42 protein-coding genes and 3 pseudogenes (1 of these 45 running past the window's edge) are annotated in these 57,671 nt (G+C 59.5%); 19 read left to right on the top strand and 26 right to left on the bottom strand.

The genetic code is table 11. The annotated features are described in order from the left end of the window. The 8 genes from AC0L28_RS28805 to AC0L28_RS28770 form a co-directional block, all read right to left on the bottom strand. Window positions 1-1,661 carry the 5' portion of a phospholipase D family protein gene (locus AC0L28_RS28805; RefSeq protein WP_473481572.1) on the bottom strand. The gene continues 34 nt to the left of window position 1, outside the view, so only the first 1,661 of its 1,695 coding nucleotides appear in the window; the start codon lies at window positions 1,659-1,661; its stop codon lies beyond the left edge, outside the window. Window positions 1,662-1,728: 67 nt separating this feature from the next. Continuing rightward, on the bottom strand, window positions 1,729-2,721 hold the full coding sequence (locus tag AC0L28_RS28800) for a DUF6361 family protein (protein WP_473481571.1): 993 nt from the start codon (window positions 2,719-2,721) through the stop codon (window positions 1,729-1,731). Beyond that, on the bottom strand, window positions 2,637-2,957 hold the full coding sequence (locus AC0L28_RS28795) for a DUF6361 family protein (protein WP_473481570.1): 321 nt from the start codon (window positions 2,955-2,957) through the stop codon (window positions 2,637-2,639). The genes AC0L28_RS28800 and AC0L28_RS28795 overlap by 85 nt, the downstream gene beginning before the upstream one ends. Before the next feature lie 317 nt (window positions 2,958-3,274). Next, window positions 3,275-4,645: a hypothetical protein gene (locus AC0L28_RS28790; RefSeq protein ID WP_473481569.1), complete on the bottom strand. Its 1,371-nt coding sequence runs from the start codon at window positions 4,643-4,645 to the stop codon at window positions 3,275-3,277. 644 nt (window positions 4,646-5,289) lie between these two features. Further along, on the bottom strand, window positions 5,290-6,729 hold the full coding sequence (locus AC0L28_RS28785; protein WP_473481568.1) for a recombinase family protein: 1,440 nt from the start codon (window positions 6,727-6,729) through the stop codon (window positions 5,290-5,292). Then, entirely contained in the window at window positions 6,726-6,908 is a 183-nt protein-coding gene (locus tag AC0L28_RS28780) for a hypothetical protein (RefSeq protein ID WP_473481567.1), read from the bottom strand. Before AC0L28_RS28780 ends, AC0L28_RS28785 begins: the two co-directional genes overlap by 4 nt. A gap of 414 nt (window positions 6,909-7,322) precedes the next feature. Then, window positions 7,323-7,850 (bottom strand): helix-turn-helix domain-containing protein, encoded by a 528-nt coding sequence (locus AC0L28_RS28775; RefSeq protein ID WP_473481566.1) that lies wholly within the window; start codon window positions 7,848-7,850, stop codon window positions 7,323-7,325. 96 nt (window positions 7,851-7,946) lie between these two features. After that, window positions 7,947-8,591 carry a hypothetical protein gene (locus tag AC0L28_RS28770; protein WP_473481565.1) on the bottom strand — a complete coding sequence of 215 codons (645 nt, stop codon included), beginning with the start codon at window positions 8,589-8,591 and terminating at the stop codon, window positions 7,947-7,949. A 118-nt stretch (window positions 8,592-8,709) separates the two neighbouring features. On the opposite strand from AC0L28_RS28770, the gene AC0L28_RS28765 reads away from it, so the two are divergent. Then, window positions 8,710-8,955 (top strand): helix-turn-helix domain-containing protein, encoded by a 246-nt coding sequence (locus AC0L28_RS28765; RefSeq protein ID WP_473481564.1) that lies wholly within the window; start codon window positions 8,710-8,712, stop codon window positions 8,953-8,955. A gap of 165 nt (window positions 8,956-9,120) precedes the next feature. On the opposite strand, the gene AC0L28_RS28760 is transcribed toward AC0L28_RS28765, so the two are convergent. From AC0L28_RS28760 to traA, 3 genes and pseudogenes are all read right to left on the bottom strand, one after another. Further along, window positions 9,121-11,064, bottom strand: a complete 1,944-nt coding sequence (locus tag AC0L28_RS28760) for a tetratricopeptide repeat protein (protein WP_473481594.1) — start codon at window positions 11,062-11,064, stop codon at window positions 9,121-9,123. A gap of 218 nt (window positions 11,065-11,282) precedes the next feature. Then, entirely contained in the window at window positions 11,283-11,498 is a 216-nt protein-coding gene (locus tag AC0L28_RS28755; protein ID WP_473481593.1) for a helix-turn-helix transcriptional regulator, read from the bottom strand. Between the two features lie 130 nt (window positions 11,499-11,628). Continuing rightward, window positions 11,629-14,677 (bottom strand): annotated as a pseudogene (traA, locus tag AC0L28_RS28750) (Ti-type conjugative transfer relaxase TraA). 172 nt (window positions 14,678-14,849) lie between these two features. Here traA and AC0L28_RS28745 point away from each other — a divergent pair. Both AC0L28_RS28745 and AC0L28_RS28740 read left to right on the top strand, forming a co-directional pair. Beyond that, entirely contained in the window at window positions 14,850-15,176 is a 327-nt protein-coding gene (locus tag AC0L28_RS28745; RefSeq protein WP_473481592.1) for a conjugal transfer protein TraD, read from the top strand. A 1-nt stretch (window position 15,177) separates the two neighbouring features. Further along, on the top strand, window positions 15,178-15,417 hold the full coding sequence (locus tag AC0L28_RS28740; RefSeq protein WP_473481563.1) for a conjugal transfer protein TraD: 240 nt from the start codon (window positions 15,178-15,180) through the stop codon (window positions 15,415-15,417). 264 nt (window positions 15,418-15,681) lie between these two features. Here the strand turns inward: AC0L28_RS28740 and avs3b are convergent, their stop codons facing one another. Together avs3b and avs3a are read right to left on the bottom strand one after the other, a co-directional pair. Continuing rightward, window positions 15,682-16,536 (bottom strand): AVAST type 3 anti-phage proein Avs3b, encoded by an 855-nt coding sequence (gene avs3b, locus AC0L28_RS28735; RefSeq protein WP_473481562.1) that lies wholly within the window; start codon window positions 16,534-16,536, stop codon window positions 15,682-15,684. Beyond that, window positions 16,457-22,759, bottom strand: coding sequence for an AVAST type 3 anti-phage nuclease/ATPase Avs3a (avs3a, locus tag AC0L28_RS28730; RefSeq protein ID WP_473481561.1), 6,303 nt, complete (start codon window positions 22,757-22,759; stop codon window positions 16,457-16,459). Before avs3a ends, avs3b begins: the two co-directional genes overlap by 80 nt. Before the next feature lie 183 nt (window positions 22,760-22,942). Between avs3a and AC0L28_RS28725 the strand changes: the two genes are divergently transcribed. After that, window positions 22,943-24,115 (top strand): hypothetical protein, encoded by a 1,173-nt coding sequence (locus AC0L28_RS28725; RefSeq protein ID WP_473481560.1) that lies wholly within the window; start codon window positions 22,943-22,945, stop codon window positions 24,113-24,115. Between the two features lie 16 nt (window positions 24,116-24,131). Here AC0L28_RS28725 and AC0L28_RS28720 read toward each other — a convergent pair whose 3' ends face one another. After that, a complete protein-coding gene (locus tag AC0L28_RS28720) occupies window positions 24,132-24,755 on the bottom strand; it encodes a hypothetical protein (protein WP_473481559.1) in 624 nt (207 codons plus the stop codon). A gap of 162 nt (window positions 24,756-24,917) precedes the next feature. Between AC0L28_RS28720 and AC0L28_RS28715 the strand changes: the two are divergent. Beyond that, window positions 24,918-25,096: pseudogene (locus AC0L28_RS28715) on the top strand (IS66 family transposase); the annotation flags it as partial. A gap of 569 nt (window positions 25,097-25,665) precedes the next feature. On the opposite strand, the gene AC0L28_RS28710 reads toward AC0L28_RS28715, so the two are convergent. Next, window positions 25,666-26,412 (bottom strand): hypothetical protein, encoded by a 747-nt coding sequence (locus tag AC0L28_RS28710; RefSeq protein ID WP_473481558.1) that lies wholly within the window; start codon window positions 26,410-26,412, stop codon window positions 25,666-25,668. A 196-nt stretch (window positions 26,413-26,608) separates the two neighbouring features. Here AC0L28_RS28710 and AC0L28_RS28705 point away from each other — a divergent pair, with 196 nt between their 5' ends. Beyond that, window positions 26,609-28,780, top strand: coding sequence for a nuclease-related domain-containing protein (locus tag AC0L28_RS28705; protein WP_473481557.1), 2,172 nt, complete (start codon window positions 26,609-26,611; stop codon window positions 28,778-28,780). Window positions 28,781-28,801: 21 nt separating this feature from the next. Here the strand turns inward: AC0L28_RS28705 and AC0L28_RS28700 are convergent, their stop codons facing one another. The 3 genes from AC0L28_RS28700 to AC0L28_RS28690 all read right to left on the bottom strand — a co-directional run bounded on the left by AC0L28_RS28700 (window position 28,802) and on the right by AC0L28_RS28690 (window position 31,377). Next, window positions 28,802-29,602, bottom strand: a complete 801-nt coding sequence (locus tag AC0L28_RS28700; RefSeq protein ID WP_473481556.1) for a TIGR02391 family protein — start codon at window positions 29,600-29,602, stop codon at window positions 28,802-28,804. A gap of 168 nt (window positions 29,603-29,770) precedes the next feature. Then, a complete protein-coding gene (locus AC0L28_RS28695; protein WP_473481555.1) occupies window positions 29,771-30,760 on the bottom strand; it encodes a hypothetical protein in 990 nt (329 codons plus the stop codon). 71 nt (window positions 30,761-30,831) lie between these two features. After that, the gene (locus AC0L28_RS28690; RefSeq protein ID WP_473481554.1) at window positions 30,832-31,377 is read right to left on the bottom strand and encodes a DUF6650 family protein; all 546 of its coding nucleotides are present in this window, start codon (window positions 31,375-31,377) and stop codon (window positions 30,832-30,834) included. Between the two features lie 273 nt (window positions 31,378-31,650). On the opposite strand from AC0L28_RS28690, the gene AC0L28_RS28685 reads away from it, so the two are divergent. From AC0L28_RS28685 to AC0L28_RS28665, 5 genes and pseudogenes are all read left to right on the top strand, one after another. Beyond that, window positions 31,651-34,398, top strand: coding sequence for a UvrD-helicase domain-containing protein (locus AC0L28_RS28685; RefSeq protein WP_473481553.1), 2,748 nt, complete (start codon window positions 31,651-31,653; stop codon window positions 34,396-34,398). 146 nt (window positions 34,399-34,544) lie between these two features. After that, window positions 34,545-35,068, top strand: a pseudogene (locus AC0L28_RS28680) (Ros/MucR family transcriptional regulator). 770 nt (window positions 35,069-35,838) lie between these two features. Then, window positions 35,839-36,978, top strand: coding sequence for a hypothetical protein (locus AC0L28_RS28675; RefSeq protein WP_473481552.1), 1,140 nt, complete (start codon window positions 35,839-35,841; stop codon window positions 36,976-36,978). A 20-nt stretch (window positions 36,979-36,998) separates the two neighbouring features. Further along, entirely contained in the window at window positions 36,999-39,686 is a 2,688-nt protein-coding gene (locus AC0L28_RS28670) for a hypothetical protein (protein WP_473481551.1), read from the top strand. Between the two features lie 882 nt (window positions 39,687-40,568). After that, window positions 40,569-40,919, top strand: a complete 351-nt coding sequence (locus AC0L28_RS28665; RefSeq protein WP_473481550.1) for a helix-turn-helix transcriptional regulator — start codon at window positions 40,569-40,571, stop codon at window positions 40,917-40,919. Here the strand turns inward: AC0L28_RS28665 and AC0L28_RS28660 are convergent. The 5 genes from AC0L28_RS28660 to AC0L28_RS28640 all read right to left on the bottom strand — a co-directional run bounded on the left by AC0L28_RS28660 (window position 40,900) and on the right by AC0L28_RS28640 (window position 46,633). Beyond that, on the bottom strand, window positions 40,900-42,153 hold the full coding sequence (locus AC0L28_RS28660; protein WP_473481549.1) for a tyrosine-type recombinase/integrase: 1,254 nt from the start codon (window positions 42,151-42,153) through the stop codon (window positions 40,900-40,902). The genes AC0L28_RS28665 and AC0L28_RS28660 overlap by 20 nt on opposite strands. A 318-nt stretch (window positions 42,154-42,471) precedes the next feature. After that, entirely contained in the window at window positions 42,472-44,064 is a 1,593-nt protein-coding gene (guaA, locus tag AC0L28_RS28655) for a glutamine-hydrolyzing GMP synthase (RefSeq protein WP_023800374.1), read from the bottom strand. Between the two features lie 56 nt (window positions 44,065-44,120). Continuing rightward, window positions 44,121-44,783: a 5'-methylthioadenosine/S-adenosylhomocysteine nucleosidase gene (locus AC0L28_RS28650; protein ID WP_023800373.1), complete on the bottom strand. Its 663-nt coding sequence runs from the start codon at window positions 44,781-44,783 to the stop codon at window positions 44,121-44,123. 4 nt (window positions 44,784-44,787) lie between these two features. Next, window positions 44,788-45,246 carry a PaaI family thioesterase gene (locus tag AC0L28_RS28645; RefSeq protein WP_023800372.1) on the bottom strand — a complete coding sequence of 153 codons (459 nt, stop codon included), beginning with the start codon at window positions 45,244-45,246 and terminating at the stop codon, window positions 44,788-44,790. Window positions 45,247-45,343: 97 nt separating this feature from the next. Then, on the bottom strand, window positions 45,344-46,633 hold the full coding sequence (locus AC0L28_RS28640) for an RsmB/NOP family class I SAM-dependent RNA methyltransferase (protein WP_287225499.1): 1,290 nt from the start codon (window positions 46,631-46,633) through the stop codon (window positions 45,344-45,346). A gap of 288 nt (window positions 46,634-46,921) precedes the next feature. On the opposite strand from AC0L28_RS28640, the gene AC0L28_RS28635 reads away from it, so the two are divergent. Further along, a complete protein-coding gene (locus AC0L28_RS28635; RefSeq protein ID WP_473481548.1) occupies window positions 46,922-47,599 on the top strand; it encodes an aquaporin in 678 nt (225 codons plus the stop codon). A 106-nt stretch (window positions 47,600-47,705) separates the two neighbouring features. Here AC0L28_RS28635 and katG read toward each other — a convergent pair whose 3' ends face one another. After that, window positions 47,706-49,901, bottom strand: coding sequence for a catalase/peroxidase HPI (katG, locus tag AC0L28_RS28630; RefSeq protein WP_473481547.1), 2,196 nt, complete (start codon window positions 49,899-49,901; stop codon window positions 47,706-47,708). A gap of 180 nt (window positions 49,902-50,081) precedes the next feature. On the opposite strand from katG, the gene AC0L28_RS28625 reads away from it, so the two are divergent. The 7 genes from AC0L28_RS28625 (at window position 50,082) to AC0L28_RS28595 (ending at window position 56,556) form a co-directional block, all read left to right on the top strand. Then, on the top strand, window positions 50,082-50,990 hold the full coding sequence (locus tag AC0L28_RS28625) for a hydrogen peroxide-inducible genes activator (RefSeq protein ID WP_287341997.1): 909 nt from the start codon (window positions 50,082-50,084) through the stop codon (window positions 50,988-50,990). A gap of 332 nt (window positions 50,991-51,322) precedes the next feature. After that, window positions 51,323-52,453: a TRAP transporter substrate-binding protein gene (locus AC0L28_RS28620; RefSeq protein WP_128175195.1), complete on the top strand. Its 1,131-nt coding sequence runs from the start codon at window positions 51,323-51,325 to the stop codon at window positions 52,451-52,453. 70 nt (window positions 52,454-52,523) lie between these two features. Further along, the gene (locus AC0L28_RS28615; protein WP_128175197.1) at window positions 52,524-53,171 is read left to right on the top strand and encodes a TRAP transporter small permease subunit; all 648 of its coding nucleotides are present in this window, start codon (window positions 52,524-52,526) and stop codon (window positions 53,169-53,171) included. Further along, window positions 53,168-54,589: a TRAP transporter large permease gene (locus AC0L28_RS28610; protein WP_473481546.1), complete on the top strand. Its 1,422-nt coding sequence runs from the start codon at window positions 53,168-53,170 to the stop codon at window positions 54,587-54,589. Before AC0L28_RS28615 ends, AC0L28_RS28610 begins: the two co-directional genes overlap by 4 nt. Before the next feature lie 391 nt (window positions 54,590-54,980). Further along, complete coding sequence (locus AC0L28_RS28605; RefSeq protein ID WP_027152426.1) at window positions 54,981-55,505, top strand: hypothetical protein; 525 nt, start codon at window positions 54,981-54,983, stop codon at window positions 55,503-55,505. A gap of 2 nt (window positions 55,506-55,507) precedes the next feature. Further along, a complete protein-coding gene (locus AC0L28_RS28600) occupies window positions 55,508-55,846 on the top strand; it encodes a hypothetical protein (RefSeq protein ID WP_473481545.1) in 339 nt (112 codons plus the stop codon). Beyond that, window positions 55,843-56,556: a haloacid dehalogenase type II gene (locus tag AC0L28_RS28595; RefSeq protein ID WP_473481544.1), complete on the top strand. Its 714-nt coding sequence runs from the start codon at window positions 55,843-55,845 to the stop codon at window positions 56,554-56,556. The genes AC0L28_RS28600 and AC0L28_RS28595 overlap by 4 nt, the downstream gene beginning before the upstream one ends. Before the next feature lie 191 nt (window positions 56,557-56,747). On the opposite strand, the gene AC0L28_RS28590 is transcribed toward AC0L28_RS28595, so the two are convergent. Beyond that, window positions 56,748-57,167, bottom strand: a complete 420-nt coding sequence (locus AC0L28_RS28590; protein WP_473481543.1) for a VOC family protein — start codon at window positions 57,165-57,167, stop codon at window positions 56,748-56,750. Between the two features lie 120 nt (window positions 57,168-57,287). Beyond that, a partial coding sequence (locus AC0L28_RS28585) for an AMP-binding enzyme (RefSeq protein WP_473481542.1) occupies window positions 57,288-57,671 on the bottom strand: 384 nt, incomplete at its 5' end.

Here is a 57,671-nt window from a genome sequence, read left to right as displayed (position 1 = left end):
GACCAGATCTTCAGGAAGCCTGGCGGAGCCACGTCTTCGAGTTCATCCGGCCCAAAGGCCTGGAGCGTTTCCTTGATCGACGCGAAGCGGGCTGGGTCATCGGCTGCGCAACGAATGAGCATTTCGAGAAGGCCCGATTGACCCGGTCTCCAGCCTATGGACTGACCTTCGGCCCCGCCTGTATCGGTAACTGCGTCAAGTGCCTGGAAGTCGCCCAAGAGGGTCCTGAGGAAATCCGAAAACATCCGATTGTTGGAAAGCAGAGCCTTCAGCGCCGCGTGGCGCCGCGCCCCCCATTCGACCCCGCGCACTTCGAGATTGAGAACGAACGCGATGGGCCCGTCGGGCCCATCGGCTTCGAAGACAGTGAAGCCGGTGACCTCGGCAAGTTCGAGCGTACCGGGGAGCCGGGCTGCCTCCCCAACGGTTAGGGCGCCCGCGCAGTCGCCCGCGCGGGCGCTAGCCAGCGTTGCGGGGCGAAAGCGGAGGTTAGGCAGTAGCGTTGCGATATCGGGGTGCGGCGCTTGCGGGATAAGGCTTAACTGCCAGCCGAGCTCTCCAAGACTGCAGGCCAGATGGAGCTGAGCCGCCAGCAGATAGTATCGGGCGGGACGGTCGTCGAAGGGTTCAGAAAGCGGCTCGCCTCCCGGCTCCGGTTCAAAGTCTTCCAGCACGCTGCCGAGGCTGCTTCGCTCCAACAGCGTATCGATACCGGCCGCGCCAATCGCCCTGGTGCAGTCGAAACTCACCATGAACTCGACGTTCCGGCCGGAGATGGCGGCGGAGGTGGCATTCATCGACCCTAGCGCCATGCGAACCTTCGAGCGATTTTCCCACAACAGGATCTTGGCATGGACCCCATTGGCGCGCGGCGCGTCGGTAACGTCACCTGGAGGCACCAGTACCATCGGCCGATCGAACTTGCCGCTAATGGCGGGCCAGCAACGCTCGAGGGCCAAGGGGCGCGACACGAGAAACGGGCGGGTTCTTGCCGATTGCGTGAGCTTCCTGATCGCACCAGGGGTGAGAAAGGGCGAAATGACAGCGAGCCGTTCGCTCTCGGGTTGGTCCCAGGCGCGTCCGGGTTGGCTGCCGACGAGATGGAACGCAGGCGCCCCCATTCCGGAAGGCATCTTCCATTTCGCTGTCTCGACCTCCTTGGCAAGTTCCAGCAGCAGGGCGCGCCGCTTGGCGTCGAGGGGACGACGGCATCGGCCGGGCAGAAGACGCAGAAGCGCGCCAAGATCATTGGTTGTGGGCGCGGCAGCCGCAACGGTGCTATCCAGAACGATGCCAGCATCCCAGGAGGCGTCGCCAGTCAGGTTGCGGCTCATGATTGCCGTACGCAGCAGCGATCGGCCGGACTCCGCATGCTTGAAGCGCATAACCCAGACTTTGGGATGAAAACTGCCACCGTTCGGCGCCGAGACCTCGTGGACCATCTCCTCAGCTTCAATGATCGCGGGTGGAGTGAGTTCGGCTGGGTGAATCGCAGCGCCCTGGCAAAAAATGGCTGTGCGGCCGCAGATACGCTTCAGCGCGGCAAGATCGGCAGCCGTAAAAATTCCGGTCAGCCGCTTGGGTCCGCCCGAGCTATCGACCAGCATGGCTGCAGGCAGCGAAAGGATCGTGTCAAGCGACGCCGAATAGGTGGTCGCCACAAGGCAATCCAGTAGGAAGCCACTTGGCGGACGCAGGATATCGTAGAAGGACAATCGGCTCTGCGGCTCAAGCATCGGCAGGCGCTGCCAAGTCGTTGAGGCAGCTGCGCGCGACAAACCAGCGGAAATCCATCCGCTGGCTTCCAGACTCGCCTCTCCATCGCTCGCGCTGGTTGGCCGAGCGGATGCGCGACGTCCCACTGCTCGTTTTGAGGTAGACTTCCCGATTGCTCACCAGCAGGCTCGCGGCGGGGTCATCGAGCAATTTTAGCGGCTCGCCGCACAACTGCGTCCATCGCCGGACGAAGGCTATCGCTCGATCGTCGATCCCGTGACGGGTGATCGCCCCCAAGGCCTGCAGCTCCGGGATGCGTCGGTCGAGCAGTGTAACATCCGCCGGGTTTAGCGCTTCTGCCCAGCCAAGGAAGGCGGCGGCATGGGCCGAGCGCAGGCGCTCAGTGCTTTCGTTCGATGGTATCAGGCGCGCAACGCAGACATTGTAGAGGATTGCAGCGCCGTACATGATCTGGGCGAAAGCGGCACCCAGCATGACCATATCCCGCGCCTCGGCCTTGAGGCCGCTTATCCGAGGATGGTCCCAGAGGGCTTGCGCATCGGTCTTGTGGCGATAGCGCGCGAACGTCCCGAACAGATTGTATTCGTGACCACGTCCGGCCGGATCCACGCAGCCGTTTACAAGGCGGGAGCGCAGGAAGTCAGCTTCCGCTACGTTGAGGGCGAAATCGAGCTCGACCCCTGGAAAGCCCTTCGGGGGTGGAGGGCGTTCAGGATCGAAGCCGAGGTCAACTGATGTTTTCGCGGCGTCCTCGCCCAAACTGTCGGTTCGGCCTACGCTGCGGCTTGCCGCGGCCTGCCGAGCCCAGCGCTGGCGGTTGCCGCGCGTGCGACGCATGCCGAGCACAAGGAGACCGTTCCAGTAGATTTCGCTTGGCGTGCGCTTGAGATCTTCCTTGCTCAGGATCCCGATGACGCCATGGCCCTCGCCGAGGTGCTCGAGCGAATGGATGAGGGTCTCTTCGCTCTCCCGCAACCTGGCCATACGCGATCGGCTTCGCCATGCGACGCCGCGATTTCGCAGCACCACTGGACGAAAAGAAAGTAGCGCACACGCTGCTGGATCGTAGAAAGGCCGGGAAAGAAAAGGTCGGCGAAACTGTCCCTTATCGCGCCAACACCAAGTTCATCGCGAGCATCATGTCCCTTGGCAGCGCCCAGGGCACGCAGGATTGCGTCCTCCTGCCGCGGATCGTGATCTACCCACCCTAGAAAATTCATTCTTGTCCCCGCGGCAAGCATTAGGATGCCGAAGCCAAAACAGCAAGACACCTCCTCATGCTTTGAAAACTATATTTTGGAATTGTATTTGGCGTCACAACAGCAAGAGAAGCCGACCATCGGTCTTGCTGCCGGCGACTGCTGATCTGATGACGCCGCGCGAACGGACAGGTGTGTTCGCTACCTGTCCGCGCAAGGTCTGCACCTTTCCAGGCCGATTCAACTACAACAGCTGTAATGGCTTCCGGCGCCTGTCCGCGGTTGTTCGGCGAGGGAGCCGCCGTGCGACGGCGCGAGCATCTCACGAAATTGGCGTCTCAGTCAGAATTCCTCGCCGGTCCTGCAGCGCGATCACCGTTCCAGTTTCCACCCAATCCAGATTCCTTGATCCAATCGTAGCGTGTAGTCGCAGTGGCGAGGCCCTTCTCCTCATCAATCAACCAGTACTCGAGTTCGATAGGAGGCAGGTAGCCAAGGTGCCCGTCCTCCTCATCCTCGGACCCCTTACGCGTCTCTTCGAAGCCCACCTTGGCCGATCTAGAAGAGATATCGAGGAACCTAGGGCCAATGAGGGCATCGATCTGCATGAGACGGCGGCGCATCCACGCGACCATAGCCTGTACCCGACAAGCGTCTTCTGCCGCCACGTTCTCCAGGTGGGATAGAACCGAGGACAGTTTAGCGCGCTCGACCAACTGCTCGTGGACTGCATCCACAAACTCCATGCGCCGTTTTTCCCGTGCTTCAAAAGCCGCCCGGCGAAGGCGTTGGACTTCGGCTTCTTTCCAGGCGCGGGCGCGCGCTTCCTCTGCCCGCCTTCGTTCCTTTTTCATGGCGGCGTGCTCGGCGAAACCGGCGAGCACTTCCGGCAGCATGTTCTCCAGCGTCCGCGTCTTGCCATCTGCATAGGTCCGCCGGAGACCGGAGTAGGCGTTGGCATCGATGATGATAGCCAGACGGCCTGATGGGGTGTGGTCATACTTCGGCCAGGGCCGGCTGGCATTGCCCCAACTCGCCCACCGATCCCGCTCTTTCAGCTCCGCGGCTGTGGGTTCATGCTGGATCTTCTGCGACTGCTCCTCGAGACTGAAAGTGATGAGCTCATCATCGACCACCAGCGCCAGGCCGTTCGCCGTCGCTTCTGTGAGGTATCCCTGCGCCTTAGCGATGAACACGAATTGGCTTAGGACTTCGATGGCTCGCTTGATCGATGCTGGTGCGATCGTCAGCGGCACGACGCCTTGGCCTCGGGCATTTGCAAAACCCTGCTCGTCGGAGCGGGTCTTCGAGATTGCACGTCGAGTAGCTGCAAGGATCTTTAGTTCAGGGAAAGGCAGTTCCGAGTCTGTTGGTCCTGTGGCGGCTTTCGGTGCCCGCTTCACCTGCTGTTCAAGTGACGTCCGTGCTCTGTCCTTTGCTGATCGAACACTCCCTGGCAGCCGCTGCACCATACTGCCGACGATTCGGACCTGAGCAAGTTGTGGATCGGCCAGCTTTGGCAACTCGGGTTTCGTAACCGGCTTGCCGTGTTCGAGCTTCGCCCAATAGCCGAGCGGAGGCGTTGGAATGCGGTGGCGGCTACACGTCTTCTTCAACGCAGTCCCGGTGATCCCGTAGTCTGCGGCCACCTTGATCAACGGCTTCGACCACACTCGCGTGTACAGCTCTTCACGGGAAACGGTATGCACGTTCGACCTCGCTGACTCGTTGAACATGGTCAGATTGGTCGATCGGCGGCACGTTCAAGACTCGGGACGCGATCGAGGCAAGAAGTCGAGAGATGCACCCTATCCGTCCCGAAATGGGCGGCCTTCGGTCGCCGTCGTCATCGAGCAGACTTCGCTCACATTTTTTCCACAAGAGGGTTTGCGGCGAAATTGGTACGGTCTCTTGTGCTTCCGCGGTGCTTCCGCGCGAAAAGAGCGAGGACACATGCCAAAATCATCTTCGACTAACTAGGCGATATTTATGTTTAAATTGGCGCACCCGACAGGATTCGAACCTGTGACCTCTGCCTTCGGAGAACATCGGTTCCTTCGCCAAAATTGAAAAATTTCGACTAAGCCGCGTGCCGCCGGTTAGAAGAACGCCTCTTCGATAGTGGGTCTAGCGATGTAGCGTTCTCCCGCTACCACTTCCAACCCACTATCGTACGTAACGGCAGCGTTGAAGCGGCTGCCTAGTCCGGTAGGCTTTTCAGTATACCGTGCATTGGGGAATGCGGCCCCGCCTATCAGGGCGGCAAGCTTGCCCTTGACCTCAATTTCGAAGCCCTCACGTGCCCGCTTGGGGTGCACGGTGACACTATGAACAAGTCCTCGAAGGTTTTGGATCAGCGGGCCACGGTCTCAGCAGCAGTTGCGTGGTCGGCCAACGCCTTTGAAAGGCCGTCGACGGTTTCGATGTAACGCTGCAAGGTCGCAGGGTGGAGAGCTACAGGTGACGGCGGCTCATCGAGACCGGAGAGCTGTGCCTCTACCTCGGAAAGCTGCGTCTTGAGTTCTGCAATACGCTTCTTGGCATCCTCTTCAGCAATGACGCTCCTGATCACAAGATCGATCGTGCGCTGCCGTTCGCCTTCTATCCGATCGCGCTTGCCTTGCAGCGCTGTGCGCATCGCATTCGCCTGGGCGGACAATTCTCGGCGCTCTTGGTTGTATCTGCGGATGTATGCCTCGATGAGGTCGGGAGCTTTCAGTTGGTCGCGCATGCCATCAAGGACCGCCTTTTCGATCTCGGGCAGATAGATGATGCGCCGATTGGAGCAGCTCCCGCTTTCTCGAACTGCCGAGCACCGAATACGCGTCTTGCCTGTCTTATCACGATCGTGAACCGACAGACCTGAACCGCAAACGCCGCAGCGGAGCAGGCCGGACAACAGGTGAGCTGGCCGACGCTTGACATGAGAGGTTGCGTTCACCCTCATTGCTTTGCGAGCCTGCGCCTTGTGCCAAGTTTCGTCTTCGATGATGCGCAAATGCGCAACTTCTTTCGTCTGCCATTGGTCCTTTGGATTTGGCCTGGAGACACGCTTGCCAGTATCGGGGTTCTTCACCATTCGGACCTTGTTCCAGACGATCCGACCGACATAGAGCTCGTTGAAGAGCAGACCTACGCCGCGCTGTGCATTTCCGTTGATGGTGGAACCGTTCCACCGTATCCCTCGCGGTGGCGCTATCCCATCCCGGTTGAGGTCACCGGCCAGGTCACGTGGAGCGCGACCGGCCGAATAAGCGGCAAAGATACGCCGGATAACGTCTGCCTCCTCTTGGACGATCTCGAGTTCGCCAGGATGGCCCAAGACCGGTCGATAGCCATAGGCCCGGCCTCCGGCATGACGTCCATCACGGACGACTCCAGCCATACCCCTACGGACTTTCTTTGCGCCATCCTCCCTCTGCATCTGACCGACAAGTCCACGAATACCAATAAGCACCGCATCGGCGATACCGTCATGAACAGCCTGGATTTCAATGTCGAGAAACGAGAGACGTTTGTGAAGACCTGCGAGATCCGCCATGTCGCGCGATAGGCGATCGAGCGCCTCGACGACGACGATGTCGAACGCGTTCTGGCCCGCAGCTTCCATCAGGCGCATCAGCGCGTCGCGACCCAATATAGATGAGCCGGAGCGCGCCTTGTCCTCGTAGACCGCAACGATAGCCAGACCGTTGCGCGCTGCGTAAGCACGGCACAGCGCAATCTGGTCTTCAGTGGATTTTTCGTTCTGCAGCTCGGTCGAAAAGCGTGCGTAGACAGCGGCCCGCCTCATGTGTCGGAAGCCTTCTTCTTGCAGCGATCTGCATCCATGGCAGCATTTCCGTCAGCGGAAGCGCCGACGGATTTTAGATGATCGCCTCTGGCATCGGCGATGGCGAGTGCTTCGACAAACTTAAGCATGGCTGTGCGAAGCTCCTCCGGCGCTACCGCTGGGGCGGTTTCGCGCAGCAATCCACCATCGCGTCTGTGTCGTGCCGACTTCACGAAGCCGAGCATCACTAACACGACCGGCGATAAAAGGGGCACAACCCGTCGATCGTGCACTTGGGACCCTTCGGCGCGGAAATCGGATAGTCGCCGAACTGGCGAAGCTAGATCGCACGGGCTGCAGCCGTGCTGCTGGGAAGCCTATGGCAGGAACTTGGGATGCGTTCGGAAGCTTTTTCATGCAACGCTCCCATCATCGCCATAGGCAACAACAGGGCCACTTTCTCCCGGCCTGCGGCGATGTAGCCGTTGTCGAGGTCTCTTCGTGAAACACTCGCTCGACCATCCCCTCCTTGGCGGTGCGGATCGAAGCGACAGCGCGAACTTCGCCATTCCAGCCGTCGAAGGGAACTCGTTGAGCTTTGCCATAACTGCCGGTCAAGCCGGCCTGCATTCGACCGGCATGGGTCCGCTGGACCTTGCGCTCTCCTGCTTTGGGTCGATGACTGCCAGTTCCTCTCCTAATGCTGCGATTAAAGACGACACCCGACCTCGCACTCGCGGATGGAGATGCACAAGCCTTTCAATCAGGCGTCGACCTTCCGCGCTGGCAATAAAATTGATGCGTTCGTCGACCGGCAGCGGAGGAGGATCACGATCGGTCTCATTGCCCGGCAGGCCTTCGAAGAAGCGGCCGACCGGAACACCTAGTGAACTAGCGATCTCGTAGAGCATGGAAGCGCTCACGCGGTTTCTCGCGTTCTCATATTTTTGAAGCTGCTGAAAACTGATGCCTATAGATCGGGCAAGCTGGGCCTGCGATACGTCCGACTGCACGCGAACCGCGGCGATCTGCCGGCCCACATATTGATCAGCAGGGTGCGGGCCACTCTCGATTCCATGGTTTACCGGTGCGTTGGAGAGGCTGCGGCGCCCTGGCTCCGCAAATGCTTTTCGGAACTGCATCAGTCGCTCCATATGTAGAGAGTTTGTCTCGGTAAGCCTCCGCGAAGATCACCAAACCGACGAAGGATCGCGATTTCGGCACCTTATTGCCGAAGTTCAGCTCGAGACTTTCTGCTCTCTAATCCGAGTTATATCGTCTAAGGCCGAGCGGATCTGTGGCCACGGGGGCTCACTGTCATGTAGCGAATATTCCCCTTCCCTAAGCGCTGCATTTAGCTTGGCGGCTATACCGGCGAGCGACGTTGCAGGAACTTGGGATAAGGCTTCGAGTAATTCCTTCGCCCGCTCGCCAGCTTCGCGCTCAGCAAGTAAAGCTGTCGAATAACCGATCTCCCTAGCGGCGGCATCCCAGCGCGCCTGATTGGCTACGATTTCAGCTTCAGCTTGGGTGCGGGCCACTGTGTTAGCCGGACGAACACCCAGCAATTCCTGGAGGGCTCCAAGAGAGTGAACCGTCACGCTCTCGCCGTCGGATAACTTCACTGTAGTCCAAGGGAAACCAACGGTCTCGATAAGTACCCTCTCCAGCCGCTGCTGCTGATTGCAAAGCCGTTCAGCCTCTTCCCAAGCCGCCTGCCATCGTTTCCACACCGCCACCGCAGGATCAGTGGCGTCATCACCCTCCAAGTCGATGCGAGCAAACGATGTAGCCTGCGTCGCCGCCATTGCGGTTGCTGTTCCCGCAAGCACCTTCCTGCGGGTGACGAAAGGCAAAGTCGTGTTATTGTCGGAATCAGCCATGATCCGAGCTCCGCAAAGCGTGGGCGTGGTTAGACTGTTGGAAGCGGGGAACCACCTCCAACGGCCGTTACCTAAAACAAGCATATTTGCACTTTTTGTGCAACAGGGCATTTGAACAATGAAGGTAAGTGCGGCCCAAGTTCGCGCGGCCCGTGGGCTTCTCGACATTTCTCAACAGGAACTGGCGGATCTATCCAAGGTAAGTTTGAGGACGATCGCGCAGTTCGAACGTGGTTTGAAACCAGCATCTGAATCAATCCTGCAAGCGCTGAAGCTATCGCTCGAAGCAGCCGGAATGGAATTCATTCCAGAGAATGGCGGTGGCCCTGGTGTGCGCTTGTCACGCGGTACCGCGAACACTTAGACGAAGGCGGCATCTACAGGCGCCTTTAGGATTATCCGTTCTCAATCAATGTCAGCAATGCGCCCCATGTCGGCCGTTAAAGTTAGTTGTGCCACCACCTGACAGCGGACATTACCGGCGACTGCGCTTGTAGTTGCGCCTGGAACGGACCTGCCCTCAACCAACTCATTTTCTGGGCATCATATTCAGGGTCATTGCTTCACTCTCCTCGTGGCCTGCTGATATTCGAGCCCCAGTCGCGGCTATTTGGGCCCCCATCCGATTGACAAGCGCGACATAACGGGGATGAGAGCGGAGCGAGTCGAGGTCGCTATCCTGACGCATCCAAGGCATGCGCAAAATGAGGTAGGCATGTGATGCAGTTATCTGACGTTCCAGGCAATCGATAGCCTGTTCCGCCTTGCCCAGCCTCGCATAAAAACAGCCTATGTTGTACTGAACCGCAATGTTGTCTCCGGCGAACATTTCAGCACGGGAGACCCACGACAGCGCGCGTTCAATCTCGCCAATTTCCGCCAGCATTGAGGCGCCGTAACATAGCGCGGTGGCATTGTCGGGATGCGCTTTGACTTCCTTTTCCACTCCCAGCACACCTTGCCTTGCTGCTTCCTTGGCGTCGTCGCTGCGGCCAAGTGAAACATAGACCATATTTAGATTGGTCCAGACCCGATAGTCATCGGGTGACAACGATACGGCACGCTGGTACAGCGCGGCAGCTTTCTCGTATTGACCTTGAATGAAACAATTCCGGCCGTAAGAGAAATAGGTATCGGAAGAACTGGCGTCTAACTCTAAAGCTCGCTCGAACTCCACTTCCGCCTCGGCATACCGGCCATTTACGAACAAGGCCCCGCCGCGTGATGCGTGGGCGTCGGCGAGACCTGGCTCAAGTTCCAGCGCCCGTGTGCTGTTGGAAAGGACTGCCTCGAAGCTGGCTTCGGGATCGTTGCAAGTCAACAGAAGCCACTCACAATCAGCCAAAGCGGCATAAGCGCGCGCATAATTTGGGTCAATTTCAACAGCTCTGGCAAACAGTCGCTGCGCTGTTTTGATAAACTTGGTCTCGACTCCCCTATTGAGGAACGACCTGCCCATCAACAACGTCTCGTAAGCCTCTGGGTTGTCGGTCGAGCGGTTTGTAATTGTCGCCAGTTCTTCGGGCAACAGCTTCACTTTGAGCACGTCGACAATGCTTTTGGATATCTCGTCCTGAAGGGCAAAGATATCGTCCAGCGTCCGGTCATACCGCTCGGCCCAGATATGGTCACCGCCACGACCATTGATTAGCTGAGCCGTGATACGCACTCGCCCTCCAGCCTTGCGTACACTTCCTTCCAGGACGTAGGCGACATTCAGCTTCTTCGCCACCTCCTCGATCAATACCGCCTTGCCCTTGAAGGTAAAGACGGTATTGCGCGCGACGACGGAGAGTCCGGACGCTTTCGAAAGGTCGGTGATAATGTCCTCGGTGATGCCGTCGGAAAAGTACTCCTGCTCGGGATCGCCGCTCATATTCGCAAAGGGCAGGACCGCAATCGAGGGTTTTTTCGGGAGTGCAGCCGCGGGTTGCGCCGCACGTCTGCCGGTCCCGCCTGTTCCGGCGCGATAAACCCGCACTGGCTTTGCAATGTTCTTGAGTGTTTGCTCGCCCAGATCATCGAACGCCAATGCCAGCTTGCCGGTGACATGATCGTGCACGGAGGCGGAGACGTAGATGCCGCCGGGCTCAGCCAGACCCTCCAGCCGCGCGGCCACGTTGACACCGTCGCCATAGAGATCACTGCCCTCGACGATGACGTCGCCCAGATTGATGCCGATACGCAGGACGATGCGGTAGGCCTCCGCCACGCTCTCGTTGGCCCCGGCAAAACCCCTCTGTAATTCGACGGCGCATTGGACGGCATCAACCGCACTGCCAAATTCCACCAGCACACCGTCGCCCATCACCTTGACCACGCGGCCGTGGTGCTGGGCAACCAATGGAACCAGAACATCGCGCCGCCGCGCTTTGAGAGCGGCCAGTGTGCCAGCCTCGTCGTGCTCCATGAGGCGCGAAAAGCCAACGACATCGGCAGCCAGAATCGCGGCAAGGCGGCGTTGGGTTCGAATACTTTCAGAAAACCCAGCATGTGGGAATGTATTGGTAATCTGGCGTGGAGTCTATCCACGCCCGACTTCCGAGATGGGTCAGATCGCGTCGATGCATGGGGGCGCCTGAACGTCCGCTTCTCACATTCCAAGCCGCAAGTCCGCTTCCGGCTATTCTCAGTCGTCGAACATCAGAGAGGACTGTTCAACGATGGGCGCAACGTGCCACTCTACCGCCACTAGTCGCTGTATTTTCGTGATGCACTTGTGTGCCATGAGACAGGATCAGCGACCCACCGATTGATGTCGGACTCCCTCCATCCCGCACCGTGTAAGCTGATCTTGACCTGGGCCGGGAACGTGCCTTCGCCGATTTTTCGGTACATCGTCGAGCGGGACAAGCCGGTCCGCGCGAGGACGGTCTTAAGGCGAATGATACGATCCAGTTCAGGCATGGCTGCCTTGCCTTTCGCTGAGAGCATTTGGCACCTGCTGGAAACAGACAGGACAACCCAAGGTCGCCGCGCAATCAGATTTGTCATCGCGTCGATCTGGGGCGTGGAAACGGTGGCAAATCGGAGGGTTTCAAAGCCCGAGGCCCCGTCCCCTGCCGACGCCATGGCTGAATGCGAGTTCCGCCCCGAGTCGGCGGCCGGAATCGACGTGAAGGCCCAGCTCGCGCTTGCGATTGGCGAGGAGCGATTCAAGCTGCGGATCGCGTGCAAGGCTTTTGGCCATGTCGGACATGGCCGAGCGCGTTGACTTGTAGCCGGACATGTCGCCGGCCTGGTATTGGCGCTGGCTTGTCCTTTCCAGTTTTTGCCAACGTTCCACGAAACGATCGGCACGGCGGCCGGGATCGATGTCCAGTCCGGTGCGGATTTCCGTCTCAAGCTGGAGAGCAAGCACGACGCGACTGACGCGGCCGACGCCCGCCTCGCGGACAAGTTCTGGATTTTTCACATAGGCCGCTTCGGCATCGCGCCAGCCATGCGGCCGAACCTTTTCGAACGCGCTGCGGGCATCCCTCAATTCGCGCATCTGGTCGGGACTGCCCTGCCCGTCCGCATTTCCAGTACTGAGGATCGCGTCGAGCGCACGCGCGTGACGCACAAGCGCCTTCGTGCGAGCACTGCGCAACGCCGCTTCCGCGTCCACCGGCACATTCGTGTCGCGCAGCACTCCAGTGGCGGGAGTTTTCCTTTCGGCCGTCGGGCCTGCATCTCCGATCCGCGCCCCAACATTTTCCCTTCCCGGCCCAGGTCCACGTTCCTGGCTGGGCTCATCGTCTCCGGGCGAGCGCAAGCCGTCCAGCAACCCGCCGATCCTGTCGCGCAGCGTCTCCGGAACGATCCGACGCACGATCTCGACCACACGCTCGCGGAATGTAATGCCGCGCCGCTCGGCATAGTGTTGTGCCGGGTCGACCTGCTTCGTAATCCGAAGCCATGTCCTTGGCGCGGTCACGTGACAGGGTGCGGTCCAGCCGCTCCCGCGTACTGAAGTCGTCGCCACCGTAATGCAGGTCCATCCCGTCTCGATGCCGCGACAAGGCAACGTAGCTGCCATGCGCATCCATGCCCGGCGTCGCCAGGACATGGGTGCGGTCGACGGTCATGCCCTGCGCCTTGTGAATGGTCGCGGCATAGCCGTGGTCGATATGGGCATAGTCCTTCATGTCAAAGCGCACCGACCTGCCATCATCGGTGCGCACGGTCATGCTCTGTGAGCTGACCTCTTCGATCACGCCGAGCGTGCCGTTCTTGACGCCGAGGCCACGCTCGTTGCGTAGGAACATGACGCGATCGCCCTTGGCGAAGTTTCTTGGGCCATGTTCGACAGTCACCTGAACCTCGTCGCCGAGATCGCCGGCAATGCGCATGCGCTCGCGCGCTGCTTGGTTCAGCGCGCGCACCTGGTCGTTTGTGTGGGTGAGGATGATCCGGCTGGCCTCTGGATGCGCCTGCCTGTCGCGATCCCAGCGCTCGACGAGTTCACCTCGCGCTTCCTCGCGCGTTGCAGCCTGATGCACCATGCCTTGCGCGTCGTAAGCGCTGATCGCGGCACCGATCCTGCCGGTTGCCAGATCGCGCGTGGCATCGCGCTGCCAGTCCTCGCGCTGCCGGCGCACCTGACCAATTTCGACGCCGCCGTGTCGCTCGTGGAGAGAGCGGAATGCAGCGCCGGCTTCGATTGCCTGCAGCTGCTGTGGATCGCCGACGAGGACAACTTTTGCGCCAACGTCCGCCGCATGGGAAAGCACGCGCTCCAACTGGCGCGTGCCGACCATGCCGGCTTCGTCGATCACCAGGACATCACGCGCGGTGAGCAGATCACGGTCCTGTCCCCAGCTGTGCTCCATACTGGCGATGGTGCGTGACGGGATGCCTGAACCGCCTTCCAGATTCTCGGCGGCAATACCAGAGAGTGCCGCGCCTCGAACCTCGTAGCCCGCCGCTGCCCATGCCTGGCGCGCAACGCCCAGCATGGCGCTCTTGCCCGTTCCGGCAAAGCCGACGACGAGACCAAGACCGCGACCATTCGTGATGTGATCCAGTGCATCGGTCTGCTCGCCTGACAGGATAAGGCCGCGTTGCGCAGCCCGCGCCAGTGCTGCCTCGCGATGTGCGTTACTTACCGCGTGTCGCTCGTCCAAATCAATGCGTTCCGCCGCGCGGTGAAGGCGCTTTTCGGTCTCGATCATCTGCCTTGTGGTGAAACGGCCTTCGCCGCGCCGGTCCTTGCCGAGTTCGACCAGATCGGGTGCGTTGCTGATGGCTGCCACCACCGCGTTGAACTGCTCCACTCCGTCGCTGTGGCGATGCGCAAACTTCGCCATGTCTTTTCGGGTGAAGGTCGATTGCTGATAGGTGATGGCGTCGAGCGCCACGGAGGGATCGGCAATGATGCGCGCACCATTGTTGCGCGCGATCTCGCGATGCAGTTCGGCGCGATCTGCTTCACTGTCGCCAGCAGCAAGGCCACCGCCCTCGATGCGTTGAGCCGGTGCACCAATCTGCGTCTGCGGCTCCAGGGCAATGCCCTGCGCTTCCAGACTGCGATGATCGATGCGCGCGTCGATGTCGAGTTCGGCCAGACGTTCATTGGCCAGTTCCGCCCACCGCTCGCGCCAGCGCTCGACCAGCTCGGTACTGTTCCAGTCTCGAACCTTGGCACCAAAACCGTTCTCGTCCACGGACCGCATGGTGAGCATGACATGAGCATGAGGTTTGGGACTGCCATCCTCTGCCCTGTCCCAGTGCACATTGAGATCGGCAACCATACCTCGGCTGACAAATTCGGCCTGCACGAAGTCGCGCGCCAGTTCGATGCCTTGCGCCTGGCTGAGTTCACGCGGCAGGGCAAACTCCACCTCGCGGGCAAGCTGCGCATCCTTGCGCACCTCGAAGGCCTCGACGTCGTTCCACAGGCGTTCGCGGTCGCGCCAGGCCTCCGGCGCATTCTCCGGCAGCATCACCTCGGAATGGACGACGCCGCGCTTGGCCGAGAAGTCATGGCTGCGTTCGATCCGCGCGTCGCGCAGCCGTGAGGCCGAGCGGTAGGCAGCAGAGGCCACAGCGCTGCTCCCGACCTTGCGGCCAATGACCTTGACGTGAAGATGATAGATCGCCATCGCGACCAAATCATTTGCACGGCAAAGCCCACGTCGGCACGACGTATAAGCGCGCCCTCCCTCGAAAAAATCTCGGGATGGACCAGCCCGTCCCGGGCTGTCTCGGCAACCCTGAAGCCTTTTGGCAAGCGCTCCCCTATCATCGCCGCATCTACAATTGATGGAGACAGCCATGCGCAAACCACGAGACTTCGACGCCGAACTGAAGGCGCTGGAAGACAAAGCGCGAGAACTCAAAACGCGGAAGGTGCAGCAACTTGGCGAGCTGGTGATCGCCATCGGCGCCGATCAGCTCAGCACCGACGAACTGGCCGGTGCGCTTGTCGCAATCACCGAGACGAAAGACGCCGCAAAACGTGAGGCATGGGCCAAGCGTGGAGTGATGTTTTTCGAGAGCCGGTCCCGGCGAACTGCTCCGGCATCTCAGCGCAACCCTCGCAGCGATCCAGCGCAAGCCGGCAGCCTACAATCGACTTCAAGCGGTTCTGGCTCGCAGTGACATGAGGACATGGCAGGTCGAGCGTCGCAAGCGCACACGGCAGCTCATCGAGCTTGGCGGGCTCGTCGTCAAGGCAGGTATCGTCGAACTCACCAATGACGATCGCACCACCATCTACGGAGCGCTGCTTTGGATCGCCGCCAAACTGCAGAGCCATGAAGGCGAACATGCTCGGAACCTATGGCTAGCGAGAGGAAGGCAAGCGTTCGATGCGGAACGGCATGAAGAGCGAAAGGATTAGTGGCGAGATCGAGCCCGGAGGAGCAACAAGAAAAATCGTCAGGGAGCCACCCGGTTTGCAGCGAGTGGGGCGCAGCCGAGCGATTGGGGGATGGTATTTTTTTTGTTGCCAAGGTGTGAGGGTGGAGCCCTCTGACCCCTATCTTGGGCAAAGGATCGTCACCCAACGGGCGGAGATGCGCAGCGGCTTCGTGCGCGTGCGCCTAGAGCCCGGTCTTGCTCCGCGGCACGACCCCCACAAATCGTCAAGTAGTCTACGGAAGGCTCAAAGCTTCTTCGTTGGCCTTTTGCGGCGAGACCGACGCTTTTCGATGATCAACTGTGCAGGCTTGGCCAAACGGGAAACAGCAGTCTCTTTAAGGGCTTTGGGTCTTTTGACTTTTGCGTCAGGCTTGCCGTTGAGTTGGCTTTCGTATTCCTCGATGACCGTTGTTGCGAGTTCCACAAATCCGCGTAGCTTGTCTGCGCGATCCTTCAGCAGCTTCCGCTGCTCTTCGTCGGGATCGCTTGTGTCGGCGAGATCGCCGTCTGAAATAATGATCCGCAAGATCGGCAATTCAATCTGCTCAAGGCCGGCCTTCTGGGCAAGCGCGATCCATTCTTTTGACTTGTCGATCGCGTTGTCTGCTGCGTTCGCCAGGCATTGCCTGATGAGGATGCGCGCCGAATAGTCGAGACGCTCCGCCAATTGCAGCCATTGTTGCGACTCCTTGCTCTCTTTGCGCACACTCTCAGGTGGCAACGGAGGCGGGAAATAGCGAAACGGCCCGGCGTCAGTATCGAGTGACGCCAACGTTCTTAATATTGGTTCCAGTTCCTGAAACGGACGGCTGCCACTTGGCAGCTCGTGCCTGTGCTGCCAAAGCGCGAGGATCGCATCGCGGCATGCTACGACTCGATGCGCGAGATCCTTCACAGTTGCCTGCTCGGCATTTTTGATTTGCTCCGCAAGGTAATGGACCATCCAGCGCGACAGGGTGTCGTTGGTGTCGGCGAGCTTCAGTTCGGCGATGAGCTTTTTGCCAAGGGCCAAAATCGCGTCAGCATGTTTGGACACTTCCGTCGGATTTGATGAGGAAGAGTTGGACTGTGGGCGGGGCTTTCTTGCTGTCATCGTCATCTCGGCTTTCGTATCGAGAGTAGCTGCGCCGCCGTTCTATTTCCACTTTAACGATCATGTTCATGTCGAGCTTGCGCAATAGCTCTCGAACGAACGGCAGCGAAGCCTGGGCCCGGCTGCCGCGCTTGTCGCCGGCATCATCGTCCTTTTCGTGAAACACCCCCCAGGTTTCGCTGAGTATGGCAGCCGGCCCCTTGTCACCCAGCCGCCAGCAGCGGCTTTCGCGGTCGGCGGTCAGTTTCATCGCGTCGATAATCACACGCGCGGGCCGCGGTGCCGGGTAGCGAATATCCCCTGCCCACGGGTCTTTGTCGTCAATACCCCGGTCATGCGTGCGATCAACAATCCAGCCTTTCAACTGAAATGCCCCGAAGTCGATCTGGCGGTCATCTTCAGCATTCGGAATCAGGTAGTCATCGGGGTCATCAGCGCTTTGCAGCGCGCGAAGCAGCGCCGATGCCCTCTCGGCCGAAACAAGGGCACTTCGGATCGTGCATTCTTCGCGTTGCCTGCCTGACGAAGCATCCCAATGCCCCCAAAGCGTCACCATTCCCGGCGATGGGGAAAACACACGATCTATGTCCGCGCGGCGAACGGATGAAGGCCAATCGGTGTCTTTGATGTCATTTTTCGAGGAAAGAATATCGAGCGGGATAGGGTCTCGCCGGTCAGCGAGCCAATAGCCGTCCTGGCGGGACAAGTCATGGTTCGAGCGGAGCCATTCCGAAAAGTCGTCCTCGGTCGAGTCCGGGCTACGATAGGTCGGCGTAGTGGCCAAAAGCTGCCCAGCCACGACCATCGTGGCATGGGATCCTAGGTAGAACCGGAGATCATCAACGCTCGGGTACGAACTGTTCGAATGCCGTGTGTCATCATAGTCGAACATCTTGCGCCGGCTTCGGGCATCTTCTTCCCAGTGCAATCGACCGGGATACTGCCAGTCCGCAGTTATGACTGTTGCGGCCCGCTGCTGGACGTCGTTGCCTAGAAGGCCGAAGCATTTCGCTAATGGCGGGAACCAATATGATTCCATGTCATAGTCAAAATAGAAGCGATCATCGTCGACCGCCTTTGGCGACGAACGCGCGCTTCCGCGCTCATACGAGTGTCCTTCAATCGCCGGGAACGGCGACACGTTCGCGGTCACGATTTGTGCGCGCAATCCTGCATCCAGCAATCCGGCATCGATCAGTGCGAGCGCAGCCCGCTTCGCCAATTCACGAATGACAACATGAGTCTCCGATGGGGCAACGTGTTTGAGGATGAAATCAGCATGGTTTTCCACAACGTCGGGGCAGTCCCCGGCTGCCCGGGCAAGAGCGATCAGCAGCCACTGGCGCGCATGCATGCTGTAGAAAAACAGGCTGGCGTCGGCAAAGGCACCACCCGAATTGCCGTCGACAAATGCCACCAGAGCAGAAACGATCCTGTGATGCCGAAGCACGCAGAGACCATGAACCACATGCGCGGCCTCCCAACGCCCTGACGCTCGGGGCGAAGCCAGCGCGCCGAACACATAACCTGCAACGGCGCTATCGATGTCCCCTGCTGGCGCAAGGGCCGCAGACCATGGCCCATCGCCGTCGGTCTCTTTAAGGACGGCATCGAAAAGTTTCAGGCCAAAGCCAAGCGCGTCTAATGCTTCGTTTCGGGTCAGCCTGCCGGCAAGCAGCCCCACAAGCGTAAACAACCGGCGAACATCTATTATCTCTGTAACTTCGCCGATACCTGTCAAAACGACGTCAAGCACATCGCTTTCAGGAACACCGGCCAGCTCGCAGGCGGTCTTGAACGGCAGCACTTCGTAGTACCGGCCACGGGTCACCTCCATGCAATACCGGCGGCAGAAGGTGCGCAAGGTGGTTGCAATCGCGGCCTTCACCGAAAGCCTTGCTTTCCAATCTGCGGGGAAATTCTCGAGGAAACTTCGCAGATGGTGAAGGTCAAATTCAGGCACTGCGGTCAATGCGGCAACAAACTCGGCTTCCTTCCCTGTGGGAATGCGCGCGATGGCCTGCTGGAAAAATTGATCCTGATAGAATGGTGGCTCAGTTTTGTGGAATCGCTGCTGGGCTTGCGAGAGTTCATTAGCCACAACGGGATTAACGCCTCGGAAAATAGCACGCCAATCTTTCTTGGCATCTTCTTTCCAGCGCTTGGATAGGAGGCCTTTTCTGGTGCCCTCGTCGTCCTCGCCTCTCTCTTCGCTGCGCTCCTGGTGATTAAGACGCTCTTGGACACCAGATGCGACAATGCCGTGCTTGGCGAAAAGGTCCTTTACCTTGCGCCAGGTCGAGACCGTGTGCCCCTGCATTTTTATGTAATGGTAGCCGAAGTCCGCAACAGACTGTTTCTCGGCTTTCGTTCCACAGGCTTCGAGCGCGGAAGCGAGTATATCCGCCTCATCCCATTCCGCACGGAACCCAATCAGGGGAATGGCCTTGCGGGCGTCCAGCACTTTCCGTTCAATAAGGAACTCGGCCGCTATCCGCAAAACCCTGCCGGCCCTACCAAAGGCACGGTCGCGCCACCGGCTCAATATGGCGAACGACGATACCGGGCACAGAGCTGCAATCGCCTCGACGGTTCGATGCCAGTCGAAATGCTTGTCCCGCGCAACGTAGTCATAGGTTACTTCGGCACATCGGGCAAGGTTGTACGCCATTTCGGGAATAGGTTGGGCCTGATCGGCGGCGGCTTCGGCTAAATCCAACAGGGCCGCCCAGCGGTCCGTATTTTCGTTGCCAACCTTGCTGGCGACGTCGACAGCTTCATCGAAATAGGCGTTGGCTTCCGACCGGCTTGCGGCGAGCACCGATCTTGCCAAGCTTACGTACATTTCGGCTTTTGAATCGGCGTCCTCGCGTTCATCCTTCGTCAGTTGAAACGCTTGGGTCGCGTATTGAAGCGCGTAGCCTGACAGTCCCCCAACACGCGCCATAAAGCGCGCAAGCCGCGCGAGCGTTGGCGTGTAAAGGGGCCGCTTCAACCCTGCAACCCAATCCATGAACGTCTTGATAGAGCTGCTGTTTGTCGCCTTGGCGTGCACAAGGACGGCTAACCAGAGGTCTGCAACTTGGTCGGCGGTACGCCACTCTTCACGGTGGTTGATCCGCGCGGCAGAAGCAGACTCTTTGATGGTCAGCGAAATTGCATCCGCCAACCCTGCCTTACCAGCTTTTCCTATCAGCCGCTCAGCCCGAAGAGTATGCCAGGGCAACAAGGCGCCGACGTCCTCCTTGAACTCCTGGGCTTCTTGCGAATGGGAATAGTGGTTTTCTTTTTCAATCTCCGCACGAAGCTCGGCATGGGCAAGGTCAAGCAGTTCCAGCGGCTTTCCAAGCAGTGCCGCCCGCAGGGTGTAAGCTCGAAGGATCGGTGACCGCGCGTCGTTGAAACGGGTGCCTAAACCGCGTGGAGGCTCTTTGGGCAAATAGCGCGACATAAGCTTGGCGAGCGCTGGTTCGGTGCCGATGGACAATCGGTGGCATGCCTCGACCAACGCTGTAACCGCAGTCAAGGGGCGCTCATGGCCGCTCCAATTCTCTCCTGTCTCGAACGTGAATGATGGCTTGGACAGGTGCTTGAGGCATTTTGCCAGAGCGGCCTTGGGCGGCGTGCGGTTGACTTCGCCCAGTTCTACGACGATAGCTAGCAGCAGATAGACATTGTCTCTTGCCGCAAGCGCAAGCGCGTCAAGGTCTTTGTATCGGCTGTGATCAACGAAGCGACGCGCAAGGTAGCGACCGACACCAAACGGAACCGAAGGCGGCGTCCATCCTTTCAGACTGTTAACGCAAGCACCCGCGCCATGAATGTTGAAGTATGCGATGGCCATTTCACCGATGTCATTTTCGGTCACCCTTTCACGGCTGCGTTCCTTGTCGGTGAGCCGTGACCAGTTGCGGAGCCACTCCGCAGCCATTCGCAACCGGCTGCGCGCATCGCCTAGCAGCTCCGCATGGCCAGACATCAGCGCAGCTTCATAGGCGTTGTGTGAGCCGACCCAACGCGAGCCAAAGATTTTACGCGAAACAAGTTCCTGAATGCGGTCCCCTTCCATGAGGGCCGAAACCAAATCCGTGTTTCCCTGCAGCAGCGCCCGCTGGCGCTCGTCGCCTGCCGTCTCACCCCCGGTTTTCAATGCGAGCTTGGCAGCATCGAGGTAGCGCTTGGCGCGGAGGCTCGCCTTCAGGGCAAATTGCAGGCGCTGAAGCTCGACATCACGCCGGTCGAGCGGGTTGAGTTCCGGGAGCCCCTCCGATGACAGTGCGAGCGCTACCAACTCGTCAAACTGCCCAGCCTCCAGCATAAGTTGCGGCAGCGCTGCTGCGACATAGGCGCTACCCGACGAAAGTGGTTTGATGCTGGCAATGAACGCAGTGAGATCGGCCGCTGTCGGCCTGAACCTTTCCCGGAACCAGCTTTCGGAAGGCTCGTCAAAAAACTGGATGGTTTCGCCCGTGACGATAAGCGGGCGCCGAAGGTCATATGCAAAGCTCTTGATGGCCGAGGCCGAAACTCCTGACATCGAAGACAGGACCGAAATCGGAACGAGCGGCCGCAAGGCAGCAAGGGCTGCACAGATGCGGTCGATCTGGGTTTTCTCTACGGAGCCGGCCTCATCGCGCATTTTGGCAATCGCGGCGGACAGCAGATTGCCAATTGCTTTTTCGACGGTGGTCGGATTGGGGCCAAGTTCGCGGAGAATTTCTGGGAGCTTCCCGCTGCCTGAAAGGGCAAGCGATTGAACCCGCGGATTCTTGGAGCTAAGGCGGTGAAATTCGTCGATATCCCGTTCACTGGCATCGGGGAAAGCCTGACGCAGATGGGCGGCGGTCTCATCCCGGCTGAAAGATTCCAGCTCTAGCGACAACGTGTTCGGCGGCGGGTCCAATTTCTCCTGGCGGTGAGACCTGCAAAGCGCGACGATGCGCACGCCGTCCGGTATCTGGTCCCTCAGCAAATCGCGGATGAAAGCGCGCGCCTCGCCAATCTCTTCCGCCGCCATCTGTGCGTTGTCAGCGGCATCGATGATGATACAAAGCAGCGCATCCGGATTTTCCGCACGAAGAAGGCCGGCGACCTGCTTAAGCCTAAAGATGAATTTCTTCAGGTAGTCACTCGCCCCCGCGTGTGATGTCGGGATCAAGAGGTGACACAAGGTTTCTCCGGCAAGCTCATTTGCGATTTGAACGAGGGCATCCTTGTGGCGGTGGCGATAGCCGGTGGCGCTGCGATACTGGCCATTCCCAAAGCAATCGTAGAGGACGCTCCCCGAGCCCTGCGGAAGTCCGAGATGAATGCGGCTGGCAAAGATCGACTTGCCAATGCCGCCTTCAGCATGAACCACGATGGGCCGGTTTGCAGCCCCGATAATGGCGTTGACGAGGTCGCGTTCCTGTTCGCGCGGAATGGCGTTGCTTAGCTGCTCGATGCGGCACGGCGCGGGATAAAGCCGTCCTTCGTCGACCTTTAACGCCCGAAGCACATCCATGCGTTCAATGCTGGGATTGGATGCGGCCTCAGAAAGAGCCTTGCGATTCACGAGCTCCTTTAGCTGGACTGGTGCATCGACATCCGCATCCGGCAAATACTGGCTGACATCCTGGAAAAGGATATTTCTTTGGTCCCACAGCGCATCGTGCCTGCCCTCAAGCTTCAGCAACTTGCAAAAATCCGCGAGTTTAGCTCCTTTAAGACCAGTGTATGTTTCTAGCTTCGTTAGGTCGGCCGGCTTGACCACAAGTCCTTTCGCCGCGTTCTCGACTGCTGCAATCACCGCCTGGCTGATTGGCCGGTTCGATACGAAAACAAACTCGAGGGTGGGATAGCCACCATTCTTCGAAGAGCCAGTGAGAATGGCTTTGTACCGTTTGGCAAAGCCGGCGATCGTGTTTTCAAGCCCGCTTGCTGGCCAGGGCTTGTTCGGCGCCTCGGTCGAATGTTTGAGCTGGATGTACCGGACAAGGGTTGCCTTAGCAAAATCACGGTCCCCAAAGTACTCGGCGAGATCGATCACTTCCTCTCCGGCTGTGATCGGTCCCTTTGCGGTCTTATCTGATGGGGATGCGCCCTCAACAGTTACCGATTTGAGATCCGATCCGGGCGGAAGAAGATGAAGGCAGCGGCGCGCCGCCCACAGGTAGTGAAATTGGTCTCCGTCACGGCTCGGTCTGACCAGATTGGTGGTCGTGGCTTTCTTTTTCGCAGGCTTGCGCAAGGGACTTATCAACTCGCCATGATGGGATTATTGGGATTTAGTGCGATTCTGATTCGCGATCATAGTCCGAGCCAATACTTCCTGACGAAAACTTTCAACTAACCGCTTTAATTGGCTATAAATTACTCCTTATCAGCGCATTGGCCGGCTTACGATTGCGGTAGCCTTTGGTGGGAACCCATATTGGAAACACTTGGTCGTAAGTTTCTTCTCCCGAAGTTCGTTGCCCTGGATTCCTCCCACCTTGGCGCTATCGCCGGGGACAAGGCGAGCGCAGACAGCGCGCGCTTAAGGCGGGCCGAAGCCTTCGATCAGGCTTTCATGGAGACCGGCAGTGTTTTGCTGCTCTCTTGGCATCATTTTCAGGAGCTGTTTTCGCACCGAAGCGAGGAAGTGGCCGCGCAGCGTGTCGCGTACCTTCAGTCGCTGCCCCTGGTCGCTGCCATCGACTCCTTCCTGAAGGAAGACATCGTTGGTTCAGTCGCCGACCTGCAATCCTTCGAAATAGCCGCCGCATTTCAAAATCCGGCGACGAGCGCGCCCGCCGTGCGCGAAGAAGCGGCACGAAATATGTTTCGCATCACGAGCGGCGCTGATCTCGTTCGGCCATTTCTCGAAAGCTGGACGGCGCTGCGTGAAGGTTTCAGCGACAGCGAAGAACACACCCGCGAAGTGGTGGCCATTTCAAAATCCGACTTTGCCGGCAACTCTGACGCCAAGATAATAGACCTCTTGAAGGATAAGATGCGGGCGCCGGATGATATGCTGCGGCAGTTCCAGCGCCTCCATCACGGCCTTGCCGCAAATATCAGGGAGCGTGGTGATACGCGCATTCCCGACGCGGACCATACAACGCGCGCTTTCATGAAAGACATCATACGCATTGGCACGGAGGTCGTTCGCCCCGACAATCCCGGCCTCCGGATTCTGCAAGCCTGGGGATTTGACCTGTCGGATATCGGCCCCGACACGACCCTCGGCGACATCGGTGACATGGCGGTTTTCCGCAGAAAACTGGAAGTGCTGAACGCAAAGTTAAGGCTGCCCTGGCCGGAGCTCATTGCGCGTGTAAAGGAGGACCGATTGCCCTCGGGAATCATCTACAATGCCATTCGACGTTTCCACCCTGATACCCATGAATGGGACGGTAGTGAACTGACAGACCGCTATCTGGCCTGCCTCGCCGCTTATGCCGACGTGACCTATGTCGACAAACGAACCTATGAAGCCTTCAGGCTTGCCCGGCAGAAATCGGAAACATTTGCCGCCCTCACTCGACATGTCGAAAAGGCCGGAAGTTATGACGCGATACCCGGTCAGCTGGCGGCGCGATTTGCACAAGTGGCGACCACCTAACTTTCAAGGCCCGCGTTCAATACGGCATGTCGATCACGGCGCCCGGCTCCCGGTCAGCCAATCCCCAAAACCGCGTTAGAGCGCGCACGTAGCGCGTGAAGTCGCTGTCGGAGAGCTGAATGCCTTCACTAAGAATGGCATGCTCTTCCGATTTTGCAGCGACGGTGTCGTCCGCATAGCGCCAAAGGTGAGGAGCACAGGCACGCAACTTGATCAAAGAACCTCCGTCGCCATGCCGAACGGCGTTTCCTAACAGATGCAATTCCTCGATTGTTTCCCTCACCTGCCCTGTTTCCAGATCGAGGCCATGACGCAAACCCACGCCTCGGACAAGTTTATTGACTTCCACAGTGGCAATACCGGGACGCCGATCGTCCAGGACATGTACCCTTGCCCAAATCCGGAGTTGGCGCTCAAAGAGGCCGTCAAGTGTGAGCGCAAAGCTGCGTCGCGCTTCGAAAGCGAGCATCTTCGACGTGTGCATTTGGGCGTGTTCGAGAAACTCCGCCATGGACGCCGCAGACCCGCTGGTCTTTACGCCGCTATGGATTGGCAGGTTGTCCAGCGCAGGCAGCACGATGCGCTTGTAGAAACGATGAATGTCGGCCTGAAAAATTCGGGGCAGCAAATCTTGGGGCATAGACACCGATTGAATTGAAAATTACTGTTGCATCGACCGTAGCGAAGATGGCAGGCAGACGACCACACGTGGGCTACGGCGCCAAACCTGCTTAGCCAACCGGCCGCCATGTCATTAGCAAGCAGCTTGAACACAACCCGCCTTCACCCGCCTCCTCGGCATGGCCGTATCTGCCTGACCAGCAATGCCGCCGAGCGAGCGCTACTCGGCATAGCCATCGGCCGCAAACCCTCTTCGCCTGTTCCGACTGCGGCGGCGAACGCGCCGCCGCCATGGTTACGCTCATGGAAACCGGCAAGCTGAACGATATCGGCCCGCAAGCCGGGCTCGCCGACACTCTGCCGATCGGGCAGGACTGCATCACCCAGCTAATGCAGCCCGATCGGAGGCCTAAGGACCAGAGCCCGAATGGGTTCTTCGCCCGAACGGGGGGCGACGACAAGGGGGCTTGCCCCGACCAGATCGGCGGCACTGTGGCAGCATGGGTGCCGATGCCGAGATATAGGGTCGAAAGTCTTCGCATAAATTGCTACTCGTCCACCGGAAGCGTGTCTTTGTGCGACCTCAACTCACACGCCGCACCCTTCTTTGCTCCGATCCGGCGGCCACTTCAAAATTGCGTGCAAAGCAGCCACATAACTTCGGGGAATCAAATCACCAGCTAGGTATGCTGGTGGAAGGCTAAGACCCACTCCCCGGTTTCAGGGTCTTGAACCATCTCTCGCTTACACTGCTTCTTGTAGCGCGGGTCTGGATTATCGTTCGACCTGATGCACATATTCAAGGTAGGTCTCAATCTTCGAACTTCCGCTTACCTCACCATAGCGTCCGCCCATGCGTTAAAATCCCGGTTTCGACCCCGGTACAAATGGGAACGGACTGCGTGAGGCACAAGGATTCGCAGACCGACCTAACGCGGCGACTTCAACACGCCAGACGCGAGGCAAGATACGCCAAAAAGCTTCATCTCCCGTTTGATGTTCGTCGTTTCAGCGGGGCTTGCATGAGGTGTAATCATCACTTGATTGATGAACGTCTTCGCCTCGATGTCGATATAGACACCCTCTCTCAATGCCTGCTTGTCCAGCCAAAGGAGTCTCACTTCGTCTTCGAACTTGAAGGCCCGCCGCTTGTGCAACAGCATGGTCGCGGCCATCCGGGTAACTTCTTTCTTCGATCCTTCTGCGATCGACTGAGCCAGACGAATAAGAGTTCTCTCGCCACGATACTGGACGCGGCCTAGAAAAGCGGAGCCAGCGCTGTTCTCGATGAGGGTTTTTGCCGCGTTCACCATCGCATCCACACGACAGCGGATTCGGACAACAGGAGTTTCTTTTTCGGGACCAAAGCCTGCCATTCGCCAACGCGGTTCGTCATGTGCACCTGTGGTCCAACACGAGCCGTACGATTGAAATCCCGACAATGGACCGGGGCGATTGAACAGACGATCGCACCACCACCGCTCATAGGGGTCCTGCCAACATCGAACGGGCGAGAGCCGCAGTTTGTTTGTTTCGAAAATCAACTTGGCGTAACGCCATTCCAGCATGTGATAGAGGAATGGTTTTGTGATTGCGGGATCCGTCATCACTTTCCGGCCGTCGGCGCCGCGCTCGACGAGGGACCAAGAGATGGGATGCTTCTGGTCGATGATCATGACAGATTCCCAAGAGCCCGCTTGGCACTCTAATCGGCTCATTCAGTAGCTAAACCAATAATTTTCACGGTGAGCCGTGTAGAGTTCTCAACTGAATGTCGCACGTGCCCTTGCGAAAACACCAGATCTGCGCTCAGAGATTTCAGCCCATTTGGTCGAAAAGGACGCCGGCGCATTCAAGCCGCAGATAAGTCACATGGAAAAGCAACTTAGCGAAGGCGAGATCAAAGACGCCCTCGACGACTTGTCGTGGCAAAAGCTTAAGACTCACCTGGACGCGATCGAGTTCGATGAAGCGCTCGCCGGTGAACTGCTGGGCCACGTAAGGCGATGCGGGCGGTTAGTTCTCAGATATCCAGACCCGAAACGCGAGAAGCTACGAGACCAGCTGCTCGACGGACTGGCCGCATATCTCAAGGAACGCTTGGGAGACGACGCGCTGTCTTGCTTTGAGAGCGTCCGCGCGACGTTTCGGACGATCGAGGATGGCTATCGTGGCATTCTCACATTGCTCGCTCGCGCTGAGGTATCGAAGTTGCTGCCAGACGTAAGGGTAGCCGCCTACCTACAGCGCGCAAACGCTCAGTATAAGGACGTAAACAAGCGCGCCGCTGCAGCCATACGCCAGGGAGAAACCCTTGAGGCCATGGCAGGCGTTCTCCTGAAGGACGACGATGGCAACGACTTTTCGCCGGATGCAGCCTCCGACGCGATCGTCAAGACTCTGACCAGCACCCTGTTGATGGAAGGGTATACCAACGATTGGTTCGACAAGAATGGCCTGCTCGTCGTGCCAGATTTCGATCCTGCGGATGAGGAAACCATCTACAAGGCGGGCTCCACCGAAGTCCTTGGTATTTGCTGGGGACGGTGGGAACGCACGGAGGAACACCGCAGATTTCTAGAGACGGAGTGGACCGAACTGACGGGCGAGGCCCGTCCAAAGGGGCTGCCCGACAATATTCAGCGCGTAATCGACACAGGCCCGACGGAAACGTGGCTGTGGGATTTCATCGCCAACGAACGGCTGCAGGACCGTCTGGTGCAGACATTCCTGGAGATGTCCTTTGAAACGCGAATGCGTCAGGGATTACGCGGCATCGCCGGACCTGCTCCTCTGCTTCCAGATGCTTACGTGTCGGCCGAGGAGGCTCATTCGGCCGTATCGTTGTCCGCAATATTAGGCTACGCGGTGGTCGAGGATCTTGCTCGGCCCGGCAAACTCCGCTTGGTCGAATGGCTGCGTGGCTACGCATTCCTGAAAGGCCTGGCGGAGGAGCGCTTCGACAGTACCCCTGCTGGCGTAATCCTTATCGAAGAGGCCGAGCTGTCCGCCAGATTGCAGCAGGTGGGGCTCTCTGCGGAGGCGACACGGATCTTTCTCGGGCATGTGTCTTTGGGACGGACCAGCCGCGATATGTATGACTGCCCGCTGGTAAGGACCTCTAGCGGCAAGCTTATTCTCTTCGCTCCAGCCGTTCTCGCAACCCATATTGTCAGCGTCGTCCTCTCAAACCTCTCCAGACTGCGCGAGCAGCTGTCACGAAAGGGAGCCGCTTTCGAGACCAGCGTACGCAAGTTTTTCACTGACCGCGAAATGGATTGCCGGGGCTTTAAGGTCAAACGCGAGGCAGAGGTATATGAATTCGATGCCGTTCTTGTCTGGGGCGACCGTGTTTTTCTGTTTGAGTGTAAGAATCGCAGCCTCTCGGGCCGAAACCCCGCACAGGCGTATTACTTCGCGCTCGAAAACCGCTCCAACGCGCGCCAACTGCAGCGCCAAGCAGACGCGCTTCGGCAATATCCAGATATCCTAACCGAGGAATTTGGCCCTGAGGCTGCGAACAAGGAGGTCGTCCCTTGCATACTAAATTCGCTGCCTTTTTCTTTGCCAGGGTTGCAGGATGGCGTCTACTTCACGGACTGGTCTGCTGTTACGAGGTTCTTCCAGGACAGGTATGTGCACGCAAAGACGGCACACAACGTCACCGATGATGTGACTTTGCTGCATCGATCCGCTCTCTACGATTTATGGCTCGGGGATCAGCCGACGCCGGATCGTTTCATCCGGGCTTTGGACAACCCCTTCCAATTGGAAATCGTGGGTAACCACATCGACATCCATCGCAGCATATTTCCCGTTGGACCCGAGATGGCGGTGGTTTCTCGCGAATTCATGCGGGAAAACACCACGGCGGAATCCATAGCTGAGACTTTGGGCGCTTCCCCAGATCGGCTGCGGGCCGATATCGCCAAGGTCGGACGCGCGGTTAAGAACGTGCGTGCAAGGCATAAACAGTCACTCCTACGAAGAGAAGATCGCGCGTGGCGCGAACGTCGAAAGCGGCGCCCGGACTTAGGCGAATAGGGAGAGGCCAACCGCCTTCAATCAGCTCCGCGGAGGCATGCTGGCAGCGTCCAGGCGACGGTGAATCAACGAAACAAGCGATAGCAAGTCTTCGGCGTCTTCCTTTGACATCGCCCAGTTTATTCGCGCCTCGTGTGCGGTGGGATTGCGGAACATCCCAAACGTCCCTTTCAGGAGATTGCCGAAGCCCTTCTGCTCGTCCTGCTCGCTTTTCGTAGCGAGGGCATTGATTGCCAGCATCGGAGGTGTCCCCGAGAACGCCCTGTCGACGAGCACGGCGCCGTCGTCATCGAGCCCGGTGCGGGACCGCACCTTGGCGGCGATGCTTTTCACCGCTTCGAGCACAGCGTGGAAATAGTTGTCCTGCAGCAGTTCTTGCCGACAGAACTTCATTACGTCCGGATGCACGCCTCGTGAAGCGAGGTCTTCGCGCAGCTCTCGCGCCCGCCGCTCTGCCTGCCCGAGCGTCTCGACCTTTTCTGCCTTCGATAGCTCGCCAGATGCGGCGACCGAAAGCCCCGTGAACGCGAGCGACCGGTTGAGGTTCGCACGCATTGGTTCGAAGCGTTCAGGCTCGCGGACAAACCGCGCCGGCTTCATGGCCTTCCGGATGAACCCAATAATGCGAGTGCGATCGCGGCGCGTATTCTGCTCATGGGCGAAGGCGTTGTAGAGGCGATGTCTTTTCGTGATGGCGGGATCGGTATCCTTGATACGACAGCTCGTCAGAAGGTGACCAATTTCGGGGCCTCTCAATCCCTTCGACGTATCCGCGAGTGCATCCGCAATTGCCTGCAGCTGTTCTTGGGAAAACGAAGCCATAACAACCCCTGTGTTCTGACGTGGTAGCGTATCAGCCCCAAATTGTCACAGAGCATGTAGAATCCCTCGATAGCCAAGCGGCGACTGGTTCGAAGCGGACAACCGCCAAAGCCCCAGGACCTGAAGCTGAAAGGCCCAAAAGGGAGGTTATTGATTTATGACGTTCAGTCATCCTCTCCGATTCAGTAACGCAGCCCAGTCGATTGCCGCAGTTCCGACAGCGAGTGTAGGAGGGGCATCAGCCCGAAAGTAATTTTCGCCCTCTCGAAAATCCACCGCGAGGATCTTCTCATCCGCGAATATGCAATTCGAAAAATCACATTTCTCAAAAGCATATTTATAATTCGCATGATGATTCAGTGAATCAATCGAGCCGACACGAGCGATACCACAATTCTTAAACATGGATCTCTCAAATCGACCGTCCACCGTTACCCGCTTCCATCGCGCTATTGTAACCCCGCTAAACGATGCATTTTCCAGGCTATCAATTTCGTATTCGTCGTCGATCGGAAATTCCCCTCCGAAATATCGTACCGAGGCGAATCCTGGAATATAGTGCCAGTATACAGGATCATCGTCGTAGTGGTAATCCTCTTCGGGTTCCACAACGTAGAAGGTGATGCTTCGGCCGGTATTAAAACCGGCCTCGTCTCCCGACCGCATGACGCCGGAAATCTCTTCTCGATGCCGGTTGCCGTGATAGTTACACATGTGATCTTCGACAAAATCAGCGAGCAGGTTCATTGCGCTCCGCGCGTAGTCCCCTTGCCCGCTATGAATGAGCACACTTAGAGTAGCGACACCAGCAGACACATGGGATGGTTTGCTTGGCTCGCTCAAAAGTTTAGCTCCCTCCTGAAGCAGTTTTGCGCGCCCTTCGTTCTCAGCTTGATTGGCCTGCCTAACGCTAATGGAACCTCGCCAGCTAACCGTGCAGAAAGTTACGAGCGCGAACAGTGCAACACCGAAGGGGGCGAGCGCTTGGGCCAAGCGGGTATCATGCTCGCCATCGAAGCCGTCACTGAAAATGAACAGAAAAGCGATTACGATAGCTACGGCCGTGAACGTCGCACTGACGATCGACAGCACATACCAATGCTTTTCGGCGATAGTTGGCCACTCGCCGGTTGATTCCTTGCCCCTACGCTCGGTCACATAATCCCCCAGCCTTGACGTTTATCCGCACGCACATGTCAGCATGGCGTCAGTCTTGAAGCGCTACAGATTCAATCGTGGCGCTCAACAGCAACGGGGAAGATTGACGCAAGGTCTTCCTCCACGTCTATCTCGAATTCGGCGGCTAGTGCCGAAAGCTGTAATCCGAAGATTGCCCGCAACTCCCCCAACGCCACGAAATAGCCAGGCGTCAACGAGCGCTCGCAATGATCATGCCGCCGGATCGGGGATCCATGATCGACGTCGTTGCGCATGCGATAGGCGATGTTTCGGTAGTCAGGCGGCGCATCCTCCAGAAAGCGCCGGGAGGCTGTGCGCAGATGCCGAACGCGCCGTGCAGCTGGCGAATTCTCGGGAAGGTCGTTCAAGATTTGTGTTAGCTCATTGCGAATCTGAATCACAGACTGATCAACTTGGTCCGGAACCTCGAAATGCATCGGAACGTAGAGCACACGCCGATTCTCCAAGAAATTGAACAGCCGCAAGATCATGGTCCGTTGTGCGACTGGCGGATTCCAGCTCGCGCTAATACTGAGGAACCCGATGCCCGTGAGCCTGCTGCGAATGGCGTCGAAGCTTCGCCGAACAATTGCCATCTACTGCCCCTCCACGCGAGATTCGCATCATTGGCGTGGTAAGACGTAAAATGAAAGTCCGGCGTTTGGTAGGGTGTAACTCGCCGCAACTATCTAGTGAGATAGTTGACGGGCCGACGCGGTTGCGTTGTTTCCCGTGACGGTCGACCAACGAGAGCCGCGGCCTGCATCGGGGCCGAGCAATGTCCGACCACGATGATTTGGAACATCTCAATCTGTTGCTGATATTCGCTCCTGAGGAGCTCTTGCTGACCGAGCGTATTAAACGTGGCCTTGACCAAATTGCTATCTGCTCGCTCGCGGACCTACCGCCCAGGTTTCTTTGCGCGAATGTTTCCAGCGGGAAAATGGAAGCTGACCCTAGACCCGAAAATCTCGGGAAATTTCCGGCTGGCTCAAGATAGCGAGGTAGAGCTTAGCTGCCTCGATATCGTGTCGATTTCCACCAGCAAGGCCCTCTTGTGGCACACGGTGGAGATCCGCGCTCGTGGCAGAACAGATTCACTATCGGCATTGTCGGGTGACGCGGCCGCACAACTGGCCGCAGACCTTCATTCCTTCATCAACACTCACCTCTTTGGACTGATCGCCACCGAGAAGGATCGACTGCTCGATGTCGAAAAAAGGCTTCGCGAGCTTACCGAAGGCAACAGACAGTATCTTGCACAGGCCGATCTGGGGAGGGCCGTTGCCGGCGTCCCAGGCGCCGCAGCGGCGGCCCTCTCTCACCCGCTTCTAAACCCAGACCTGATGCCGGCAGGACTCAAGGCCTCCCTCCCGGCCTCGTTCGCCATGATAACGGACCCGGGCGTTCGTCATGCCTACAACGAGGCTTTCGTCAGCTCGGAATTGAGCAGGTTCCAGTCCTTTTTCGACGACCTCGACCGGCGTTCGTTTTCCGACCAGCAGCGCGAGGCCTGTATCCGCTTGGAGGACAACAACCTGCTGGTGGCCTCGGCAGGCTCCGGCAAATCCGCGACGATGGTCGGCAAGGTTGCCTACGTCCTGGAGAAGAAGCTCTATCGACCTGGCGAGATCCTGCTGCTGGCCTATAACAAGAGCGCAGCCGATGAACTCAGGACGAGGATCGCCGCACAGCTACAGGTCGCGGAGGACGCCCTGGAGTGTCGCGTCACGACATTTCATGCGCTCGGGCGCGGAATCATCGAAGAGGTCGAGGGCCGGCCGCCCCAACTCGCTAACTGGGTGGATCATCCCGCCGGCGAAACCAGAGTCATTGAGGCGATCGTCCAGAACCTGATGGAGAGTGATCCGGAATTCGCCCGGATGTGGGCCGAGCTTCTCGTCGTGCATCCGAAGGCCGACATCCCGATAGAGGTATTTGACGGGCAGGCCGACTATCAGCGCTACGTGTCGGACACCCTTAGAAAGGGTAGCGCCACGATCGGATCCTTGTCAGCTGTGATCGTGAAGTCGTTGCAGGAGAAGAAGATAGCTAACTGGCTTTGGCTGCATTCCGTCGCCTTCGAATACGAGCGGCAAATTGCGGTGGAGGAAGACGGTGGCAGCGTCCGCCATCTGCATCCAGATTTCTACTATCCGCAGATCGAAACCGTGCATGAGCATTTCGCGCTCGATGCGGACGGAAGCTCACCCTTTGCCGACTACGCCGAGCACGCCGAGAACAAGCGGCAGGCATATCGCCGCAATGAGATCGATTTCTTCGAGACCACTTCCGCTCAGGCCAGCGACGAGACGCTGCTCAGCACGCTCGAGTCCGAACTGGCGCGTCGCTCAATACCTTTCGAACGCAAGAGCCATACCGAAATCACCAAAGCGCTCGATCCGGTCATTATCAAGCACTATCACCAGCTGATATCCACCTGCTTGAAGCACATACGTGCCAGCCACCTGACGCTCGACATGCTGCTCGAACGTGCCAAGACCTTGCATGACAAAGAGCGTGCGAAGCTATTCGCTCGCGTCGTCTGGGCGATCACCCAGGCATATTCCCGAAAGCTCGAGGAAACGAAACGCATAGACTTCGATTCAATGATCGCGGACGCGGTCCGGCTGGTTGAGACCGGCCGATATCGGAGCCGCTATTCCCTCATTCTCGTTGACGAGTTTCAGGACATTTCGGAGCCGCGTGCCAACCTCATCAAGGCCCTCAAACAGCAGAAAGCCTTCAGCAAGGTGTTCGCGGTCGGAGACGACTGGCAGTCAATCTACCGCTTTGCAGGATCGGACATAACGATCTTTACTCAGTTCGAGGCCAACTTCGGGACCAGTTGGCAGGGGCGCCTGGAGCAGACATATCGCTGTAACCAGCTCATTGCCGAGACAGCCGCCAAGTTCATCCAGCGCAATCCCGAACAGATCAAGAAGGCCGTCCGCTCAACGCGCCCGGCCGTCCCGCGATCGATCCGAGTCGTTCCCATTGAGGATAAGCGCGACAAGCCGGACTTTGCGGCGGCCTGTCAGCGCCTGCTCGAACGGCTTGATGCCGCTCTGGGTGGCATCGCCGACCGGTGGCGCGAGGAAAAGCGCGGTAAGCTCAAGGTTCTGGTTTTGTGGCGCTACAACGTCCTTGATCCATTCGAGGGGCGGCCGCCGTCCTTTGCCAACATCGAGGTGACCGGGCTGTCGTTTCACCGGGCCAAGGGCCTCGAGGCCGACTACACGGTCCTGCTCGATGTCAGCGAGGGCAACTACGGCGTACCAAGCCGCATTGAAGACGACGAGTTGTTGAACCTGGTCATTCCTCGCCCCGAGACCTTTGCTTACGCAGAAGAACGGCGCCTGTTTTACGTGGCGCTGACGCGTGCCAGCCGAGCGGTCTATATGCTCACCAATCGCCGTCAGCCATCCCGTTACATCCATGAGCTTTGCGAGATCGCCGGCGACGAAGTCCGCTTCGAGACGATTGAGGGGGCCGAATTGAGCCAATGCCCAGCCTGCCTCGTCGGTCAATTGGTCGAGCGACGCAGCAAAGACGGATCGATGTCTCGTAGATGCAATCAGTTTCCCGATTGCAAACACACTGAACCGGCGAGTTGAGCTTTGGTCTAACGGGGGAAGAAGCGGCTGGTAGATTTATCTCGGCATCGCTCACAATTGCGATATACGGAAAATGGGTGATGAGGATTTGACCCCATACCAGGAGCGAATACTCGAGTGATCAAAACGAAGCCGAGACGGCTGATCTGGTTGGGCTGACGGCAGACATTGTCTCTGCCTATGTCAGCCAAAACCCCCTGCCGTCGCTGGGTTGCCAGACCTTATCGCGTCGATCCATTCGTCGCTTACAGGCCTTGGTCAGCCGAATGTTCCCGAGCCGTCTAAGCAGGAACCCGCCGTCAATCCGAAAAGGTCGGTGACGCCGGACTACATCATCTGCCTGGAAGACGGGAAGAAATTCAAATCGCTGAAACGTCATCTTGCGGTTCACTACGGGCTCACGCCAACCGAATACCGCGAAAAGTGGGGATTGAAGCCAGACTACCCGATGGTTGCGCCGAACTACGCGGCCCAAAGATCTACGTTAGCGAAGGCGGCGGGGCTCGGACGCAAACCGCAACCTACCCCAACCCGGCGCCTGCCAAACGAAAGCCTAGGGCTTCGTGAAGGCGGGGCCGTCGGTGCGTCAAACCTCGGACGCGCCGTGAGGGCATTTAGCCTATCGAGAACGTGGTCCAGCGATCTTCGGCGACGTTTACGCTCTTGCTGACCGTCGCCGATAGCAAAAGAGCGCTTCTTCGATAGTGGGTCTTGCGATGTAGCGCTCTCCCGACTCGAACCCCCGAATAAGCGGTTCGATCATGCCTGCATCACTGCATGTCCGGGGCCGCCAACTTCCTTCATGAGCGCGCGAAATTCAGCTGGAGGCGCAAGGCAGAAAGTTCGAAAAGCTCCAGGAAACCCGGTCGATGGCCGATTGCAGAACTATCTGATGACCGGCTTTGGGCCGTCTGCAGACAGGCAGCTTTAAGCCGCTGAGGTCGAAAAACGCTCCTATCGATCCTTCCGTTATGAGGTGCCCTATGGGAATGCAGCAACGCTTGGATTGAGCATCGATCTCCTTCCGCACAGTTGAACGACGAACTCGATAGGGCTGACGGGCCTACCACCCCGCAGGGGCACGAAGGGGTCCTGAAAACGGCCTGCCGACCCCAGACGAGCGGTTGGAAACATACGAGAGAACCGCTTTTCCACGCTTGATAATTGCGCACGGCTTACGCAACCGGTCTGCAGGATGGCATCTTCGCTCGGGACTATAGCCCAGCACTTCAAAATCTTGCTCGTGAAAACTGAGGACTATTTCTGACCGCGAATAACTCTTCATCCAAGCTGCTGAGCAATCACTTAGTATGGAAGGTGTTGCGAGATCGTCGCAGTTTCGTCGTTCGAGTCGTCGAGCCCAGTGTTTATGCACCTGCCGTTCATGGCGACATCTTCGAGCAAGTAATAACTGAACTTATAAATCCCACGCCACGTGCGATGGACGGCTATACCAGGACCAGCTTCCAAGCGGGTACGCCCTTCGACCTGGTTACTTTCCCGGAAGCGTTCGCCCCGGCGAAGGCCTTGCTATCGGTACTGCGGTCGATCAGCCAGGTTAGCACGTTGGGCTGTATTCATGTTGGACTTCGACCAGACGGCGGCGATAAGCGTCACCTCTTCTCGAACGCAGAGATCACGTCACTCCTCAAGGCGCTGCTCTCCATCCCGGCCATTGTGCCGCAGGATCTCGCGCCGTTTATTTCGTGGTTCGAGAACCAGCCGGTAAATCTCAATTTCAATCTGGGCTGCCTGTTCACGCTAGACGTGGATGAGCACCTACGTATCTGTATCCACCCGAAACTGGTGCGTTCACAGTACGAGTTTAGTCCGCTTCCCGAGAGGATGATGGAGGAGGCTAACCTACTTTCGCTAGTTACGCTGTTGCCCGTCGACAAGCGTTACCTCTCCGTTACTATCCAACCATTGATCTGCTCGGATGCCCTTAACCTTCCGACTGACCGCGCCACACCCACGCCACTTGTTGCAGTGAACGCCGCTGAGTCACCATTCGCCAACCCACCTGATCATATCGACGTGGTGTCAGTGCCGACTCACACGCCCCAAGTCGAATATGGGCCGCCGACGACTCAGCCGCGTCCGCGGGAATGGCACCTAGAATTTCGCGACGCCTTCTGCCGCGCGGCACAAGGCGGCGAGTTGCCTCGCCATCATTTCGCGACCTTTATACTTTCTAACTTCGAGACCTTAAAAGGTGGATCAAAAGGCGGGCTCTCGGGCATCTTCCAGCCGATAGATCCGCGTGAGCAGCAATTGCACCCTGCCGTCGGATTGAATCGTTACGGGCGCAACAAAACTAATGGTGGGAACAATGACTGGCATCAGTCCGCGCCAGGCGAATCTAAAGACTGGCAATGGCGGGGCTATATCGCCGCGCTGACGCAGCCCACCAATGACGAGGCGGTTCGCGTTCTCGGGTTCAATCTGTCGAGCATGCTACGGGATTCCTCAATGTGGCGGCCGATTGGCGCGCCAAACAGCTGCGAGGTATTGCTTGGCCGCTGGCAGTCGCCGAACCACCTCGCATTCGCCGATTGGGAAGCAGGCCAAATACTATGAGTCCGAACACGCTACGGATTATGAGCTTCGGCAACAATGCTCCAGCATGGATTGCGCTAAGTCATTTCCTCTCCGCTGATCTGGTTCGCGAGCTCTGCGCCGCCACCATAGGCGCGACAAGTGACGGCACGATAGAACTCGGCGACTTGTGCATCGAGGAGATGTCGGGCGCCCCCCCGCACTTGGCGACCTGGGCGATCCGCCTTAAGCCCGACCAGCAAGGCTTGGCAAGCTATTTACAGGATGTGCTGCGTGTCTTGACCTGGCAATCCGATGCGCGCGTCCACTATGATGATAGCCGCATCCCGGAAGCCTTTCGCGAACGGTGCCGGTCGATCGCATCTGCCTTTGAACTGGCCACCGTCGACTTCACGTCGATCAGCTATTGGCTTGCAAATGCCGAGGGTGGATCCGCATCCCTAACCGTGATTGCGAAGGCAATCAGCCTTGTTTCCGCCAATGGCGACCGAGTGGACCCGGCGACCATTCGAACGGCCGAAGAAGCCCTCGGGCCGCTCGACCCTGCACCACGGATCGTCGCCACAAAGCATCTGGGTGACCTCGCGCTGGACGCAGACCAACCGAGTCTGGCCGGGGCGCTCTACGAGGCTACGCAGCGCTTGTGCGAAGGTTTTTCCGACGGTACCTGTTCCCAGCTCATGGAGGCGGTTGCGGACATGACGCTCCAATCGCTTGCTACCGTCTCCGGAATGACGGGATCGCCCAAAACCACCTACGCAATGCTCGATGCGGTCCAAGCGCCGGAAACCCTTCTGACTAGGCCGTTGCTCGCGCTGAATGCAGCGCTGGCGGCAATGCATGCTGCTAGTCAAAGCGAACACGGGATATTTCCTCCGGATGTGCGCGCCTGCGTACGCCGCGCTCCCCTGCTCCAGCACTCGCATGATCTCGGCGTACCCCTCGATCAGTGGGCGAACAAGAAGTTCACCGACGCTCATCGACGCTTCTGGGCTGCGCTTCGCCGTCTGAACGCGCTGGGCGGCGCCACGCTTTCGACCGAGGCCATGGCATTCTATGGGCGGTCGCTTTTCGACGAACTGTACGAGCAGATCGGGCGACACCGTACGCCGGAGAGCTTCGATCTCGCGGTGCGGCTGGTGATCAGCAGCGGGCGGCAGGATGCCGTGGGCCCCGAAGCCAGCCGCGAGGACCTTGTCGATGCCTACGTGACACAAGAGGTGATCGGCTTGGCGACGGAAGTCGCCCAGAGGCATACCGGCGTTCGGCGCGAGCGTCTGAATGTGCTCGCGAAGCTCTTCATCGCCTGGCTGGGCAAGTTAAGCGCCGAAAAGGAGCATATCGCGCGTCTGTTAATTGATGCCGTCGCAAAACTTGCGGAGGAACCGCCAGGAGACTCATTTATCCAAGGGCATAGCCTGCCGAAGACAAGCCTAGTCGCAATCAAGGAAATTGCACGGACACGCCCTGAATTTGTGCTGTCCAATTCGCGGATCGTTGCCGATGCGATCCTTGCCGGCTTTTCTACCAAGCGATTTGACCTGATGGTAGCTGGACTGGAAGCGGCGGTCGGCTGTGCGGTAGCAGTTGCCCCCGATGACCTGACCCGTCTGGCAGATGTCACCCTCACCATCCTCGAAGACAGGCCGCCGTCAGAGAGCGGCTGGCCGATCATCTCACCCGCCATTACCTTCATTGCATGCGATGAGGTGCGGGCGCTTTGGGTGGAAAACTCAGAATTCGGATCCCGGTGCGCACAAACGATCTTGCGACACGGTCTCGGCGACGCGACGGAAAACACCCGTCTCCTCGCGCTGCTCGACGAGATTCTTCCTTATCTCGATGCTCCGGCTGCACAGGACGAGCGCATTCAGGAGGTCGTGCGGGCGGTGCGAGACGGCGCCCTGAAGTCGAACCACTCGAGCGTCACGGGAAATATCTCGGTGCTGTTCGCCACGCCTGCACTGGTCGGCCGAGACGGTATAGACGATGCCGTCCGCGGCCTAATTGTCCTGCTAGGCACGGCAACGACGCAGCGGCACAACATTGCCATCGCGACTGCCTACCAGCCTCTAAGCACCCTGACCCACCGACTGGACACGATCGCCGAGGCCCTGTCCCTCTCTCCAAACGACTTGGATGCGCTGCTTGATCCTATCGTGAGCGCACTTGAACAGTTCTGGCGAGCGGCTCGGCACAATGCGTTACTCTTTGCACCCTTCGCAATCCCATTGCCCACGGCGCCGAACCTCATCACAGTACAGAATTGGGCTTTTGTAACTCTCGGCTTCGCGCGGCGGGCAGGTGTGTTGGACCGACTAAGTAAGGTCATCGAAGAGGCTGCGGATAACGATCAGCTCGCCAGGCCGATCGCGCTGGCACAGGCTGTCCGCCTGACCGCGGGCGATCCGATTGCGCTCGATCCAGACGCCATCCGTTTGGAGCGTCGCGAGCCCTTCTATGCAGCCTTGGGCGAGCGCCTGACCTACATCGCGGCGCTGCCGGCGAGCGAGGATACGACAATGGTGGTCGCGGCTCTGGTCGAACGGTGTCTGGTCCTTGGCCCCGACGGGCTTGATGCGGGCGTGTTCGTCATTGCATTGCGCCAAGAGGCGATCGATCTTCCGGCTGCCGCCGTCAAGGGTTATCGGCAACGTCTCGAACGCAATCGCGCATTGATACAGGGCCTGTTCCCGCTGTTTCGATCGCTGACAACGCAAACTCAGTAAACGACCCGTTTGGGATCGGCGACGCAGACAGCGAACGACCATAATGCAGCGCAAAGCTGCCGGTCAGATCAAAGAAGTTGGAGGAGCGTGCTAACGCAAGCTATCAGGAAGGCACAGACGTGCCAGAAGTCGACACCGTCGAAATTATCCAAAAACCGAATCTAGTGCCCCACCTTGTCCATGAGCACCCGCAATTCGGGCTGAGGCGCGGTCCAGAAAGTTCGAAAAGCTTCCAGGAACCCCAGGCAAACTGGACGCCGGGGCGCCAATAAGATTCACGGATATCCCAGCGAACATCCGCATCGGGAGCGGTCAATGTTGTCGGCAGAAGAGCATCCGAAAAGGGCTGTCGCCGGCTCCGGCGTAGGAACGAAAAGGAAGAGAAGCAGGACTTTCGTGTGCGATTTTTGCACACAGTATCTCGTGACTAGCTGATTTTATTTATGTATTTGCCCCATCCACATAGGCCATGGCAGTTCATTTTTTTAACATCAAAATCCTTAGAACTTGCCGCATGCACAGGGCTTTTCTTTGGTGGTGGACAACGTCCTAATGCTCCATGCTCGCCGGCCAAACGGGGTAGAGGTCACCTGCTGACGACGACTTCATCAATTTTTCCCCAACATTGCCATATCTCGCGCATGCGGCAGGTGCGCGGCCCGGCAGCAGTGCTGTCGTTCTTCGATCTCTACTAGGCATAAAGGGCCAGTCCTAGGTCCGGCCAGTATCGAGAATAGCTCCAGTGCGTCCTGGACGTAGCCTGTAATGCAGCGCCTTCGGGTTTCGCTGATGCGGGAGCCAGGATAGGTGGTCGCAATTGATGGCTGTACGCGATCTCGGAAACTTGGGCGATGGTCGGCCAGCAAGGCACCGGGGTACGAAATGGTCAAACCGCAGCAGTCTTCAGAGGTGCATACGTTCAAAATTGAGCAGCCTGGCTCATTGCCCGTTCTGCCACACATCGGATCGCGTCCGGTCGTGCGGACTGTTCGCCGGTCTCAGCTGCGAGTGATCGTCCCGCTATCGGACACGACCATCTATGAAATGGAACAACGAGGCGAGTTCCCCCGACGGTTCAATCTGACCCCCCGCTGCGTCGTTTGGGACCTGGGAGAAGTCGAAGCCTGGATTCAGGAACGGCGGAACGCGTCCTTTGCTGGTTCGATCGAACTGGCCCCGGGACCAGACGTGCGGTCGCGGAAGACGAGGCCCGTCAAATCGGATCGAGGATGACGGCTGCCCCGGAAATCGGCTGCAGTGTGGGTGCGTGTTTATTGCCAGCCGCCCACGCTTCAATCATGTCGGCCCATTCCTGCAGCATGTGGCGCCGCTGCGGTTCGTATTCAGCCTTGTTATAGATGCCGCGGGAGGAGCGACCGTCTTCGTGGGCAAGGCATTTTTCGATCCAGTCGCGATTGAATCCGATCTCGTTTAGGAGCGTGGAGCCGGTCCGCCGTAGATCGTGCACCGTAAAGGGAGCAAGCGGCAGATTTTGTTGTTTTGCGCGATCCACAATCGCCATCGTAATCCGATTGAAGGTCGCGCGCGACATGGGTTCGTCGGCGTCGTAGCGAGATGGAAGCACGTATCGAGAGTTCGCAGCGCAAGTCTTGAGCGCAATCATGATGTCGAGGGACTGGCGGGACAGGTAGACGTTATGTGGCTTCTTCCGCTTCATTCGCTCTTTGGGAATGCTCCATACCGCGTTCTCGAAGTCGACCTCATCCCACGTCGCGTCCAGAAGCTCACTTTTCCGAACCATCGTGAGCAGGATCATCTTTAGGCCCAGCCGAATGGTCGGCAAGGTCGGCACATTTTCCAACTCTTTCAGCATGATCCGAATTTCTACGGGTGATAACGCCCGGTCTTTCGCCTCGAAGGTGGCTATCGACGCCGGTCCTACCTCGTCCGCCGGATTGGCGATCGTCTCGCCGTGCAGAATGGCATAACCATAGACCTGCTTAACGATATCCCGGACATGAATGGCCGTTGCTGGTGCGCCACGGTCCCTGACCTTTGCACAGAGCGCCCGCAAATCGTCCGATGTTATCTCTATGAGGAGCCTTTTGTCCCAAATCGGCAAGATGTCTCGATCGAAGACGGCTTTGCGCATGGAGCGCGTGCTGTCCGCCATCTTCGCCTCTTTAAACCATCTACTGCCGGCATCGCCGAACGTGCCCGTCTCAGACAGGCGCCGCTTGTCACGCTGCTTTTCCTGGGCTGGCGATTTTCCGGCTGCCACCATTTTTCGTGCGGCAAGACAGCGGTCACGCGCCTCTGCTAGCGAGATGCCTCCCTCACCATAGCGGCCCAGCGTCATTGTCTCTCGCCGACCATTCACGCGGTAGTCGTATCGGAACGATATCTGCCCTGTGGGAGCCACGGTCGCGTACATACCGTCACGATCAGTGACTTTGTATATTTTATCTTTTGGTTTCAGCTTCTTAAGTGCGATGTCGGTGAGCATAGGAGGAGACGGGTGGGGCGCATCTAGGGTTGTTCAGAGCCTAATTTTACCGTCATTCGTTTTACCGTCAAGGCTCTGTGAGAGCCCATTGGATTCAATGCCTTACCTCGAAAGATGCAAACATGCTTGAGTCCGACGCAGTGACGGCATCAGTCTGCAGCGAAGATGACGCGAAAAGGAAATGCCGTCAGATCTACCGCCAAATGATTCCGCTTAGGGGCGATAGTCAGCGATAGACGTAGAGACGAAAGCATTTAAAATTCAGTCACTTAATGGAGTTTCGTCGATAGTCGCCGAATGCTGGCGAACGACCGAGCTTTATTCCCACTCGATTGTGCCCGGCGGCTTGCTCGTCACGTCGTAGACGACGCGGTTGATGCCGCGCACCTCGTTGATGATGCGGGTGGCGGCGGCGCCCAGGAACGCCATGTCGTAGTGGTAGAAATCCGCCGTCATGCCGTCGACCGAGGTGACGGCGCGCAGCGCGCAGACGAATTCATAGGTGCGGCCGTCGCCCATGACGCCGACGGTCTGCACCGGCAGCAGCACGGCGAAGGCCTGCCAGATGGCGTCATAGAGGCCGGCCTTGCGGATCTCGTCGAGATAGATGGCATCGGCCTCGCGCAGGATCTCCAGCTTTTCGCGGGTGATGCCGCCCGGGCAGCGGATGGCAAGACCGGGTCCGGGAAACGGGTGCCGGCCGACGAAGCTGTCGGGCAGGCCGAGCTCCTTGCCGAGCACCCTGACCTCGTCCTTGAACAGTTCGCGCAGCGGCTCGACCAGTTGCATGTTCATGCGCTCGGGCAGGCCGCCGACATTGTGGTGCGACTTGATCGTCACCGACGGGCCGCCGGTGAAGGAGACGCTTTCGATGACGTCGGGATAGAGCGTGCCTTGCGCCAGGAAATCGGCGCCGCCGAGTTTCTCGGCCTCTTCCTCGAACACCTCGATGAACAGCCGGCCAATGGTCTTGCGCTTCTTTTCCGGATCCGACTCGCCCTCGAGCGCGCCGATAAAGCGGTCCGAGGCGTCGACCAGGATGAGCGGCAGATTGTAGTGCTGGCGAAACATCTCCACCACGCCTGATGCCTCGTCCTTGCGCATCAGCCCGTGGTCGACAAGGATGCAGGTGAGCTGGTCGCCGACCGCCTCGTGGATCAGCAGTGCTGCGACCGAGGAATCGACGCCGCCCGAAAGCGCGCAGATGACCTTGCCCTTGCCGACCTGCTTGCGGATCGTCTCGACCGCGTGCTCGCGATAGGCGCGCATCGTCCAGTCGCCTTCGATGCCGGCGATCTTGTGGACGAAGTTTTGCAGCAGCCGGGCGCCGTCCGGCGTGTGCACCACTTCGGGGTGGAACATGATGCCGTACATCTTGCGCTCGACATTGCCGAAGATGGCGAAGGGCGAGCCTTCCGATTTGCCGAACACCTCGAATCCCTTGGGCAGCGAGATGACGCGGTCGCCATGGCTCATCCACACCTGATGGCGCTGGCCGGGCGCCCACAGGCCCTCGAACAGCGGGCTGTCCTTCTGGATCTCGACGAAGGCACGGCCGAATTCGCGATGGTCGGAGCTTTCGGCGACGCCGCCCATCTGCACGCACATGGCCATCTGGCCGTAGCAGATGCCGAGCACCGGCACGCCTGCGTCGAAGACAATCTGCGGCGCGCGCGGGCTGCCGATGTCGCCGGTCGAGGCCGGGCCGCCGGAGAGGATCACTGCCTTCGGATTGATGCGCCTGAACGCCGCTTCGGCCGACTGGAACGGCACGATCTCGGAAAAGACGCCGGCCTCGCGGATGCGCCTGGCGATGAGCTGCGTGAACTGGCTGCCGAAATCGACAATCAGGACGGTGTCGGGCAGGACGGTGTCGGGCAGGACGGTGTCGGGACGATTGGCTATCTTCATGGCGAGCGTTTAGAGAAAGAAACGAGTCGGCGCAATGGGTTGCGAAGGCGTCTCCCTCACTCCGTTTCCGCGTCATGCGATGGTCCAAACTGCAGCGCATCGGAGCCGATCGCCTGTTCCAGCCGCGTCACCGCATCCGCCAGCTTCTCGTCGATGACATGGAGATACTCCTTCCAGTCCCCGACATGCCTGAGATCGGCAGCCCCGTCGGAAATGCCGCGCAGGCCGACGAGCGGCACGCCGAACAGTTGGCAGGCTCGCAGGCAGGCGAAGGTCTCCATATCGACCATGTCCTCGGCAATCGCATCATAGGCGCTGCCGGAAATGATCGCCGCGCCGGTCGACAGCGTCGCCTCGCCTATGCCTGGAATCCTAAACGGCAGCGGCACCGTCACGGGCAGGTCGAGAAACGGCGTCGCGCCCTTCTCGAAGCCCAATGGCGAGGCGTCGATGTCGCGGTAGGCGACCGAAACGGCCTGGTAGATTTCCGTTTGTTCCAGTGTCCGGCTGCCGGCCGAACCGAGCGAGACGACGAGATCCGGCAGCGCCTTTTCAGATTTGAGCCATGACAGTTCCGCGCCCAGCCTGACACCCGCTTCGACCGGCCCCACCCCTGTCATGACAGGCGTGAACAGCCGCTGCAGATGCGGCCCGTATTCGGCCTGCGCCGCCATCACGAAGAGGACGTCCCTGCCGGCAATTCTGACGGCCTTGCGCATCGGATCAGCCTTCGATGCCATCGCGACCGACCACCGTCATCATCGTTCCAGTCATGGTGGCGATCAGCTTGGCCTCGCCGTCGACGGCGAAGGCATAGGCCTGGCCGTCGGCAACGATGATGGTGCGGCCGGGCTTGGTCACCGAGCCGCGGAACAGAAAACGCTCGCCCCGGCCCGGCGCCAGCAGATTGACCTTGAACTCGATGGTCAGCACACTGGAGCTTTCCGGCATCAGCGAGAACGCGGCATAGCCGCAGGCCGAGTCCAGCGCCGTCGAAATGACGCCGGCATGGAGGAAGCCATGCTGCTGAGTCAGCGCCGCCGAATAGGGCATCTCGATCTCGATGATGCCCGGCGTCACCAACGTCAGCTCGGCGCCGATCGTCATCATGGCGTTCTGGCGCGCGAAGGACGTCCTGACGCGATCCTCATAATTGGGGGCGGGTACGATCTCTGCTGCCATGGCTTGTCACGCTCCTGTCAGAAAAGCTTATTGCAGAGGCATGAGCGGCAGGCAATCGCTATTGCTGCACTGCAGCAATCAGGCCCGCCGGCAAGGTTCAGCCACCCCTGCGCAGCGCACAGACATAAAACCCATCGGTACCGCTCAGCGCCGGCGACAGCGAAATGCCGCCTGCTGCGCCGATACGGGGGGCCGCCTCGTGGCCCGGAAAGCGGCTGTCCCAAAGCTGGCGGTGATCGACCGGGACAAAGCCGCTGTTACGATCCCTGAAGGCAGCTACCTGCTCGCCATTCTCCTCATCGAACACCGAGCAGGTGATGTAGACTAGCAGCCCGCCCGGTTTGACGAAGGTTTTGGCGACATCGAGGATCGCCGATTGCTCGCCCTTGCGCGCATCGAGCTGCTTCTGCGTCAGCCGCCATTTGGCATCGGGCCGGCGCCGCCAGGTGCCGCTGCCGGTGCAGGGCGCGTCGACCACGACGATGTCGATGTGGCCCGCGAGGGGGGTGAGTTCCGTCGGCTTGGTGACGATTTGGACGTTGCGGTTTTCCGAGCGGCGGATGCGGTCGAAGATCGGCGCCAGCCGCGCTTTTTCGGAATCATGGGCAAACACCTGGCCGCGATTGTCCATCGCCGCCGACAGGGCCAGCGTCTTGCCGCCGGCTCCGGCGCAAAAGTCGAGAACCTGCATCCCGGCCTCGGCGCCAGCCAGCGTGGCGGCGATCTGCGAGCCTTCGTCCTGAACCTCGAACCAGCCTTTCTGGAAGGCCGGTTCGGCCTGCACGTTCGGGTGCCTGCCGTCGCCCGCGATCGGCGGGATGCGGATGCCGTGCGGCGCAATTCGTGCAGCCTTGGCGCTGGTCTCGGCCAGTTCGGCGAGCACCTTGTTGCGATCGGCCTTCAGCGTGTTGACCCTGAGGTCGAGCGGCGGGCGGGTCGCCAGCGCCGCACCTTCATCGACCCAGCAGGCGCCGAAGGCCTGCTCGAAAAGCGGTTCGCACCAATCCGGAATATCGGCGCGCACCGCCGGCGGCGCATCGTCGAGCCGGCGGTCAGCGATGGCCTTCAGTTCATCGTCGTTCAACAGCGGCGGCGCAAACTTGTCACCGTCGAGCGCTTCGTTCAACGACTGCGCCGTCTGGTTCCATTCGAGCAGCAGCGCGCCAAAACCGATGGCGCGCGGCGTATCTTCGCCCAACAGCCAGCCGGCCGAGCGCTTTCGCCGCAGCGCGTCGTAGACGATGTTGCCGATCGCGGCGCGATCGCCGCCGCCGGCGAAGCGGTGCGACAGGCCCCAATCCTTCAGCGCATCGGCGACCGGCCGGTGCCGCCGGCCGATATCCTCCAGCACTTCGATGGCTGCTGCCAGCCGTCCGCCCAGTCGCATCTTGTTATTCCGTTACTCAGCAAATCAATTCCGGGGTCTTGCTCTAAAGCGCGCGACCGGCGCACACAAGCGGGGAGAGTCCTGGAGGCAGAGGGCGCTCGCTTCAGGTTTGCGCTGCCCCTCACCCTGACCCTCTCCCCGTGAGAACGCCAGATCAAAGGCAGCTCTCTTGATATCAGCGACCCTCGCATTGCTATGCTTTTAAACTTTTGAAGTTGCGATAGTCTTCCGCTGCGTGATTCGCCAAGAACTGCAAGCGGATCGGCGGGAAATTACGTGGAGAGGGCAATGAAGACTTACCTGGCGGAAGTTCTAGGTACATTTCTACTGGTGTTCATCGGCACGGCTTCGGTGGTGACGGGCGGCTTCGGCGGCGCGCTGCCGCTCGGCCAGGAAGGCATCGGTCTGGCATTCGGCATCGGCCTGATCGCGGCGGCTTATGCGATCGGCCCGATCTCGGGTGCACATCTCAACCCGGCGGTGACGCTCGGCGTGTTCCTCGCCGGCCGAATGGAGGCCAAGAACCTCATCCCCTACTGGATCGCGCAGGTCATCGGCGCCATCATTGCGTCGCTGGCGCTGTGGATCATCGTCTCCGGGCAGGTCGGCGGCCATACCGGCGGCTTCGGCGCCAATGGCTGGGATGCGACGAAGTGGGGTCTCAGCTCGGCGTTCCTGTGGGAACTGATCGGAACCTTCACCTTTGTCACGGTCATCCTCGGCGTCACCAGCGGCAGCCACGCGACGGCCTTTGCCGGCCTCGTCATCGGCCTGACGCTGGCAGGACTGCACTTCGCCATCATTCCGGTGACCGGCACATCGCTCAATCCGGCCCGCTCGATCGGCCCGGCGCTGTTTTCGGGAGGTGCGGCGATCGGCCAGCTCTGGCTGTTCATCGTCGCACCGCTGATCGGCGGCGCCATCGCCGGCGTGGTCGCCAAGACCCGTATCTTCGAGAAGGACTGACAGGCTTTGGTCTGACAAAAAGGCGCGGGACCCGGCCCGCGCCTTTTTGTTTGAGGTTCGAAAAACTTATCCAGGCGGGACGCTACCCGCTCCGGGCCTTGGCCGATCAGGCAAGTTCGAAGCGATCGGCGTTCATCACCTTGTTCCACGCCGCCACGAAGTCGTTGGCAAATTTCTCCTCCGCGTCCGCGGTCGCATAGACTTCCGCCAACGCGCGCAGCTGGGCATGCGAACCGAAGATGAGGTCAACGCGGGTGCCGCTCCACTTGAGCTCGCCTGTCGTCCGATCGCGTCCTTCGAACAATTCCTTGGCCTCCGATGTCGACTTCCACACCGTTCCCATGTCGAGCAGGTTGACGAAGAAGTCGTTGGTCAGCGTCTCAGGCCGCTTGGTGAAGACGCCGTGCGTTGACTGCTCGGCATTTGCGCCGAGCACGCGCAGGCCGCCGACGAGGACTGCCATCTCCGGCGCCGTCAGCGTCAGCAATTGCGCCCGGTCGACCAGCGCCTCCTCGGGCGACAAACGCTGCGGGCCGCTGAGATAGTTGCGGAAACCGTCGGCGGTCGGTTCGAGCGGGGCGAAGGAGTCGACGTCGGTCTGCTCCTGGGAGGCATCCATGCGACCCGGCGTGAACGGAACCTTCACCTCGTTGCCGGCGTCCTTCGCGGCCTTTTCGATTGCGGCGCCGCCGCCAATGACGATCAGGTCGGCAAGCGAGACTTTCTTGTCGCCGGACTGCGAAGCATTGAACTCCTTGCGGATCGCTTCGAGCTTCTCCAGCACCTTCGCCAGCTGAGCCGGCTGGTTGACGTCCCAGTCCTTCTGCGGCGCCAGGCGAATGCGCGCGCCGTTGGCGCCACCGCGCTTGTCGGAACCACGGAAGGTCGAGGCGGACGCCCAGGCCGTCGAGACCAGCTGCGGCACCGAAAGGCCGGAGGCGAGGATTTTTGACTTCAGGGCGGCCACGTCCAGCTCATCGACCAGCACATGATCGACGGTAGGGATAGGATCCTGCCACGGCAGCTCTTCCTTGGGCACGAGCGGGCCGAGATAGCGCACGAGCGGGCCCATGTCGCGGTGGGTCAGCTTGTACCATGCGCGGGCGAAGGCATCGGCGAACTGGTCCGGATTCTGATGGAAGCGCCGCGAGATCTTTTCGTAGGCAGGATCGAACCGCAGAGCGAGGTCGGTGGTCAGCATCGAAGGCGCGTGACGCTTTGCCGGGTTGTGGGCATCGGGCACAGTGCCGGCGCCGGCGCCGCCCTTCGGCGTCCACTGGTGCGCGCCGGCCGGGCTCTTGATCAACTCCCATTCGAAGCCGAACAAATTGTCGAAGAAGTTGTTGCCCCATTTCGTCGGCGTCGTCGTCCACGTCACTTCCAGGCCGCTGCCGATCGCGTCACCGCCTTTGCCGGTGCCAAACGTGCTCGCCCAGCCGAGGCCCTGCTCTTCGATGCCGGCTGCTTCCGGCTCGGGGCCAACCAGCGTCGCATCGCCGGCGCCGTGGGTCTTGCCGAAGGTGTGGCCGCCGGCGATGAGCGCGACGGTCTCCTCATCGTTCATGGCCATGCGCGCAAAGGTCTCGCGGATATCGCGCGCCGCGGCCAACGGGTCCGGATTGCCGTTCGGCCCTTCCGGGTTGACGTAGATCAGACCCATCTGCACGGCGGCAAGAGGGTTCTGGAGATCGCGTTCGCCGCTGTAGCGCTCGTCGGCCAGCCACTTGCCTTCAGGGCCCCAGTAGATGTCCTGTTCGGGCTCCCAGACATCGGCGCGCCCGCCGGCAAAACCGAAGGTCTTGAAGCCCATCGATTCCAGGGCGACGTTGCCGGTGAGAATCATCAGGTCGGCCCAGGAGATCTTGCGGCCGTATTTCTGCTTGATCGGCCACAGCAGCCGGCGAGCCTTGTCGAGATTGACGTTGTCCGGCCAGCTGTTGAGCGGCGCGAAGCGCTGCTGGCCGGCTCCGGCGCCGCCACGGCCGTCGCCGATGCGGTAGGTGCCGGCGCTGTGCCAGGCCATGCGGATGAACAGCGGCCCGTAATGGCCAAAGTCGGCCGGCCACCACTCCTGCGAGTCCGTCATCAAGGCATGCAAGTCCTTGATCACGGCGTTCAGGTCGAGACTTTTGAACTCCTTGGCGTAATCGAATGCCTCGCCCATCGGATCGGACAGTGCGGACTGCTGGTGAAGTACCTGCACATTCAGCTGGTTCGGCCACCAGTCACGGTTGGCCCTGGCGATAGTTGTGTGCACGACCGGGCATTTTCCGGCGCTGGTGTCATCGGTCTTTGCGTCCATCGTTCTCTCCAATTTCTGAATTTTCCGGGATTTGTCGTTTTCCGGGATTGTCGATCTTCCGGGGATTTGATGATTTTCCGGACGGGCCCTGAGCCACGCCACTCTGGAACGGTTCCAGACTAGGCCGCATTGCCGATAAAAACAAATTGCCTTTCCAGTTTGTTGCGATAGGTTTTCCTTATGATTGGTCTCACCGTCCGGCAGATGCAATATTTCGAAGCACTGGCACAGACGCTGCATTTCGGCCGCGCCGCGAAACTGGCCGGCGTCAGCCAGCCGGCGCTGTCGTCGCAGATCGCGGAGATGGAGCTGCGGCTGAATTGCCGGCTGTTCGAGCGCGGCGGCAAATCGGTTCGGATGACCGACGAGGCACTGGCCATGCTGCCACGTATCGAGCGCATTCTTGCCGACATCCGCGAAATCGAGACCACGGCCCGGCGTGGCCGCCCCGCCATGGAAGGGCGCTTCCGGCTCGGCATCATCCCGACGGTGGCGCCCTATCTGCTGCCGCATGTGCTGCCGGAGCTGAAACGGCATTTCCCGGGCTTGCAGCTCGAACTGCGCGAAGCAGTGACTGCGTCACTGGTCGAGGACACCGCCCTGGGAAAGCTCGACGCCTTCATCGCGGCGCTTCCCCTCGATCAGCCCGGCTTGATCACCGAGGCGCTTTTCTCCGACCGGTTCTTCCTTGCGGTGCCGGCCGACGATCCTGCCTTCGCCTCGCCGCCGGTGCCGCCGGAAAGCCCGGCATTGGAAAGGCTGATGCTGCTGGAGGAAGGCCATTGCCTGCGGGAACAGGCGCTTGCCGTCTGCGGCAGCGTGCGGCCGGTGGCAATGGCAAGCTACGGCGCGACCAGCCTGACGACGTTGCTGCAGATGGTGGCGCACGGGCTCGGCGTCACGCTCATCCCGGAAATGGCGGCAGGGCCGGCCAGCGCCATGCGCGATTTGAAGATCGTGCCGTTCCAGGAGCCGATGCCGCAGCGCACGATCTGCCTCGCCTGGCGGCGCAATAAGGTCCGGCATGACGAATGCGTCGAACTGGCCAAGATCATCCGCGGCCTGGACGAGGCGGTGCTTGCGGCGTGAGGTTGGGGATGTCGGCCAGAGGGTCCGATTGTGACCTCAATCTCGTTTCCAAGCTGCGAAGGTGCCTCCATAAACAGGGTCCTCCCGCGGAGGGCCAACCCTGGGGTCGTTACGACCGCCTTGGCATGCCGCGCAGCAGTCCTACATTCGTTATAGAGGCCAGAACAAGGATAAGCGCCGGCTACAAAAAATCGTCGAATGCGGAAACATATTGGCGCTTGTGCCAGACCGAGCGCCCGATGCCCGATGGCACCGGCAGCGAAACTGGTTGCGCAAGGGGCGAGTTGGCATATTCTGGTTGTGGCAGAAGCGTTTACAAATTGGAGGAGTAAATGTCCGACAAGAAAATCTCGCGTCGCGGGTTCCTGGAAAAGTCCACCGCCATCACCGCCGGTGCGGCTGCAGCGACGACGCTCTCGGCCCCGGCCGTACTGGCGCAGGCGCCGGTCACCATCAAGATGCAGACCTCCTGGCCTGCGTCGGACATCTGGATGGATTTCGCGCGGCTATATATAGAGCGCGTCGAAAAAATGTCGGGCGGCCGGCTGAAGTTCGAGCTCCTACCCGCGGGTGCGGTCGTAGGCGCGTTCCAGGTGCTGGATGGCGTCAATGACGGCGTCATCGACGCGGCGCATACCGTCCCCGTCTACTGGTACGGCAAGCACAAGGCCGCGTCGCTTTTCGGAACTGGCCCTGTGTTTGGCGGCAGCGCCACCACCATGCTCGCCTGGTTCCACCAGGGCGGCGGCAAGGACCTCTACCGCGAGCTGACGCAGGACATCATGGGCCTCAACGTGGTCGGCTTCTATGGCTTCCCGATGCCGGCGCAGCCGTTCGGCTGGTTCAAGAACCCTGTCACGAAAACCGCGGAACTGCAGGGATTCAAGTATCGGACGGTGGGTCTTGCCGCCGATCTCATGCAAAACCTCGGCTTCAGCGTGGCGCAGCTGCCCGGCGGTGAAATCGTGCCGGCCATGGAGCGCGGGGTTATCGACGCCTTCGAATTCAACAATCCGTCATCCGACCTTCGCTTCGGTTCGCAGGACGTCGCCAAGAACTATATCTTGTCGTCCTATCATCAGGCGAGCGAGTCGTTCGAATTCCTGTTCAACAAGGACGTGTTCGACGACCTCGACGACGATTTGAAGGCCATTCTCGAATATGGCGTGGAGGCGGCCAGCACCGCGACCACCGCAGTCGCCCTCGACAACTATTCGGCCGACCTGCAGAAACTGCAGACCGAGCACGGTGTCACCGTGCACCGCACCTCCAAGGAGATCCTTGACGCACAACTCCAGGCTTGGGACAAGATCATCCCGACGCTGGAGGCGGATGAGTTCATGAAACGGGTGCTCGATAGCCAGCGCCAATGGGTCGAACGCGTTGTCTACTACGAGCTTATGAATTCAGCCGACCTGACACTGGCATACGAACATTACTTCCCTGGCAAGTTGAAGCTTTAATTCGCGCCTCCGCTTTGGCAAATCCGGCGGTCTTGCGGACCGCCGGATTGTATCTGACGGAACCCGAGACATGCTCCGCTACATTGCATTCGCCGATGAACTTTCGGCCTGGTTTGGAAAGGTGTTCGCCTGGAGCGTCGTCGTCATGACGCTCGGCGTGAGTTATGAAGTTGTCGTGCGATACTTGTTCAGCGCGCCGACCGCGTGGGCATTCGACCTCAGCTACATGCTCTACGGCACCATGTTCATGATGGCCGGCGCCTACACCTTGTCGCGAGACGGGCATGTGCGCGGCGATTTCATCTACCGTCTGTGGAGGCCGCGCGTGCAAGCGGCGGTCGAACTTGTCCTGTACTTCATCTTCTTCTTCCCTGGCGTGACGGCGCTGGTTCTGGCCGGATGGAAGTATGCCGCACGCAGCTTCCGCTATCTCGAGGTAAGTTCGAACAGTCCGGCCGGGATTCCGATCTTCCAGTTCAAGGCGGTCATCGTGGCGGCAGGCATCCTGCTCTTCGTTCAGGGGATTGCTCAGGTGTTCCGCTGCGTCGTCTGTCTGCGAACCGGAACATGGCCGCGCGCGGCTGAAGACGTGGAAGAGACCGAAAAGGTGCTGATGGAAGCCAAGACGCTCGATGTTCTGCATCACGGTTCGGAAGCAGTCGACCTTCCATTCCTCCACCCAGACAATCAACCCGACCGCGACGGAGAAGACAGATGAGCGATCCCCAGGTCGCCGTCGCGATGCTGCTCATTCTGCTTCTGGCGATCTTCCTTGGCTTCCCGGTTGCGTTCACTTTGATGGCGCTCGGGGTCGCCTTTGGCTACTACGCTTATTTAAATCCGGGACGGATGTGGCGCGCCTACGAACGCGCGGTTGAGGATGGTGCCGACGGCTGGACGCTTGCGGAGCATTGGATCGGCGGCTTCTTCAACAACCGCATTTTCGATCTGTTCGTGAATCAGACCTATTCCGTGATCTCGAACGACGTGCTGACCGCCATCCCGCTGTTCCTGTTCATGGGCTACATCGTCGAGCGGGCCAACATCATCGAGCGCCTTTTCGGCACCCTCTATATCGCCACCCGGCACATTCCTGGCTCCATGGCGGTCGCCGCCCTCATCACCTGCACCCTTTTCGCTACCGCCACAGGCATTGTCGGCGCGGTCGTGACACTGATGGGCCTGCTGGCGTTTCCCGCCATGCTGAAGGCGCGTTACAACGTCAGCTATGCCTCGGGAGTGATCTGCGCGGGCGGAACCCTCGGCATCCTCATTCCGCCGTCGATTCTGCTCATCGTCTATGGCGCGACGGCGGGGGTGTCGGTGGTTCGTATGTATGCGGCAGCCCTGCTTCCAGGACTGCTGCTTGCCGGCCTCTATCTGATCTATGTGGTGGCGATGGCGGTGCTGCAGCCGCAGCTGGCGCCGAAGCCGACTCGAGACGAGGTAGGGCACTATTCGGTCCTGCAAATCAGCTGGATGCTGCTGACCTCCTTCGTTCCTCTGGCGGCCCTGATCCTCGCGGTGCTCGGCGCTATCCTGTTCGGCCTCGCCACGCCCTCGGAGGCTGCCGCCATCGGCGCGCTCGGCGGCGTCGTGCTGGCCGCCGCCTACCGGGCGCTGACGTGGCAACGCCTGAAGGAGTCCGTCTATTTGACGGCGCGCACGACCGCGATGGTGTGCTGGCTGTTCGTCGGCTCCGCGACCTTCGCCTCGGTCTTTGCCTATCTGGGAGGCCAGCAACTGATCAGCGATTTCGTCACCGGCCTCGACATGTCGCCGCTGATGTTTCTGATCGTCGCCCAGATCATCATCTTCATCCTGGGCTGGCCGCTGGAATGGACGGAGATTATCGTGATCTTCGTTCCGATCTTCCTGCCGCTATTGGCGCATTTCGAGATCGATCCGCTGTTTTTCGGCGTGCTCGTCGCAGTCAACCTTCAGACGGCCTTTTTGTCGCCGCCCATGGCGATGTCGGCCTACTACCTCAAGGGCATTTCGCCGCCGCATGTTCAGCTTTCGGATATTTTCCGCGGAATGATGCCCTATATGCTGATCGTTATCCTGTGCATGGTCATCATCTACGTCTTCCCGCAGATCGTGTACGGGCTGCCCAACCTGATCTACGGGGGCTGAGGCGGGGATGCTGCGGCGAGAGGACAACAGATGAATTTGAGCCGCTTCCTGGCCGTCCTGGCGTTTGTAGTCTTTCTGGCGTTTTTCGGCGTCGTAATCCGGTTCGTGCCGCATCCCGATCTAGGCGTTGCGGTCGGCATCGGTGTTCTCCTTGCGGGCTACGATCTATGGAGCCAGTTGAGGTCTCGCGCGAGGTAACAGCCGGATTGGGCGGTCGCGGGAAGCTGCATGGCTGCAGCGTCGATGCGGGCAACGAGCCGAAACGTCCGCTCGGCCCGAGAAAATCAATTCAATCAAATCCTCGTGAATTGTACCGGACGCCCGGAACCGCAGACGCGTTCCCGGCATTGATTTTGCGGAGGAATCTGCGTCCAGAACAGGGAGCAGTGTTATGGCTTACCGTGATTATATCCATACGCCGGTGACGCCACGCGACATCCGATGGGGACTCCAGCAGGGGGCCGTCGCGGGCATTGTCGCAGGCATCGTCTTTGCGGCGTTCGAAATGGCGGCGAGTGCGTTCATGATGGGGGCGGAAGCGTTCTTCATGCCCCTGCGCATGATCGGCGCCATCGCGCTTGGACCGGAAGCCCTCGATCCCGGCTACCCGCTCTTGACGGCCAGCATCGCCGGCGTGGTCGTACATTTGATCCTGGCCATCGCCTATGGGATCGTGTTCGGGGAGATTGCCGCAATGCTGCGAGGGCGAGCAGCCTTCATCGGTCTCGGCAGCATCTTTGGCCTCGCCTTGTGGCTCGTCAATTTCTATGTGATCGCGCCGATCGCATTCCCCTGGTTCCTGCAGGCAAGCCCGGTCGTGCAGTTCATTGCCCACACATTCTTCTTCGGTACCGTCCTCGGCTGGTACCTGTGGAAGTCGCACGAGAGAAGCGGGCTCGAAGGACCGGCGGTTTAGCCTTGCCAGCACCGACCTGGCACAGTCGGATTGAAGCGGAAAGACAGCGGTGGTCACCGGCGCCTCTGATCACCTGCGACAAACCTGCTCTCAGCCAGCTGACAGCGGAAATCGAAGACAAGGGCTGCGAGGCTCTCGGTGTCACCGCCGATGTTTCCGACGCACGCAAGGTATTCGCAGCGGCCGATGAGTCCGACGATCTGGCGCTGAAAACAGCGGACGGCTGGCTGCTTTACAACGATCAGGCTTTCGCGCATTTCGAATATCTCAAGCGGCAACAAGATCGACCCCTCTTACCGCGACTGACGGACACCAGACCGACGAGCATGGAGCTAAAGTGACGAAAGTTGAGGTATTGTTCTTCGACGTCTTGGGAACCGTTGTCGATTGGCGCGGCAGCATAGCGGCGGAGGCGAGTTCCTTTCTGAAGCGCCATGACGCCTTGCATATCGACGCTGGTGCTTTTGCCGATGCTTGGGTCGGACGCTATGACGCATCGGTTGAAGCCGTTCGCTGTGGTCAGCGGCCCTTTATCCCGCTCGATCTGCTCAACATGGAGAACCTGGAAGCGTGCCTGAAGGGGTTCGGGTTGACGCCATCTGCTGTACCGAGCGCCGAACTGGAAGACCTCAATCTGGCCTGGCACCGCCTCAAGCCATGGCCGGATTCTGTGGAGGGCCTCTCCAGATTGAAGGAACGCTTCATTGTCGCACCGCTGTCCGATGGGAACACCCGACTTCTGGTGGACATAGCAAAACATGCCGGGCTGCCATGGGATACGATCCTCGGCGCTGATATCTCCGAGGCCTATAAGCCGATGCCACAGGTGTATCTTCGTGCCTGTGAGCTGCTGGGCGTGGAGCCGGACAGGGCGATGCTGGTTGCCGCCCACGACTACGATCTGGACGCCGCGCGTCGATGCGGATTGAAGACGGCGTATGTCGTCCGCTCAAATGCGCACGACCCGTCGAAGGCTGCCGCTATCAAGCCGCTCGATGGTTGGGAATACATGGCAAATGACTTGATCGAACTCGCTGCGATTCTGAAGTAGGTTGCGAGGGCGCGCTCCGGCAGCCGGTAGCAAAAGGCCGCGTTGTCAGCGAAGCGGACAACGCTTCCCAACCCGTAACCAGACAACAACACGGCCACGAAAACGTCCCAACGGGGAGTGCCCCCTCAAGCAGTCGTCGCCGTCGCCAGTCCGAGTTCTCCGACCCATATTGGGCGTCCTGCAGGCCCAGTTTAAACCTCATGCATCCAGGGTGCATAGGACATGCCGACGATCGCTCCTTCAATCGTCAGGACTCGGGCGACGGTCTGGCCCCAGGGCTCGGTGCGTGCACCGTGGAGCAGGTCATACCCTTTTTCCTGAAGCTCCTGCGCGGCGGCAGCAACGCTGTCTGGGGTTTCGACTTCGAACTCGATACAGGCTTGCGGTACCGGCCGATCTGCCGGCCACTCGCGTGTGCCAAAGCACGCTTCGGCAGCCTGCGAAAGCGGCCACACGCCAAAATGCTTACTGCCGCCGATGCTCTCGCTGAAGTAGTACTCATCGCCCTCGTGGCGCTTGAGCGGCAGGCCCAGCACGTCAATGAAGAGCTTGCGGCTCTCGGCTGGATCCGGCGTAACGATGGTCATACTCGAAATGAACAAGACCTTCATTTTTGGACACTCCATTCTGACGGCAATTCTATTGCTGATTTGGCCAGATCGCGGTGACCGAATCCCGCCTTGGAATTGTGGGAGCGTAACGGCCGCGTGGCGCGACGCGGACGCCTCGCTTCAAGCCGTCTTCGGCGTCACCAGGCCGAGTTCGTCAACCATCGCCTCGCGCATGAGAAACTTCTGCGGCTTGCCGGTCACCGTCATTGGCAATTCGGTGCGAAAGCGGATGTGGCGCGGGATCTTGTAATGGGCGATCTGGCCGGCGCAGAAGGCCTTGATCTCCTGCTCGGTGGCGATCTGGCCCGGCTTGAGCACAATCCAGGCGCAAAGCTCCTCGCCATATTTCGGGTCGGGAACGCCGAACACCTGCACTTCCTTGACCTTGGGATGGCGATAGAGGAACTCCTCGACCTCGCGCGGATAAACGTTCTCGCCGCCGCGGATGACCATATCCTTGACCCGGCCGACGATGTTGCAATAACCCTCGGCGTCGATGGTGGC

It is taken from the genome of Mesorhizobium sp. WSM4847 (assembly GCF_055811335.1).
The sequence above is the reverse complement of the archived record's forward strand: the minus strand, read 5'-3'. Positions and strand labels throughout refer to the sequence as shown.

What these genes read in the sequence shown, in the direction of transcription:
- guaA (WP_023800374.1), bottom strand. Translation starts at nt 44,064, where the DNA reads ATGAAGATAGCCAATCGTCCCGACACCGTCCTGCCCGACACCGTCCTG.
- AC0L28_RS28700 (WP_473481556.1), bottom strand. Translation starts at nt 29,602, where the DNA reads ATGGCTTCGTTTTCCCAAGAACAGCTGCAGGCAATTGCGGATGCACTC.
- AC0L28_RS28785 (WP_473481568.1), bottom strand. Translation starts at nt 6,729, where the DNA reads ATGAGGCGGGCCGCTGTCTACGCACGCTTTTCGACCGAGCTGCAGAAC.
- AC0L28_RS28745 (WP_473481592.1), top strand. Translation starts at nt 14,850, where the DNA reads ATGCGCAAACCACGAGACTTCGACGCCGAACTGAAGGCGCTGGAAGAC.
- AC0L28_RS28690 (WP_473481554.1), bottom strand. Translation starts at nt 31,377, where the DNA reads ATGGCAATTGTTCGGCGAAGCTTCGACGCCATTCGCAGCAGGCTCACG.
- AC0L28_RS28650 (WP_023800373.1), bottom strand. Translation starts at nt 44,783, where the DNA reads ATGCGCAAGGCCGTCAGAATTGCCGGCAGGGACGTCCTCTTCGTGATG.
- AC0L28_RS28590 (WP_473481543.1), bottom strand. Translation starts at nt 57,167, where the DNA reads ATGAAGGTCTTGTTCATTTCGAGTATGACCATCGTTACGCCGGATCCA.
- AC0L28_RS28645 (WP_023800372.1), bottom strand. Translation starts at nt 45,246, where the DNA reads ATGGCAGCAGAGATCGTACCCGCCCCCAATTATGAGGATCGCGTCAGG.
- AC0L28_RS28620 (WP_128175195.1), top strand. Translation starts at nt 51,323, where the DNA reads ATGTCCGACAAGAAAATCTCGCGTCGCGGGTTCCTGGAAAAGTCCACC.
- AC0L28_RS28720 (WP_473481559.1), bottom strand. Translation starts at nt 24,755, where the DNA reads ATGCCCCAAGATTTGCTGCCCCGAATTTTTCAGGCCGACATTCATCGT.
- AC0L28_RS28640 (WP_287225499.1), bottom strand. Translation starts at nt 46,633, where the DNA reads ATGCGACTGGGCGGACGGCTGGCAGCAGCCATCGAAGTGCTGGAGGAT.
- AC0L28_RS28795 (WP_473481570.1), bottom strand. Translation starts at nt 2,957, where the DNA reads ATGAATTTTCTAGGGTGGGTAGATCACGATCCGCGGCAGGAGGACGCA.
- AC0L28_RS28665 (WP_473481550.1), top strand. Translation starts at nt 40,569, where the DNA reads ATGGTCAAACCGCAGCAGTCTTCAGAGGTGCATACGTTCAAAATTGAG.
- katG (WP_473481547.1), bottom strand. Translation starts at nt 49,901, where the DNA reads ATGGACGCAAAGACCGATGACACCAGCGCCGGAAAATGCCCGGTCGTG.
- AC0L28_RS28755 (WP_473481593.1), bottom strand. Translation starts at nt 11,498, where the DNA reads ATGCCTGAACTGGATCGTATCATTCGCCTTAAGACCGTCCTCGCGCGG.
- AC0L28_RS28710 (WP_473481558.1), bottom strand. Translation starts at nt 26,412, where the DNA reads ATGATCATCGACCAGAAGCATCCCATCTCTTGGTCCCTCGTCGAGCGC.
- AC0L28_RS28740 (WP_473481563.1), top strand. Translation starts at nt 15,178, where the DNA reads ATGAGGACATGGCAGGTCGAGCGTCGCAAGCGCACACGGCAGCTCATC.
- AC0L28_RS28605 (WP_027152426.1), top strand. Translation starts at nt 54,981, where the DNA reads ATGGCTTACCGTGATTATATCCATACGCCGGTGACGCCACGCGACATC.
- AC0L28_RS28675 (WP_473481552.1), top strand. Translation starts at nt 35,839, where the DNA reads ATGGACGGCTATACCAGGACCAGCTTCCAAGCGGGTACGCCCTTCGAC.
- AC0L28_RS28635 (WP_473481548.1), top strand. Translation starts at nt 46,922, where the DNA reads ATGAAGACTTACCTGGCGGAAGTTCTAGGTACATTTCTACTGGTGTTC.
- AC0L28_RS28765 (WP_473481564.1), top strand. Translation starts at nt 8,710, where the DNA reads ATGAAGGTAAGTGCGGCCCAAGTTCGCGCGGCCCGTGGGCTTCTCGAC.
- AC0L28_RS28660 (WP_473481549.1), bottom strand. Translation starts at nt 42,153, where the DNA reads ATGCTCACCGACATCGCACTTAAGAAGCTGAAACCAAAAGATAAAATA.
- avs3b (WP_473481562.1), bottom strand. Translation starts at nt 16,536, where the DNA reads ATGACGATGACAGCAAGAAAGCCCCGCCCACAGTCCAACTCTTCCTCA.
- AC0L28_RS28625 (WP_287341997.1), top strand. Translation starts at nt 50,082, where the DNA reads ATGATTGGTCTCACCGTCCGGCAGATGCAATATTTCGAAGCACTGGCA.
- AC0L28_RS28670 (WP_473481551.1), top strand. Translation starts at nt 36,999, where the DNA reads ATGAGCTTCGGCAACAATGCTCCAGCATGGATTGCGCTAAGTCATTTC.
- AC0L28_RS28770 (WP_473481565.1), bottom strand. Translation starts at nt 8,591, where the DNA reads ATGGCTGATTCCGACAATAACACGACTTTGCCTTTCGTCACCCGCAGG.
- AC0L28_RS28705 (WP_473481557.1), top strand. Translation starts at nt 26,609, where the DNA reads ATGGAAAAGCAACTTAGCGAAGGCGAGATCAAAGACGCCCTCGACGAC.
- AC0L28_RS28800 (WP_473481571.1), bottom strand. Translation starts at nt 2,721, where the DNA reads ATGGCCAGGTTGCGGGAGAGCGAAGAGACCCTCATCCATTCGCTCGAG.
- AC0L28_RS28615 (WP_128175197.1), top strand. Translation starts at nt 52,524, where the DNA reads ATGCTCCGCTACATTGCATTCGCCGATGAACTTTCGGCCTGGTTTGGA.
- AC0L28_RS28610 (WP_473481546.1), top strand. Translation starts at nt 53,168, where the DNA reads ATGAGCGATCCCCAGGTCGCCGTCGCGATGCTGCTCATTCTGCTTCTG.
- AC0L28_RS28775 (WP_473481566.1), bottom strand. Translation starts at nt 7,850, where the DNA reads ATGCAGTTCCGAAAAGCATTTGCGGAGCCAGGGCGCCGCAGCCTCTCC.